Annotated in this window: 61 protein-coding genes and 4 pseudogenes (1 of these 65 only partly in view); 35 read left to right on the top strand and 30 right to left on the bottom strand. The window is 59.1% G+C overall.

The window, feature by feature from the left end; all coding sequences use genetic code 11:
* Together hmpA and ACYJRZ_RS29975 are read right to left on the bottom strand one after the other, a co-directional pair.
* Positions 1-608, bottom strand: the 5' portion of a protein-coding gene (hmpA, locus tag ACYJRZ_RS29980) for an NO-inducible flavohemoprotein (protein WP_459464916.1). Its footprint begins 607 nt before the window's first position; only the first 608 of its 1,215 coding nucleotides appear in the window; its start codon is at positions 606-608; the stop codon falls past the left edge of the window.
* The gene (locus ACYJRZ_RS29975; protein WP_459464914.1) at positions 589-1,278 is read right to left on the bottom strand and encodes a DUF1971 domain-containing protein; all 690 of its coding nucleotides are present in this window, start codon (positions 1,276-1,278) and stop codon (positions 589-591) included. Before ACYJRZ_RS29975 ends, hmpA begins: the two co-directional genes overlap by 20 nt.
* Before the next feature lie 138 nt (positions 1,279-1,416).
* On the opposite strand from ACYJRZ_RS29975, the gene ACYJRZ_RS29970 reads away from it, so the two are divergent.
* On the top strand, positions 1,417-1,875 hold the full coding sequence (locus ACYJRZ_RS29970) for an Rrf2 family transcriptional regulator (RefSeq protein ID WP_459464912.1): 459 nt from the start codon (positions 1,417-1,419) through the stop codon (positions 1,873-1,875).
* On the opposite strand, the gene ada is transcribed toward ACYJRZ_RS29970, so the two are convergent.
* A complete protein-coding gene (gene ada, locus ACYJRZ_RS29965) occupies positions 1,832-2,914 on the bottom strand; it encodes a bifunctional DNA-binding transcriptional regulator/O6-methylguanine-DNA methyltransferase Ada (RefSeq protein ID WP_459464910.1) in 1,083 nt (360 codons plus the stop codon). The genes ACYJRZ_RS29970 and ada overlap by 44 nt on opposite strands.
* A complete protein-coding gene (locus tag ACYJRZ_RS29960) occupies positions 2,914-3,318 on the bottom strand; it encodes a YybH family protein (protein WP_459464908.1) in 405 nt (134 codons plus the stop codon). Before ACYJRZ_RS29960 ends, ada begins: the two co-directional genes overlap by 1 nt.
* A 176-nt stretch (positions 3,319-3,494) precedes the next feature.
* Here ACYJRZ_RS29960 and ACYJRZ_RS29955 point away from each other — a divergent pair, with 176 nt between their 5' ends.
* From ACYJRZ_RS29955 to ACYJRZ_RS29940, 4 genes are all read left to right on the top strand, one after another.
* The gene (locus tag ACYJRZ_RS29955) at positions 3,495-4,007 is read left to right on the top strand and encodes an RrF2 family transcriptional regulator (protein ID WP_459464906.1); all 513 of its coding nucleotides are present in this window, start codon (positions 3,495-3,497) and stop codon (positions 4,005-4,007) included.
* A gap of 11 nt (positions 4,008-4,018) precedes the next feature.
* Positions 4,019-4,771 (top strand): SDR family oxidoreductase, encoded by a 753-nt coding sequence (locus ACYJRZ_RS29950; RefSeq protein ID WP_459464904.1) that lies wholly within the window; start codon positions 4,019-4,021, stop codon positions 4,769-4,771.
* 15 nt (positions 4,772-4,786) lie between these two features.
* Entirely contained in the window at positions 4,787-5,224 is a 438-nt protein-coding gene (locus ACYJRZ_RS29945; RefSeq protein ID WP_165225513.1) for a cupin domain-containing protein, read from the top strand.
* Between the two features lie 94 nt (positions 5,225-5,318).
* Positions 5,319-5,765: a carboxymuconolactone decarboxylase family protein gene (locus ACYJRZ_RS29940; protein WP_182830235.1), complete on the top strand. Its 447-nt coding sequence runs from the start codon at positions 5,319-5,321 to the stop codon at positions 5,763-5,765.
* A 65-nt stretch (positions 5,766-5,830) separates the two neighbouring features.
* On the opposite strand, the gene ACYJRZ_RS29935 is transcribed toward ACYJRZ_RS29940, so the two are convergent.
* A complete protein-coding gene (locus tag ACYJRZ_RS29935; protein WP_182830236.1) occupies positions 5,831-6,754 on the bottom strand; it encodes an SDR family NAD(P)-dependent oxidoreductase in 924 nt (307 codons plus the stop codon).
* 62 nt (positions 6,755-6,816) lie between these two features.
* Between ACYJRZ_RS29935 and ACYJRZ_RS29930 the strand changes: the two genes are divergently transcribed.
* Positions 6,817-7,752, top strand: coding sequence for a LysR family transcriptional regulator (locus ACYJRZ_RS29930; protein ID WP_459464901.1), 936 nt, complete (start codon positions 6,817-6,819; stop codon positions 7,750-7,752).
* Positions 7,753-7,962: 210 nt separating this feature from the next.
* Here the strand turns inward: ACYJRZ_RS29930 and ACYJRZ_RS29925 are convergent, their stop codons facing one another.
* From ACYJRZ_RS29925 to ACYJRZ_RS29890, 8 genes are all read right to left on the bottom strand, one after another.
* Complete coding sequence (locus tag ACYJRZ_RS29925; RefSeq protein ID WP_459464899.1) at positions 7,963-8,934, bottom strand: alpha/beta fold hydrolase; 972 nt, start codon at positions 8,932-8,934, stop codon at positions 7,963-7,965.
* Between the two features lie 335 nt (positions 8,935-9,269).
* Positions 9,270-10,160, bottom strand: a complete 891-nt coding sequence (locus tag ACYJRZ_RS29920) for a LysR family transcriptional regulator (protein ID WP_459464897.1) — start codon at positions 10,158-10,160, stop codon at positions 9,270-9,272.
* 65 nt (positions 10,161-10,225) lie between these two features.
* Positions 10,226-10,540, bottom strand: coding sequence for a hypothetical protein (locus ACYJRZ_RS29915; RefSeq protein WP_459464895.1), 315 nt, complete (start codon positions 10,538-10,540; stop codon positions 10,226-10,228).
* A gap of 24 nt (positions 10,541-10,564) precedes the next feature.
* Positions 10,565-11,029, bottom strand: coding sequence for a nuclear transport factor 2 family protein (locus ACYJRZ_RS29910; protein WP_459464893.1), 465 nt, complete (start codon positions 11,027-11,029; stop codon positions 10,565-10,567).
* 78 nt (positions 11,030-11,107) lie between these two features.
* Positions 11,108-11,656: a carboxymuconolactone decarboxylase family protein gene (locus ACYJRZ_RS29905; protein WP_459464891.1), complete on the bottom strand. Its 549-nt coding sequence runs from the start codon at positions 11,654-11,656 to the stop codon at positions 11,108-11,110.
* A 124-nt stretch (positions 11,657-11,780) separates the two neighbouring features.
* Complete coding sequence (locus tag ACYJRZ_RS29900) at positions 11,781-13,838, bottom strand: 2Fe-2S iron-sulfur cluster-binding protein (protein ID WP_459464889.1); 2,058 nt, start codon at positions 13,836-13,838, stop codon at positions 11,781-11,783.
* 57 nt (positions 13,839-13,895) lie between these two features.
* Positions 13,896-14,507, bottom strand: coding sequence for a glutathione S-transferase family protein (locus ACYJRZ_RS29895; RefSeq protein ID WP_459464887.1), 612 nt, complete (start codon positions 14,505-14,507; stop codon positions 13,896-13,898).
* Between the two features lie 192 nt (positions 14,508-14,699).
* Positions 14,700-15,602 (bottom strand): LysR family transcriptional regulator, encoded by a 903-nt coding sequence (locus ACYJRZ_RS29890; RefSeq protein ID WP_459464926.1) that lies wholly within the window; start codon positions 15,600-15,602, stop codon positions 14,700-14,702.
* A 99-nt stretch (positions 15,603-15,701) separates the two neighbouring features.
* Between ACYJRZ_RS29890 and ACYJRZ_RS29885 the strand changes: the two genes are divergently transcribed.
* The gene (locus tag ACYJRZ_RS29885; protein ID WP_459464885.1) at positions 15,702-17,117 is read left to right on the top strand and encodes an aldehyde dehydrogenase family protein; all 1,416 of its coding nucleotides are present in this window, start codon (positions 15,702-15,704) and stop codon (positions 17,115-17,117) included.
* Between the two features lie 24 nt (positions 17,118-17,141).
* On the opposite strand, the gene ACYJRZ_RS29880 is transcribed toward ACYJRZ_RS29885, so the two are convergent.
* Positions 17,142-18,137 carry an NADPH:quinone reductase gene (locus ACYJRZ_RS29880; RefSeq protein ID WP_459464883.1) on the bottom strand — a complete coding sequence of 332 codons (996 nt, stop codon included), beginning with the start codon at positions 18,135-18,137 and terminating at the stop codon, positions 17,142-17,144.
* Positions 18,138-18,245: 108 nt separating this feature from the next.
* Between ACYJRZ_RS29880 and ACYJRZ_RS29875 the strand changes: the two genes are divergently transcribed.
* Positions 18,246-18,569: a winged helix-turn-helix transcriptional regulator gene (locus ACYJRZ_RS29875; protein WP_459464881.1), complete on the top strand. Its 324-nt coding sequence runs from the start codon at positions 18,246-18,248 to the stop codon at positions 18,567-18,569.
* A 2-nt stretch (positions 18,570-18,571) separates the two neighbouring features.
* On the opposite strand, the gene ACYJRZ_RS29870 is transcribed toward ACYJRZ_RS29875, so the two are convergent.
* Positions 18,572-19,471: a LysR family transcriptional regulator gene (locus ACYJRZ_RS29870; protein ID WP_459464879.1), complete on the bottom strand. Its 900-nt coding sequence runs from the start codon at positions 19,469-19,471 to the stop codon at positions 18,572-18,574.
* 139 nt (positions 19,472-19,610) lie between these two features.
* On the opposite strand from ACYJRZ_RS29870, the gene ACYJRZ_RS29865 reads away from it, so the two are divergent.
* Positions 19,611-20,186, top strand: a complete 576-nt coding sequence (locus ACYJRZ_RS29865) for an isochorismatase family protein (protein ID WP_459464877.1) — start codon at positions 19,611-19,613, stop codon at positions 20,184-20,186.
* 62 nt (positions 20,187-20,248) lie between these two features.
* Complete coding sequence (locus tag ACYJRZ_RS29860; RefSeq protein WP_459464875.1) at positions 20,249-20,995, top strand: pirin family protein; 747 nt, start codon at positions 20,249-20,251, stop codon at positions 20,993-20,995.
* Between the two features lie 248 nt (positions 20,996-21,243).
* On the opposite strand, the gene ACYJRZ_RS29855 is transcribed toward ACYJRZ_RS29860, so the two are convergent.
* The 3 genes from ACYJRZ_RS29855 to ACYJRZ_RS29845 form a co-directional block, all read right to left on the bottom strand.
* The gene (locus ACYJRZ_RS29855; RefSeq protein WP_459464873.1) at positions 21,244-22,065 is read right to left on the bottom strand and encodes an SDR family NAD(P)-dependent oxidoreductase; all 822 of its coding nucleotides are present in this window, start codon (positions 22,063-22,065) and stop codon (positions 21,244-21,246) included.
* Between the two features lie 224 nt (positions 22,066-22,289).
* On the bottom strand, positions 22,290-23,006 hold the full coding sequence (locus tag ACYJRZ_RS29850; protein WP_459464871.1) for an SDR family oxidoreductase: 717 nt from the start codon (positions 23,004-23,006) through the stop codon (positions 22,290-22,292).
* Between the two features lie 14 nt (positions 23,007-23,020).
* A complete protein-coding gene (locus tag ACYJRZ_RS29845) occupies positions 23,021-24,193 on the bottom strand; it encodes an MFS transporter (RefSeq protein WP_459464869.1) in 1,173 nt (390 codons plus the stop codon).
* Positions 24,194-24,276: 83 nt separating this feature from the next.
* Between ACYJRZ_RS29845 and ACYJRZ_RS29840 the strand changes: the two genes are divergently transcribed.
* The gene (locus tag ACYJRZ_RS29840; RefSeq protein WP_459464867.1) at positions 24,277-25,152 is read left to right on the top strand and encodes a LysR family transcriptional regulator; all 876 of its coding nucleotides are present in this window, start codon (positions 24,277-24,279) and stop codon (positions 25,150-25,152) included.
* Here ACYJRZ_RS29840 and ACYJRZ_RS29835 read toward each other — a convergent pair.
* Entirely contained in the window at positions 25,137-25,793 is a 657-nt protein-coding gene (locus ACYJRZ_RS29835; RefSeq protein WP_459464865.1) for a TetR/AcrR family transcriptional regulator, read from the bottom strand. The two genes, ACYJRZ_RS29840 and ACYJRZ_RS29835, sit on opposite strands and share 16 nt — an antisense overlap.
* A 172-nt stretch (positions 25,794-25,965) precedes the next feature.
* Between ACYJRZ_RS29835 and ACYJRZ_RS29830 the strand changes: the two genes are divergently transcribed.
* From ACYJRZ_RS29830 to ACYJRZ_RS29790, 9 genes are all read left to right on the top strand, one after another.
* Positions 25,966-26,700, top strand: a complete 735-nt coding sequence (locus ACYJRZ_RS29830; protein ID WP_459464863.1) for an SDR family NAD(P)-dependent oxidoreductase — start codon at positions 25,966-25,968, stop codon at positions 26,698-26,700.
* 67 nt (positions 26,701-26,767) lie between these two features.
* Complete coding sequence (locus ACYJRZ_RS29825) at positions 26,768-27,169, top strand: GlcG/HbpS family heme-binding protein (protein WP_459464861.1); 402 nt, start codon at positions 26,768-26,770, stop codon at positions 27,167-27,169.
* A gap of 60 nt (positions 27,170-27,229) precedes the next feature.
* The gene (locus ACYJRZ_RS29820) at positions 27,230-28,135 is read left to right on the top strand and encodes an alpha/beta hydrolase (RefSeq protein WP_459464859.1); all 906 of its coding nucleotides are present in this window, start codon (positions 27,230-27,232) and stop codon (positions 28,133-28,135) included.
* 55 nt (positions 28,136-28,190) lie between these two features.
* A complete protein-coding gene (locus ACYJRZ_RS29815) occupies positions 28,191-29,129 on the top strand; it encodes a Kelch repeat-containing protein (protein WP_459464857.1) in 939 nt (312 codons plus the stop codon).
* Between the two features lie 39 nt (positions 29,130-29,168).
* A complete protein-coding gene (locus ACYJRZ_RS29810; RefSeq protein WP_459464855.1) occupies positions 29,169-29,558 on the top strand; it encodes a carboxymuconolactone decarboxylase family protein in 390 nt (129 codons plus the stop codon).
* Between the two features lie 82 nt (positions 29,559-29,640).
* Entirely contained in the window at positions 29,641-30,825 is a 1,185-nt protein-coding gene (locus tag ACYJRZ_RS29805; protein WP_459464853.1) for an MFS transporter, read from the top strand.
* A gap of 107 nt (positions 30,826-30,932) precedes the next feature.
* On the top strand, positions 30,933-32,000 hold the full coding sequence (locus ACYJRZ_RS29800) for an IS110 family RNA-guided transposase (protein WP_459464851.1): 1,068 nt from the start codon (positions 30,933-30,935) through the stop codon (positions 31,998-32,000).
* 77 nt (positions 32,001-32,077) lie between these two features.
* The gene (locus ACYJRZ_RS29795; RefSeq protein ID WP_459464849.1) at positions 32,078-32,278 is read left to right on the top strand and encodes a hypothetical protein; all 201 of its coding nucleotides are present in this window, start codon (positions 32,078-32,080) and stop codon (positions 32,276-32,278) included.
* Positions 32,275-33,120, top strand: coding sequence for an aldo/keto reductase (locus tag ACYJRZ_RS29790; protein ID WP_459464847.1), 846 nt, complete (start codon positions 32,275-32,277; stop codon positions 33,118-33,120). The genes ACYJRZ_RS29795 and ACYJRZ_RS29790 overlap by 4 nt, the downstream gene beginning before the upstream one ends.
* 7 nt (positions 33,121-33,127) lie before the next feature.
* On the opposite strand, the gene ACYJRZ_RS29785 is transcribed toward ACYJRZ_RS29790, so the two are convergent.
* Positions 33,128-33,913 (bottom strand): AraC family transcriptional regulator, encoded by a 786-nt coding sequence (locus tag ACYJRZ_RS29785; RefSeq protein ID WP_459464845.1) that lies wholly within the window; start codon positions 33,911-33,913, stop codon positions 33,128-33,130.
* 144 nt (positions 33,914-34,057) lie between these two features.
* Here ACYJRZ_RS29785 and ACYJRZ_RS29780 point away from each other — a divergent pair, with 144 nt between their 5' ends.
* Positions 34,058-34,615 carry a hypothetical protein gene (locus ACYJRZ_RS29780; protein ID WP_459464843.1) on the top strand — a complete coding sequence of 186 codons (558 nt, stop codon included), beginning with the start codon at positions 34,058-34,060 and terminating at the stop codon, positions 34,613-34,615.
* A 302-nt stretch (positions 34,616-34,917) separates the two neighbouring features.
* On the opposite strand, the gene ACYJRZ_RS29775 is transcribed toward ACYJRZ_RS29780, so the two are convergent.
* Positions 34,918-35,937 carry an aldo/keto reductase gene (locus ACYJRZ_RS29775; RefSeq protein WP_459464841.1) on the bottom strand — a complete coding sequence of 340 codons (1,020 nt, stop codon included), beginning with the start codon at positions 35,935-35,937 and terminating at the stop codon, positions 34,918-34,920.
* A gap of 63 nt (positions 35,938-36,000) precedes the next feature.
* The gene (locus ACYJRZ_RS29770; RefSeq protein WP_459464924.1) at positions 36,001-36,540 is read right to left on the bottom strand and encodes a redoxin family protein; all 540 of its coding nucleotides are present in this window, start codon (positions 36,538-36,540) and stop codon (positions 36,001-36,003) included.
* 266 nt (positions 36,541-36,806) lie between these two features.
* Between ACYJRZ_RS29770 and ACYJRZ_RS29765 the strand changes: the two genes are divergently transcribed.
* From ACYJRZ_RS29765 to ACYJRZ_RS29750, 4 genes and pseudogenes are all read left to right on the top strand, one after another.
* On the top strand, positions 36,807-36,941 hold the full coding sequence (locus ACYJRZ_RS29765) for a hypothetical protein (protein ID WP_459464839.1): 135 nt from the start codon (positions 36,807-36,809) through the stop codon (positions 36,939-36,941).
* Between the two features lie 75 nt (positions 36,942-37,016).
* Positions 37,017-37,103 (top strand): annotated as a pseudogene (locus tag ACYJRZ_RS29760) (hypothetical protein); the annotation flags it as partial.
* 44 nt (positions 37,104-37,147) lie between these two features.
* Positions 37,148-37,300: pseudogene (locus ACYJRZ_RS29755) on the top strand (SIP domain-containing protein); the annotation flags it as partial.
* Between the two features lie 4 nt (positions 37,301-37,304).
* Positions 37,305-37,523 (top strand): SIP domain-containing protein, encoded by a 219-nt coding sequence (locus ACYJRZ_RS29750; protein WP_459464837.1) that lies wholly within the window; start codon positions 37,305-37,307, stop codon positions 37,521-37,523.
* A 177-nt stretch (positions 37,524-37,700) separates the two neighbouring features.
* Here the strand turns inward: ACYJRZ_RS29750 and ACYJRZ_RS29745 are convergent, their stop codons facing one another.
* On the bottom strand, positions 37,701-38,414 hold the full coding sequence (locus ACYJRZ_RS29745) for a FadR/GntR family transcriptional regulator (RefSeq protein WP_459464835.1): 714 nt from the start codon (positions 38,412-38,414) through the stop codon (positions 37,701-37,703).
* 236 nt (positions 38,415-38,650) lie between these two features.
* Between ACYJRZ_RS29745 and ACYJRZ_RS29740 the strand changes: the two genes are divergently transcribed.
* The 4 genes from ACYJRZ_RS29740 (at position 38,651) to ACYJRZ_RS29725 (ending at position 41,979) form a co-directional block, all read left to right on the top strand.
* A complete protein-coding gene (locus ACYJRZ_RS29740; protein ID WP_459464833.1) occupies positions 38,651-39,430 on the top strand; it encodes a fumarylacetoacetate hydrolase family protein in 780 nt (259 codons plus the stop codon).
* Positions 39,431-39,497: 67 nt separating this feature from the next.
* On the top strand, positions 39,498-40,292 hold the full coding sequence (locus ACYJRZ_RS29735) for an alpha/beta fold hydrolase (RefSeq protein WP_459464831.1): 795 nt from the start codon (positions 39,498-39,500) through the stop codon (positions 40,290-40,292).
* Positions 40,199-40,654, top strand: coding sequence for a DUF1636 family protein (locus ACYJRZ_RS29730; RefSeq protein WP_459464829.1), 456 nt, complete (start codon positions 40,199-40,201; stop codon positions 40,652-40,654). Before ACYJRZ_RS29735 ends, ACYJRZ_RS29730 begins: the two co-directional genes overlap by 94 nt.
* Positions 40,655-40,692: 38 nt before the next feature.
* Positions 40,693-41,979: an amidohydrolase family protein gene (locus ACYJRZ_RS29725; protein ID WP_459464827.1), complete on the top strand. Its 1,287-nt coding sequence runs from the start codon at positions 40,693-40,695 to the stop codon at positions 41,977-41,979.
* 478 nt (positions 41,980-42,457) lie between these two features.
* On the opposite strand, the gene ACYJRZ_RS29720 is transcribed toward ACYJRZ_RS29725, so the two are convergent.
* The 5 genes from ACYJRZ_RS29720 to ACYJRZ_RS29700 all read right to left on the bottom strand — a co-directional run bounded on the left by ACYJRZ_RS29720 (position 42,458) and on the right by ACYJRZ_RS29700 (position 47,392).
* Positions 42,458-43,507 carry an IS110 family RNA-guided transposase gene (locus ACYJRZ_RS29720; RefSeq protein WP_459464825.1) on the bottom strand — a complete coding sequence of 350 codons (1,050 nt, stop codon included), beginning with the start codon at positions 43,505-43,507 and terminating at the stop codon, positions 42,458-42,460.
* Between the two features lie 593 nt (positions 43,508-44,100).
* A complete protein-coding gene (locus ACYJRZ_RS29715) occupies positions 44,101-44,994 on the bottom strand; it encodes a LysR family transcriptional regulator (RefSeq protein WP_459464823.1) in 894 nt (297 codons plus the stop codon).
* A 133-nt stretch (positions 44,995-45,127) separates the two neighbouring features.
* Positions 45,128-45,922, bottom strand: coding sequence for a carboxymuconolactone decarboxylase family protein (locus tag ACYJRZ_RS29710; RefSeq protein WP_459464821.1), 795 nt, complete (start codon positions 45,920-45,922; stop codon positions 45,128-45,130).
* A gap of 19 nt (positions 45,923-45,941) precedes the next feature.
* Entirely contained in the window at positions 45,942-46,925 is a 984-nt protein-coding gene (locus ACYJRZ_RS29705) for an aldo/keto reductase (protein ID WP_459464819.1), read from the bottom strand.
* Positions 46,926-47,011: 86 nt separating this feature from the next.
* Positions 47,012-47,392, bottom strand: a complete 381-nt coding sequence (locus ACYJRZ_RS29700) for a DUF2255 family protein (RefSeq protein ID WP_459464922.1) — start codon at positions 47,390-47,392, stop codon at positions 47,012-47,014.
* 464 nt (positions 47,393-47,856) lie between these two features.
* On the opposite strand from ACYJRZ_RS29700, the gene ACYJRZ_RS29695 reads away from it, so the two are divergent.
* From ACYJRZ_RS29695 to ACYJRZ_RS29685, 3 genes and pseudogenes are all read left to right on the top strand, one after another.
* Complete coding sequence (locus ACYJRZ_RS29695; RefSeq protein ID WP_459464817.1) at positions 47,857-48,789, top strand: NAD(P)-dependent alcohol dehydrogenase; 933 nt, start codon at positions 47,857-47,859, stop codon at positions 48,787-48,789.
* A 2-nt stretch (positions 48,790-48,791) separates the two neighbouring features.
* Positions 48,792-49,496, top strand: a complete 705-nt coding sequence (locus ACYJRZ_RS29690; protein WP_459464815.1) for a helix-turn-helix transcriptional regulator — start codon at positions 48,792-48,794, stop codon at positions 49,494-49,496.
* A 140-nt stretch (positions 49,497-49,636) separates the two neighbouring features.
* A pseudogene (locus ACYJRZ_RS29685) lies at positions 49,637-49,789 on the top strand (hypothetical protein); the annotation flags it as partial.
* 321 nt (positions 49,790-50,110) lie between these two features.
* Here ACYJRZ_RS29685 and ACYJRZ_RS29680 read toward each other — a convergent pair.
* Positions 50,111-51,931 carry a chloride channel protein gene (locus ACYJRZ_RS29680; protein ID WP_459464813.1) on the bottom strand — a complete coding sequence of 607 codons (1,821 nt, stop codon included), beginning with the start codon at positions 51,929-51,931 and terminating at the stop codon, positions 50,111-50,113.
* Positions 51,932-52,044: 113 nt separating this feature from the next.
* On the opposite strand from ACYJRZ_RS29680, the gene ACYJRZ_RS29675 reads away from it, so the two are divergent.
* The 3 genes from ACYJRZ_RS29675 (at position 52,045) to ACYJRZ_RS29665 (ending at position 53,254) form a co-directional block, all read left to right on the top strand.
* Positions 52,045-52,449, top strand: coding sequence for a MarR family transcriptional regulator (locus ACYJRZ_RS29675; protein WP_459464811.1), 405 nt, complete (start codon positions 52,045-52,047; stop codon positions 52,447-52,449).
* Positions 52,450-52,490: 41 nt separating this feature from the next.
* Positions 52,491-52,913 (top strand): MarR family winged helix-turn-helix transcriptional regulator, encoded by a 423-nt coding sequence (locus ACYJRZ_RS29670; protein WP_459464809.1) that lies wholly within the window; start codon positions 52,491-52,493, stop codon positions 52,911-52,913.
* A 74-nt stretch (positions 52,914-52,987) separates the two neighbouring features.
* Positions 52,988-53,254: a hypothetical protein gene (locus ACYJRZ_RS29665; protein WP_459464807.1), complete on the top strand. Its 267-nt coding sequence runs from the start codon at positions 52,988-52,990 to the stop codon at positions 53,252-53,254.
* Here the strand turns inward: ACYJRZ_RS29665 and ACYJRZ_RS29660 are convergent.
* Positions 53,193-54,176, bottom strand: a pseudogene (locus ACYJRZ_RS29660) (IS5 family transposase). The gene ACYJRZ_RS29665 and the pseudogene ACYJRZ_RS29660 sit on opposite strands and share 62 nt — an antisense overlap.
* Positions 54,177-54,249: the final 73 nt, after the last annotated feature.

Raw genomic sequence — 54,249 nt, 5'->3', positions numbered from 1 at the left:
CCATCCGGAAGAAATAGACGGATGGTCAGATACTGGCCCGGCTTGTGCCTGACGATGCTCCCGCCATCGGCAGGCTTCAGTATAAACGTCGTGATGACGCTGCTTTCCTCGCGCTTCTCAGCGATCACGAAGGGTCGCCAGCCGTTCCACCCGCCGACCTGTGCTTCCAGACTTTCGCGGATATCAGCTTCGCGCTCCATAAGGAGATTGGCGAGGAACCAATACGCCTCACCCCAAGCCTCGATCAGCTCTGGCGTGGCGGCGTCGCCCAGCACGTCTTTGATCGCGGCCAGGAGCGCGGTGGCGACGTAAGGGTAGTGCTCCGGGAGGATGTGGTAGCCGATGTGCTTGTGAGCGATACGCTCGACCACCGGAACGACCGGGGCGAGATTATCAATGTTCTGGGCATAGGCAATGATCGCCGCCGCCAGTGCGTGAACCTGCGATCCTCCCTCCCCCTGGTTTGAGTGGTTGAACAGCTCTTTGATATGCGCGTCCTGGAAAAGCCGAGCATACATCGCCGTGGTGATAGCAGTTCCGTGGACGGCGAGTGCAGGCGCGCTTTCCTTTACGATCAGGATCGTGTTCTCACTTAGGGGCGTAGGCATGGGAGCCTCCTTGCTGGTTTACGCTGAGGTTTGGTCGGGGATCGCGGTCAAAGAACTCGAGCTGAAACCGTACGGGGCCTTGCAGCTCGAGATGGTGAGGCTGACGCGGTTCGATGAAACCAGGGTTTTGCGGGTCGAGGACAATGGGTTGGATGGCCGCCCCTTCGAAGTGAAGGACGACCTGCCCGTCCATGATCCTCACAACCGCCCATGCGCCGTCCTTTGTCTGGTGCTGGCTCAGCAAAGCCGGCGGCACGGTCACCTGGTCGAAGATCTTTGTTCTGCGATATGGCTCTGTAACCGCTGCATCCGACGGCCAGCGGGCGCCGATAACGGCCTCTGAGCCATACATCGCCCTATGCAGTCGATCCGCTATTCGAGTGGCTTTCGTCTGCATTTCCCGCGCAACGTCGGGCGGTACCATATCGTTGGTGGTTTCCTGCCATAGCTGAAGCCATCGGGAAAACATTTGGGGTTGGATCCGGTGCGCATGGATGACGTGCATCGCAACGGGATTTCCCTTGTAGCGCCCGCTGGTGAGCATCAATGATGACCAGAAGTCCTCGAGCCGCTGCAGGTGTTCCGTCCAGTCCTCGACGACGGAATTGAAGACGGGGCCGAGATCGGGATCGCGCCTGACCAGCGCATAGAATCTCGACAGCACCGGCATGATGTCTTCCTGCTGAATTGTCTGGGTAACCATGGCTCACCTAAATGATGCAAACAAGATGCATCTATTCATGTTTCCAAAAAACATGCTATGTAAATGCATATTTTGTACGGCTGCCATTTTGTCGCAGGGATGCTGATGAAACTCTCGACCTACAGTGACTACGCGATGCGGGTGATGATCCACTTGGCAGCGAAGGACGATGCCCTGACATCCATCCGTCAGGTGGCCACCATCTATGATATTTCCCAGAACCACCTGATGAAGGTCGTTCAGGATCTTGCCGGCGCCGGGTTCATCGAAGCGATGCGTGGTCGTAATGGTGGCATCCGGCTTGCGAGGCCGGCCGATCAGATCAACCTCGGATCGATCCTCCGCCACACGGAAAAGCTTACCGACCTCTTCGTCTGCGATGGATGCATCATCGCCCCAGCATGCGGTCTTCCCGTTGTTCTCCGGGAAGCGACAGCCGCGTTTGTCGCCGTATTCGACCGCTACACCTTAGCCGACGTGGCTCGCAGGAAATCCGATCTTGCCGCGCTACTGTCGATCATCACAGATGCGGACCCAGCTGTCTCTCGCCCAGACATTCATTAGCAGGGCAGCGGTCCGAGGCAAAGCTTGCCTCCCTTCTCAGAAGCTCGCATTTGCGATCGATGCCCCAGGTGTAGCGGAAGGCGGAGCCGTCGCTCTTTGTTACGCGATGGCAGGGAATAGCGACGGCCAGTGGATTACTCGCGCAGGCGCTGGCGACCGCTTTCCCTCCTTTCCTGCTCCCGATCCTGCGAGCAAGCTCCTCGTAGCTCACCGTCTGGCCCGGCGGAACTTCCCGCAGGGCGGTCCATACCCGCCTTTGAAACGCGGTTCCCCGTACGTCGAGAGGAAGGTCCAAACCCAGGCCGGGAGCTTCTACCATTCCGACGACGCAGGCGACGACATGTTCGTAGTCCTGGTCGCCGCCGACGAGATTGGCGCTCGGGAAGCGATCCTGAAGATCTCTGAGGAGCTTACCCGGATCATCCCCTATCAGGATCGCGACGACGCCCTTTTTGCTCGACGCGACAAGGATCGAGCCAAGAGACGCCAGACCGAGGGCGAAGCGGATAGTTTCCGCGCGTCCGCCAGCGCGGTAGTCTGCAGGCGCCATCCCGAGCGCTTTGTTCGAGACCGCGTAGAACCGGCTGCTCGAGCCGTAGCCGGCGTCGTAAAATGTCGACGTCACCGACTTTCCCGGCCGTAGTCCTTCTCGTAGGAGGGCTGCCCGCTTCTCCTGAATGTATGCTCGCGGAGTCACTCCTGTTTGCGCGCGGAACGTCCGGTGGAAGTGCCCTTCGCTGACGCCGAGCGCATGTGCGAGAGCCGCCACAGTCGGCGAGCTGTCGACGGCATCGATCAGCCTGCACGCCTCAGCCACGAGATCGGCATTCCTCCTTGCGAATTTCTCGTCGTCGGGACGGCATCGCAGGCACGGGCGAAAGCCTGCTCTTTGGGCGTCGGAGACGCACCCGAACCAGCGCATGTTCTCCGGGCGGGGCGGACGGGAGATGCATGTCGCCCTGCAGTAGATGCCGGTTGTGAGGACGCCGCGGATTGCGAGCGTTGTCGCTTCGTTCAAAACTTCCGCGGCATCCGTCATCAGCCGGCGCTCCTCTGCATCGAGCCGAACGGGTTGTCGATCAGGTAGCGCCACAGACCGTCCGGCCCCCTGCGCGCGATGTCGGTCGCGGTGGCGACCATGTTGACCTCGGTTCCATCCTTCGCCGTGCCGATATACGACCAGTCGAGGACGAGGGACGCCACGTCGCCAGCCACGAACAGGTGACGCTGGGTGATCGACATCTGAAGGCCGAGGCTGAAGTACTTGGCAAGCTCCTTGCCGATTGCGTCTTTGCCCACGTGAGCGACGCCCGCCGCATCGACGATCAATCCCTCCGGCTCGTAGAAGCCGAGCATGGTCTCGACATCGAGCGAGTTCAGATGCGCGAGAAGCGCCGGGACGATGCCTTCCGGTGTCGAGGAGAGTGCGAGCTTGGTGGTCATTCGATGTCCTTCAATGTTGTTTCCGCTCCTGCGAGCATTTCGACTATGGCGAGACGTCCGACCGTCGAAACTCCGTTTTCTGATCTCATATTCGCAATTTTGAGCAGTCACCGTGATCGGGCATTGACACCGATTTAAATCATAGACATTTTATATCCACGATTAGGAGATGCAACATGAAACTGAGCGAAGGCGTCGAACAGGCCATCCACTGCACGGCATTCCTGGCGGGGCTGTCGGAAGACGGCGTCCTGTCAGCGGCGGCCCTGGCCGAACTCCACGGCGTGTCAACGAGCTATCTGTTGAAGCACCTCCAGGCGCTGTCCGGCGCCGGAATCGCCGCGACGACGCCCGGGCCGAAGGGTGGTTATCGGCTGGCGAAAGCGCCAAAGGACATAAGCCTCCTCGACATCGTCCTCGCGGTCGAAGGGCCGGCGTCCGCTTTCCGGTGCGCCGAGATCCGCCAACGGGGACCGAACCCGCTGCCGCAGCGCTACTTCACCAAGCCCTGCCAGATCAATGCTGCGATGCTGAAGGCCGAAAAGGCCTATCGCGCAGAACTCGCCAAGGTATCCGTTGCGGACCTTCTGGCGGACCTCGGTGCAGACGACGACGGCGGTATCGCCGCCCGCGGATGCGCCTTCCTTGAACTCCATGAACGCAAGACGGGCAATCGCGCCTCGTCATAGGAGAAAGCACCATGACCAAGTTAAAGAAGGTCGTCGTCATCGGCGGTACGGGACTGATCGGCTCGAAGGCAGTGAAACTGTTGCAGGACGCCGGCCACGAGGCCGTCGCCGCAAGCTCGCGTAACGGCATCAACGCCTATACGGGAGAAGGACTTAAGGACGCTCTCGCCGGAGCGGACGCCATCATCGACGTGTCGAACATGATGTCGTTCGACAGACAGGCGCTCGTCGACTTCTTCGGCACGTCGAGCCGCAACCTAACCAGCGCGGAAAAGGCCGCGGGCGTGCGTCATCACGTTGTTTTGTCGATCGTCAACGCCGACCAGCTCGCGGCCAATCCCTATATGGCGGGAAAGCTGGCGCAGGAAGAGGCGGTGGCATCGTCGGGCCAGGCCTACACCATCGTCCGTGCAACGCAGTTCCACGAGTTCCTCGAGACTCTGGCCGGCGCGTACTCGGCCAACGGAGTGGTGAAAGTGCCTGACATTGACTTCCAGCCGATCGCAGCCGACGACGTCGCCGCCGCTCTCGTCGAAGCCGCGCTCGGCGAACCGAGGAACGGGACGGTGGATCTTGCGGGACCGGAGCGGTCATCGTTCGAATCCTTCATCCGGACGTATCTCGATGCGAAGGGCGACGCCCGACCGGTGCACGCCGACGCCTCCGTCGACTACTTTGGCGCGTCCGTTCTCGCAGGCTCTCTTGTTCCCGGCGGAGACTTCATCAAAGGCCGCGTCACGGTCGCCGAATGGCTTAAGGCATAGAAGGAGCGCACGATCATGAAGACAATTGCATATGCGGCTGCGGCACTCGCGGCCACCCTTGCCACCGCGTCCGCTCACGATGTCGCTAAGCCAGGACTAGCCTACGATACGAAGGACGCCAAGGTGACGCTCGTCTACGAGCACCCCCTGCCCGACGTCCCTGGCAAGAGCGTCAAGGGCGTGCTCGTCGAATACGGGCCGGGCGGGTACAGCTCCGCTCACACACATGCGAAGTCCGCACTCATCTACGCCACGGTTCTCGAGGGAGCGATCCAGAGTGCCGTCAACGGCGGCGAGACGAAGACCTTTACCGCCGGTCAGAACTTCACCGAGCTGCCAGGCGACCGCCATGACGTCAGCGCCAATGCCAGCAGGAGTGAGCCGGCGAAGCTGCTCGCCGTCTTCGTCGTCGATACCGACGACACCGTCTTGACGACGCCGCGCAAGCCATAGCGCTACCTACCAGATCCACCCCCTCACCTACCGCACAAGCAACGACGGTTTCACCGGCGAACGGAGAACCGCGTCCACAAGAAAGGAAAACAATATGTCCCGCATGAACTGGTCCGAAGTCGCCCCCGACGGCGCAAAGGCGCTGTTTGGTGTCCACCACTACGTCACAGCTAAGACGAACCTGCCGGCCGAGCTGATCCACCTCGTCTTTCTGCGCGTGTCGCAGATCAACGGCTGCGCCCACTGCATCGACATGCATAGCCGTGATCTGCGCAAGACGATTTCCGTCGACAAGATCGCACTGGTGCCGGTGTGGGACGAGGTGCCTCATCTGTTCAATGATCAGGAGCGCGCCGCTCTCGCCTGGGCTGAGGAGGTGACGAATGTCAGCCAGACTCACGCGTCGGACGAAGCTTATGCCGCTGCCGCGGCCGCTTTCGAACCCAAGGACCTCGTCGATCTGACGATCACGATCGCCGCGATGAACGCCTTCAACCGACTTGGTGCGCCGTTCCGTCTTCCGGTGGCGGCAAAGGCCTGATCGCGTCGCAACGCTCCGAAAGAGCCGACCTGCCGGTCCGTTCGCGGTCCGGCAGGTTGCTCCAACTACAGCGGTGACAATACCATTCTCGTCGCCATCTCCCAAAGACGGAACGCGTTTTCGGGATCGACCGCGTATCTTGCTACCCCCTTGAACGGCCCAGGTCCGCGCTCGTCGACGACTGGGGCTTCCTGACAGTCGTCGAAATATCTTCCGGAAATGCCTTCCACCAGAGGCGAACCCGCCAGTAGCACCGACGTGGCGGCCCCCTGCTCTATCGTCTTGCGCAGATGCTCAGGCGTTCGGAGACCGCCGGTGTGTTTCTGAAGACCCGTTGCAATTGCTCCGGGATTGAGCGCATTGGACGTGATGCCGTCGCTGGCCCAGTTCTTGGTGATTCCGACGGACATCAGGATGCAGGCTGTCTTTGACTGCCCATAGGCAAGCAGCGGATCGTACGGAATGAAGCGGAAGTCCGGATCATCCCAGAATACCGGCGCAAAGAGGTTGCCGGTCGAGGCGACCGAAACGACACGGGCACCATTTGCCTTGGCCAGATGCGGACGCAGGCCGAGTGCGAGCGCGAAATGCCCCAGGTAGTTCGTGGCGAACTGCATCTCCCGTCCTTGCGCATTCCGCTGCAATTCCGGAATGGCCATGACACCCGCGTTGTTGACGAGGACGTGCAGAGGCTCGTTCCAGCTCTCTGCGAATTCCTTCACGGACGTCAGGTCGGCGAGGTCGAGGCGACGAACGCGAAGGCGGGATTTAGGCATTGCGCGCTTCAGCTCCGCAACAGCCCTTTCGGCTTCATCCGATCGGCGGGCCGCAATCGTCACAGCCGCGCCTGTTGCGGCGAGAGCGCGGCTCGTCTCCAACCCGATGCCTGCGGCGCCACCGGTCACAATGACATTCCGGCCGGCAAGGTCGATACCCTCCAATACATCGGCGGCGGTCGACGAGAACCCAAACGGGATGGGTGATGTCATGGTCATTCTCCTTCAGACATTCGGCTTGCCCAAAAGATAAGCACGTGGCATTCGTGAACTAGATGATCACCGTTACCCGCAATGATGAGATAATTCGAACAGTCAGCACGCTCCCACCCGGCGAGCTAGCAGCCTTCCTCGCCGTCGCGGAGCACGGAGGGTTTCGCGCTGCATCACGAACACTCGGCCAGACGCCGTCGGCTCTGAGCCACGCGGTCGCTGGACTGGAGAGACGTCTCAAAGTGAAGCTCTTCCACCGTTCGACGAGGAACGTCTCGCTGACAGAGCCTGGGCGGAGACTTGCGGAGCGGCTCATGCCGGCGCTCAGCGAAATCGGATTGGCGGTCGAGGAACTGCACGAACAGGCCGCTACTCCCTCCGAGCTCGTGCGGATCAACTGCGACACAAATGCCGCCGAGCAAGTGCTGATGCCGCTGCTGACCCGCTTCATGAAGCTGCAGCCCGCGATGCGGTTTGAGATCCAGTCCGAGGGAAAACTGGTCGACATCGCCGAAGGAGGTTTCGACTGTGGCGTCCGGGCTGCCGAACTGGTTCCCGGAGAGATGGTTGCGATCCCGATCGGTCCGGATCAGCAGCACATCATCGTGGCGTCGCCCATCTATCTCGATAATGCGCCTCCCCTCGCAAGCCCCTCGGATCTCTCGCTTCACCAGTGCATCCAGCTCCGGATGGCAGGCGGGTTGATCTATCGTTGGGAGTTTCAGCGTCGCGGCGAGGAGGTCGTAGTAGCAACGACAGGCAACCTCGTCGTCGACCAGTCCCGACTTCTCCTAGCGGCGGCTTTGGACGGTTGCGGGCTTGCCTATGTGACGCGGTGGATGGCGGCTGACGCACTCGCGGACGGAAGACTCCGGCAGGTGCTTGCCGAATGGACCCCGCCCTATCCTGGCCTGTGCCTGTACTACCCGAAACACCGCCATATTGGAGCGGGAATGCGGGCCTTTCTGGACTCTCTGAAGGCCAATCGATCGATCTAAGCTCTTGATGGGTTTTGAACCGACGACCTGTACCTGCGATTGCCAAACGAGAGCCGACGATAATGATGACCAACATTTCCATCTAAAAGTGCCTGCCGCGGGAGGCGAGATGCGGCAGGCGATCAGAGCAAATGGCTGCCCCATGAAGAGAGGCTTGTGGAGGAGGCTTCGTAAATCGTTTTCAGCCGATGCGGGAGCCTCACTCCGCTTTCATTTTGCAATCTTGCGATCGAGGAAACTCCTGATCAGCGGAGCCATCTCGTCCAGCTTGTCTTCAAGCGCAAAGTGGCCTGTATCAAGGAGATGGAACTCTGCATCGGGAAGATCGCGAAGATAGGGATGCGCGCCCTCCTCCGGGAAGATCTTGTCGTTCTTGCCCCAGACGATCAGCGTCGGCGGCTTACGGTCGCGGAAGAATGCCTGGAACTGCGGATAGAGCGGCAGGTTGGTGCGGTAATCGTAGAACAGGTCGAGCTGGATATCCTTATTGCCTGGCCGGTCGAGCAGCGCCTGGTCGTGGACCCAGTTGTCGGGGCTGATCCGCGTCAGGTCCTCGACGCCATCGGTATATTGAAACTTGGTCGTCTCCGGCGCGACGAGCACAGAGAGCGCTTCCCGATCCTTCTTCGCCCCCGACTTCCAGTAGGCGCGGATCGGGTTCCAGAAATCCCGGATGCCTTCGTTATAGGCATTGCCGTTCTGAACGATCATTCCGGTGACGCGATCCGGGTGCTTGAGCGCTAGCCGGTAGCCAACGGGTGCGCCATAATCCATGAGATACACCGAATATTTGGTAGCGCTGAGCTTGGTCAGCAGCGTGTCGACGATATCGGCATAGTGGCCGAAGGAATACTCGAACTTGGTGTGATCGGGCGCATCGCTCTGACCGAAGCCCGGATAGTCAGGGGCGATGACGCGGTAACGGTCAGCGAGCAGCGGGATCAGGTTGCGGAACATGTGCGACGATGTGGGGAAACCGTGAAGCAGGACGACGACCGGGCCGTCGGCCGGTCCGGCTTCGCGATAGAAGACGTTGACACCGTCTATTTTCGCGGAGCGATAGTGAATCGTCGCAGATGCCTGCTGGGCGATCGCCGGCGTTTCGGCGAAGACTACGTTTGCGGGCGCGGTCATAAAGATGCTGGCGGATGCGAAAAGCAGGGCGGCAAGAGTACGAGACATTGTGGTTCTCCTGAGGAACGGTGGTGGGCGGCTTGTTGCCTGCAGCCAACATCGCTCTTTCAGCCTGCAAGGAGAATGTTCGTATTCAGCAAGGGATTATTGCGTCTGGTGATGTGAATGCGGTAAACAGGCGACCATTGGATGGACCGCTACGGTGGCGTCGGCGCGGTTAACGCCCTCCGGCAGATCAAAGCTCAGGGGATCGACTTGCGGTGTGACCATCGCGTTCAGAAACAGGGATGATTGTCTACCCGAGCGGCGGTCCCGCGCAACGAGATCGGGAGCGAACGCAGTTCGCTCCAAGAGCCTAAGCCTAGCTCGGTGATATCGAGGGGTTAATTGAGAAGGCGGTTCTCGCGCAGCCTCGCTGCAGCCATATCGACGAACGCTCGCACCTTTGCTGGAGCGTGCCGACCCTCCGGATGAAGGATATGGATGGGTAAAGGCGGTTCTTCGAATTCACTGAGGATGATCTGGAGCTCTCCAGCAACGAGAGCTGGGCCGATCTGGTAATTGAGCACCCTTGTCAGGCCCCACCCCTCGCGTGCCGACTGGATCGCCGCTTCGTTGGTGTTGCATTGTAAAGCCGCATCCACGGATACTCGCAGATCGTCGCCAAACTTCCACTCTGGTGAAGCCCAGGCCGCCGTGGACGCCGCGATACGGTGGTCTTTGAGGTCCGCTGGCGATTTGGGAACACCAAAGCGCTCAAAATACTTCGGAGAACCGCACATGACGCGACGGACCGTACCAACTTTCACGGCAGAAAGATTAGAGTCGGGGAGATGGCCGATGCGCACAGCGACGTCGATGCCTTCCTCGACAATGTTGACCGGTCGGTCGACGAAAAGTGTCTTTGCCTTCATCGTCGGATACGTATCGAGGTAATCCGTCACGACCGGGAGAACATACATCTGCCCGAACAGCGCGGACGCGGTTATCGAGAGAGTCCCCGTCGGCGTCGCGTAGGAACCGCCGGCAGCCGCCTCTGCTTCAGCAATATCGGCAAGGATCCGGCGACAATCTTCAAAATAGCGAACACCCGCTTCGGTCATCTTAACCGAGCGGGTGGTCCGCACCAGGAGGCGCGCTCCAATCAGGTCTTCGAGTGACGAAACCGCACGCGTGACAGCCGGTGCGCTCATGAACATCTGGCGTGCAGTATCCGCAAAACTTTCAGTTTCGGCGACCTTCACAAAGATCCTCATTGCCTGCCAGCGATCCATCTATTCCCCCAAAGTACTTGCGTTTCCAGGAACCTAAGGGCTTGGAACCAAAGCCTCAAGAGCCTCTAACAGAGGATCATGATTGGCGAACGGCAACCCTGCGAGATGCGTTCTATCTCCGCACAGGCTTCCTCGGAAAGACCGGCGCGCAGTGCGCACTGGTGCGTTTCCTGACAAGCATTCAATGCAAGGGATATTGCGATCGACGTCTCGAAGTCGAAACTTGAGCCCCGACGCGCCATGTCCATTTCGGCGCCGGTCATACCAAGTGCACGACCGGCTTCTTCTTGTTTCGCAAACAGTGGCTTGCTCGCATTGGTTCCGGTGAGAGCCAGTTCTACTGAAAGCCTTATGCGAGCATCGATTGACGAGCCGGCCATTTTTCAATCTCCTGGCTCACCCGTCTAAAAGCCGAAATCGCTCAGGCCAGGGTGGTCGTCCGGCCGGCGGCCCAGCGGCCAACGAAACTTGCGATCGGCTTCGGCGATCGGGTGCTCGTTAATGCTGGCATGCCGTTCCCGCATCAGGCCGTCTTCGGCAAATTCCCAATTCTCGTTGCCATAGGCGCGGAGCCACTGGCCACTATCATCGCGATATTCGTAAGCGTACCGGACGGCAATGCGATTGCCAGTGAACGCCCAGAGTTCCTTGATCAGGCGATAATCGAGCTCCTTGTTCCACTTGCGGGTCAGGAAGGCCTCGGCCTCGGCGCGGTTCTTCGCGAACTCGGCACGATTGCGCCAACGGGTATCGAGCGTATAGGCGAGCGCCACTTTGGCGGGATCGCGGCTGTTCCAGCCATCTTCTGCAAGACGGACCTTTTCGATGGCGCTCTCTCTGGTGAATGGGGGAAGCGGGGGACGGGACATGTTCAAGTTCCTCTGAAGATGGCGTTTGTCTTTATTGGCAAGAGACGGCACATCCTGCACCGCCTCTTGAGGGTTTGGTCACGCAGCAGCGCGATCGATGCGCGGGAAGTCGATCTCGGTGTCGAGGGCCTCGTTCACATAGTTCGTGAAGGTGTTGAGGGCCACGTGGGCGATGATCTCGACGATCTCAGCATCGCTGTAGCCGGCATCACGGACCTTGACGATCTCGGCCGGGGCAACGGAACCGCGCGCCGCCGTCAGCGCCCGGGCGAATTCGACTGCGGCAGCTGCCTTGGGATCGTTCGACGTGCCGCTGCGGTTGGCAGCGATTTCACTTTCGTCGAGCTTGGCGAACTTCGTGCCGGTGAAGGTGTGGGCCGACAAGCAATAGTCACAGCCGTTTGCTTCAGCCATGGCGAGTGCGATGCGCTCACGGGTGGCCGGCGGCAGCTTGCCCTTGCCGAGCGCGCCCTGGAGCGACGTCAAGCCCGTCAATGCGGCGGGGCTGTTGGAGACCAGGCGAAAGATGTTCGGGACGGAGCCGATCTGCTTCTGGATAGTTTCGAGGATCGGACGAGAGGCTTCCGGCGCGTCGTTGATCGTGGCGGGGGTAGGAATGCGTGACATTGTAGTCTCCTTTTTCGGTTGAGAGAGACGTTCCTCTCTTGAGATTGAATATGATCCGGTCGGAACGATTGCTGAACATCGAAAGGAAACAAGGGACCGTTACGCTGGACGCAGCAATCGGCCCTTAGACAGCGAGCTGCAGGCCGCCTTCCTGGTCGGCAGGAACAGCGCAGCACAGAAGGACTTCGTCGGCGTCGATCTTCGCCGTGGGCTGTTTGACGTAAGCGACGGCGCCGTTGACGAGCTTGGTCCGGCACGTCCCGCAATTGCCTTCGCGACAACTGAATTCGGGGGCGAGGCCACGCGCTTCGGCAAGTTCCAGGAGAGTGCCGGAACCAGGCGTCCACCGCGCCTCTTTCAGGGAATTCGTGAACACGACGGGCACAGGTTTTTCGGACGGCTGTGCGGCGGAAGACAACGCGGCTGGTGCGGGTTGCCCTGTGCGGACCAGCGACGACGGGCCGAAGGCTTCAGCCTGAATGCGGTCGTCAGCAATGTTAAGAGCCCGCAGTCCGTCATAGAGCCCTTGGGTGAACTGGGCAGGTCCGCAGAGATAGAAATCATAATCGTTGAAGGGCAGGAACCGAGTCAGCATCGTCATATCGATCCGCCCTGTCGCGTCGAAGTCCCTTCCCTCTTCAGCATCTGTGGTGTCGCTGAGGACTCTGACCAAACGCACATTGCCCTTGGCCGCACCGATAAGATCGGTCATCTCCTTGTCGAACGGCCGGTCTGCCTTGGAGCGAGCCGCGTAGAACAACGTGACCGGACGGACACGCTGCTTGCGCAGCCCTTCGTAGACGATATGACGAAGCATCGCGAGCATCGGCGTGATGCCGACGCCGCCTGCAAGAAGCACCGCCGGGCGTGTCGAGCGGGCGTCGATGCTGAATTCGCCGGCCGGCGCGCGCGCCTCGATGACATCGCCAACGGCGATGCGATCATGGAGGAACTGAGATACCTGACCATCGCGCTTGACGCTGATGCGGTAGATCCCGTCGGACGGCGCGACCGAGAGCGTGTAGGTGCGAATGACCGCCTTATCTTCGCCGGGCAGCTTGATGCGGATGGGCAGATGCTGGCCGGCCGCGTGCGGAAGGAGCCCTGCGCCATCGGCTGGCTGCAGATGGAAGGACTTGATCGTCGCGCTTTCATCGACGATCGCGGTGACGGTCATTGGCCGCCAGCTTTTAGCAAACTCTGCGGCGCGGAGACGGTCGGCGGCTTGGCTCCAGCTGCCTGTCATCAAGGAACTCGGCGACCAGCCGTCCTTTTGAAAAGCCCATCTCAACGCCAGTGCATTACGCCGCCGAACAATGCGCGTCGGCTTGAACGTCCAGAACCGCTCTGCCCCCTGGAAAGCGGCGATTTCGGGCGAGTCGAAAATGACTTCGGCCGTTCCCGTCATCTGCAGCATGTCGCCCGTGTTGAAATCCACGAAAAGCAGCCCAGCCTTTCCGTTCAGCAGGATATTGCCCAACGTCGCGAAGAAGAGATTGCCATCGAAATCGGGGATCGTCAGGACGCCATCGTCACCGATACGGACAAACCCGGCGTTCCCGCCGCGATGTGAGACGTCCACCTGGCGCCGATCTTCGCGATCGACGTAGGACGCCACGAAAAACGCGTCAGCCTCCTGAATGATCGCGCGTGCCTGGTCGTCGAGTGCAGGCAGTTCCTCGATTGCACCTTGAAACAAGGTCCCCGGCTGGCGTTCGAACGCGAAGTCGCGCAGCTGGATATAGCGCGGGCAATTTCCGAAGCTCTGGTCAACATCGACTCGGAAGCCGCCGTCGATCGTCGAGACAAAACCGTTCATGCGGTTGCGGCGACGCGTGTGCATCTCGATGCCAAGGAGACCAATCGGCAGGCCATCGGCCAATCCTTCACTAGCCGGGTCGCTCGGATCGCGGTGCGCGGCAATGTCCAGCACGACGGGCGAAGGTGACGACATGAACCCCGGCTTGCCTTCCACAAAAGTTGCCCAGGCGTCACCAGCCTGATCGACGCTCCCGAGAACGATGAAAGGCAGTTGGGCGTAGAAGTCCCGGTGCTGGTCCGGCATGAAGTCACGAACGACACGCTGACCGACGGAGGCCATGCGTTCCTTTACGCCGAGCTTCTCCTGAATAAAGGTCTCGCCTTCATGCCACGTCGGCAGTTTTGTAAGCTTCATGGACATCTGCGTTCTCCGGGAAAGGGCAAAGAGCGCGCGAGATCCCGCACGCCCTATTGAAGCTCAGGCGGCAAGACCGACCGGCGTTTTGACAAAGTCTACGAAGCCCGGGAGTTGCTCGACGCGGCGCAGCAGGACATTCACAAACGGATAGGCGCTCAGGTCGACGTTGCCCTCTGGGGCGCGTGCGACATAGCTGTAGACTGCGACGTCCGCGATCGTCGGGCGATTGCCCACCAGCCATTCGCGCCCTTGCAGATGGCTCTCGATCCGGCCAAGGATGGTGTGTGCACGGCCAATGACTTCTTCCGGGTTGAATTTGGCGCCGAACACTGTCACCAGGCGCGCAGCTGCCGGTCCGTAGGCAATCTCACCGGCAGCAACCGAAAGCCAGCGCTGAACATCCGCCGCTCCTTTAGCGTCCTCCGGAAGCCATTCCGTCTGACCCGACTTCTTGGCGAGGTAGACCAGGATCGCGTTAGAGTCGGAGATAAAGATATCGCCGTCCGCCAGAACCGGGACCTGCCCGAACGGGTTCATCTTGAGGAAGTCGGGCTGCTTGTGGGCCCCAGATTTTAGATCCACCTCGACCAGCTCGTGGGGGAGCCCGACCAGAGAAAGGAAGAGCCGGGCGCGGTGTGCGTGACCTGACAGCGGATGGTGATAGAGTTTCATGTGATCGCTCCTGATTGAAGGCCGGGTTCGTTCCCGATCCGTGAACACAGGATGCAATGCGCAGCCGCGCGGCTGAATACGCATGTTTGACATTGGACTGTTACGCGGAGCGGAATAGTCCGGTAGCACCAGGATGAAAGGGGAAACTTCGCCTCCACCCCGGCGGGCGATCCTCCAAGCTGAAGAGTACGGTCACATCGTTAAGGTTGTCCGCAGCTCCTTGATCAAGTCGACGAACCGGCGCAGCTTCGCCGGTAAATTGCGCCTTCCGGGATAGTAGAGACATAAGCCGGGATACGGCGGGGTCCACTCGGCAAGAACCTGTTCCAACCTACCCTCGGCGACATCGTCGGCGACCTGCCACTCACTCAGGTAGGCTAGCCCAGCCCCCTCACGCGCGGCCCGGAGCATAAGGTCGCTATCGTCGAGCACGAGCTTCCCAGGAACGTCGAGCGCGAAGCTCTCGCCTCGCCGCTCGAACTCCCAGCGATAGATAGTTCCGCTCGCCATTCGAGCGCGAATGCATAAGTGGTTTTGGAGCTCTGCCGGATCCCGCGGCTTTCCATGATGGCGGAAGTAATCGGACGACGCGACGATGGCCGGCCGGATACTATCGCCGATCGGCACGACCACCATGTCGGGAGGAACGGCCTCCCGGATCCTGATCCCGGCGTCGAAGCCTTTGGCATTGACGTCGACCAGCGCGCCCTCCGTCACGATCTCCACCGCCATCTGCGTGTTCCGGCGCATGTACTCCAGGATCAGCGGCGTAAGGATCATCCGCGTTGCGCCCACCGACGTGTTGATCCTCAGAGTGCCCGTTGCTTCCGCCCGATGTTCATCGACATGCTCGACAGCGCTCCGGATCGCCTCCAGCGCCGGCCCCACGCTCGCCACGAACTGCTCTCCCGCAGCTGAAAGGACGACGCTACGGGTCGAGCGGTTGAACAGTCTGACGCCCATGCGCGTCTCCAGCGTAGCGATCTGCTGACTGAGCGATGACGACGAGATGCCGAGCTCGCGAGCCGCCGCACGGAACCCGCCTTGTGAGGCGACGGCGAGAACAGCCTCCAGTTCAGCAAGTGAGCCGCGCATCATTGTCCGTAATCTCCTATCAGGCTGAGCATGTTTGACCAGCTTATCAGGACAGCGCCGAAGTGCCAGATGTGACGGAACAGCCAAAAGGAGTTTGAGATGCGCAACATCGACAAGATTTACATCGACGGAGGCTTCGTCACACCGAGGGGATTTGAGACCGCCAATCTCTACAATCCGTCGACAGAGGAGAAGATCGGCACAGTCAGGCTTGGCGCCATCGAAGATGCCCGTGAGGCTATCGCCGCCGCGACACGCGCCTTCCCGGCGTTCTCACGGACGACGAAGGCCGAGCGTGTCGAGATGCTTAAGCGTTTGAACGCAGCCGTCGCCGCGCGCGTCGCCGATCTGACGGAAGCCATGGCGCTCGAATATGGCGCTCCGCAGACTTTCACCCGGTTCGCTATTCCCCATGCTGCTTCAAGCTTTCTGACCATGGCGAAGGTTCTGCAGGATTATGAATTCGAGCGCCAGATGGGCCGGGCCCGCGTCGTCATGCAGCCCTCCGGCGTTGCCGCCGCCATCACGCCGTGGAACAGCAATATCGGTTTCATCACCTCGAAGCTTGCGATCGCCATCGCCGCCGGCACGACCATAGTCATCAAGCCCAGCGAGATGAGCGCGATACAGACGCAGATCCTCACCGAGTGCCTTCATGAAGCGGGTTTACCGAAGGGTGTATTCAACATCGTCAATGGGCTCGGCAATGTCGTCGGTGCGGAACTCAGCCGGCATCCGGACATCGCGAAGGTGACCTTCACAGGCTCCACCGCGGTTGGCAGGGAAATCCTGCGCAACGCCGCCGACACCTTCAAGCGCGTCACGCTGGAACTCGGTGGCAAGGGTCCGAACATCATTCTCAACGACGCAGATCTGGATGTGGCTATCCCCGCCGTCCTGCGGATGGGCTTCATCAACAGCGGCCAGGCCTGCATCGCCGGCACCCGGATCCTGGTTCCCAGCCGTCGGCTCGACGACGTTCTGGCCAGGCTGAAACAGGAGGTCGAGACATTCAAGGTCGGCGTGCCAGACGACCCGGACGCGATGATCGGACCAATGGTTAGTCAGAAGCAGTATGATCGCGTCCAATCCTACATCAAACTTGGAGCCCACGAGGGAGCGAAGCTTCTGACAGGTGGCTCGGGACGGCCCGCCGGACTGGAGCGCGGCTGGTTCACGAAGCCGACCATATTCACTGATGTCAACAACCAGATGCGCATCGCGCGCGAAGAGATTTTCGGGCCGGTCCTGTCGGTCATCTCCTATCAAGACGAGGACGAAGCCGTGTCGATCGCCAACGACACGCCATATGGGCTTCAGGCCTATCTGCATGGCACGAATGTCGCACGCATGCAGGCGATTGCGGATCGCCTCGAGTGCGGCCGCGTGGTCATCAATGGCGCCCCGCACGAGCCGCTCGCTCCTTTCGGCGGCTTCAAGCAGTCGGGTATCGGTCGCGAGTATGGCGTGTTCGGCCTTGAGGCTTTCCTGGAGCCGAGGGCAGTCATCGCCTGATGAGGTGAGATTGAGCAGGCCGCGTCACGGGTTCTGAATTCGGACGATGATCTTTCCAATGGCCGTGCCGCTCTCCTGCAACTCGTGTGCCTCGGCCACCTCGTCAAGCGCATATGTCTTCGCGATTGGCGGAGCATATGCCCCCGATGCGGCGCAGGCCGAAACCTCATCGGCTGCCTGCCTCATCGCGGTTTCCGGCATGGTATAGACGTAGACGAAACGGAACGAGAAGCCGCCCATTAGCGCCGGGAAGAACGGGATCGTCAGCTTCGCATCTGGCGATTCCGTCGAATAGGCCGACACGACACCGTCGCCGGCGAGACAGGCGATTGCTACGTCGATGTTGGCGGAGATATCGACGTCGACGATGCGATCGACGCCATTGCCGCCGGTGGCTGATCGGACGGCCGCAGCGACATTTTCCTTGCGCCTGTTGACGACAAGATCGGCGCCCGCCGCACGCGCGACCTGCGCTTGCAGCTCACGGCTCACCGTCGCCGCCACCCATGCCCCCGCCCACTTCGCAAGAAGGATCGCTGCATTGCCGACGGCGCCTGCTCCTCCTTGGACGAGGACTCGCTTGCCGCGCAGGTCTCCGTCGGCGAAGAGGCAGCGATGCGCTGTCATCGCAGGAACGCCGAGCGCCGCTCCGATCTCAAACGGCACGTGGTTGGAAAGCTCTACGGCTTGAACGGACGGCACGACGACAAATTCCGCCGCAGTACCGAACGCACGACCCCATTGGCCCATGTAGATCCAGACGCGCTCGCCGACGCGCGACGGAGGCACGCTGGGACCGACGGCGTCGATGACGCCCGCGCCGTCCTGATGCGGCACGATCCGTGGGAACGGCATTGCCTTTCCACCGAATCCAGTCCTTGTCTTGATGTCGGAGGGATTGATGCCTGACGCGACCACCCTCACCCGAACCTCTCCGGCTCCCGGCTGCGGATCGGGTAGCTCGCCGACGAACAGCACCTCCTTTGCAGATCCTTGTCGGTCGTAGAAAGCAGCTCGCATGACGCACCTCTGAATATAACTGCTTTCAACTAGGAGCGATACAGGCAAACTTGCAAGTAGGCAACAGATCTGCCTATAGGGATAGAAAGTACACTATTGGAGCACGCAATGACTGCTGGCCAGAAGTGCCCCGTCGAAACAACCGTCGACGTTACGGGTGGAAAATGGAAGCCGATGATCATTTATCGGCTGCTGGACGGGCCGCGACGGTTTGGCGAGTTGCGCCGCCTTGTCGGCGACCCGAGCCAGCGTTCGCTGACGATGCAGCTCCGCGAACTCGAAGCCGACGGGATCGTCGCCCGCGAAGTCTTCGCGGAGGTTCCGCCGCGCGTTGAATACTCTCTCACGCCATTCGGGCTGACGCTCGCGCCCGTGCTGATGGCTATGCGCGACTGGGGCGTCGCGTTCCGGGAGCGGCGCTCGGCCACGTAATACTAGCCTTCGTTGCTCTGGCCAGCGCCTCCGATTGCGGAAAACCGCTCGACGAAGAAGTCGATCAGAACCCGGACCTTCCGCGACACGTGCGATCCCGGCGGCCGCACGATGTAAACGCCGATCTCCGGCAGGCTGTAATCCGACATGATCGGCACGAGGGTTCCGGATTCCAAGTAATTCTGAGCGATCACCACCGGCAGAGCGGCAACGCCAAGTCCGGCCGCCGTCCCTTCGGCGATGCCCACAGCGCTGTCGGCCTTGAACCGTCCCTGACCGTTGACGACCACGGTCCGGGTGCCGTCGGAAACCCTCCAGCTTTCGGTCCCCTGCAGGATGGCCTGATGTTCGAGAAGATCAGACGGCTTCTGTGGAACGCCGTGGACACGCAGATACTCCGGGTTCGCGAACAGGCCGGCCGCAAAGGCGCCGATCTTGCGCGCGGTCAGGTTCGAATCCTGCAGGTAGCCAACGCGGATGCCGCAGTCGAAGCCCTCCGCCACCAGATCGATGTAGCGATCGCTGTAATGCGCGTGGAGCTGGAGGAGCGGATGCGGGCGGGCGAGCTCGGCCAGTGCCGGGGCGAAGTGTCCGGGACCGAAGGACGACGGAACCGCCACGCGAAGGCGTCCGCGCAGCTCTCCGGTCGGCAGCATCTCTTCGCGGGCGACGTCCATCTCCAGGCACATGCGGGCGGCGTGTTCGCGGAAGGAGGCGCCAGCCTCGGTGAGGGATGCGCCTCTGGTCGTGCGCGCCAAAAGCTGGACGCCGAGCTCGCTTTCAAGCCGAACAAGCCGCCGGCTGACGATCGACTTCGGCAGGCCGAGACGCCGCGCGGCCACCGAGATGCCACCGCCATCCGCGACCTCAACGAACGTCTGCATGTCCTCGAAGCTGATCATTCCCGCGTTCCATTTTTCGTTCTACAGAGTGGCCTATCGTACAGCTACCGTGCCGCTGATCGCAACGCTAAATTCCAATCATCGAGCGGATCAAAGCGAACTTCACCAACCCCGCCGAGCAAGGAAAAGGAACAGGACAATGCATAAGGACGTATTTAACCCCGAGAATTCCGCAATGCTTCTGATCGATCACCAGATCGGTACCATGGCCTGGACGCACTCGCACGACATCAACCTCGTCAAGCAGAATGCGCTGAAGCTTGCCCGCATCGCCAAGGCTGCCAACATCCCCACAATTCTGACCTCCAGTATGGAAGACCAGATCCAAGGCCCGCTGCTGCCGGAACTCGAAGCCATTCTGCCGGAAGCATTCGCAGCCCGCATCAAGCGTCCCGGTATCGTCAACGCCATGCACCACGACGGCTTCAATCAGGCGGTCAAGGCGACCGGTCGCAAGAAGCTGTTCGTCGCTGGCGTAACGACTGAGATCTGCGTCACCTTCCCTGTCCTGCAGATGCTCGACGAAGGCTACCAAGTCCAGGTATCGGCCGACGCCTCCGCCTCCTACACCAAGTACGGCGACGATATCGCCCTGCGCCGCATGGAAAAAGCGGGCGCAATCATCACCACCGTCGACCAGATCATCTCCGAGCTTGCCGTCGACTGGACGAGCCCGCTCGGTCAGCAGCTGGTCGGCATCCTGAACTACCATTGAACGTACACAGCCGTCTTCGGCGCGGGCAGGAGAGCCCGCGCCCGGATGAAAGGAATACTTCCATGACCATTACCAAGGTTCCTGCAGGCCGCATGCGCGGCGATTTCGCCCAAGGCTTCGGCGTCGAAATCCTCTATCCCGGCCTGACGCTGACGTCGGACGACAGCGGTATCGGCCCGATCGGCAGGATCGACCGGGCACAGGTCCAATCGGGTCATCTCATCGCCATGCACCCGCACAAGGACGACGAAATCCTGACCTATATTCGCGGCGGTGAGATGCTCCATCGCGACACGGTCGGAAACGAAAAGACGCTCGACAAGACCCACTTTATGATGATGAACGCCGGTCATACGTTTCAGCATGAAGAGCTGATGCTCGGCGACGGCCCTGTGAAGGCACTGCAGATATTCCTGCGGCCAAACGCTGCCGATCTGGAGCCAATGGTACAATTTCATGAGTTCCCCGAGGAATACAGCGTTAATAGCTGGCGGCTTGTCGCCGGACCGAGCGCTGCACCGTTGAAGGTCAGATCCGACGTCCGCGTCTTTGACGCGCACATCGGCGAAGGGGTCCACATGCGGCTGCCCGCCGAGGAAACTGGAAGAAACACCTTGCTCTACGTCTACAGCGGAAAGGTCTACATCGCGGGCGAGGTCATATCGGAAGGGGAAAGCGCATTTTCGACAGCTGCCTATGACAATCTCACCGCATGGGCTGAATCAGAAGTCTTGCTGTTCTCGATGGATCCTGCAGCGGAGGTTTACCGAGGCGGCATGTTCAGTGGGAACCAGCGGCGCCGCGTCTAGAGATGCAGGCGTCGATCACCCCTCGCTTGCCGGCCTCAGCGTGATCTCGTTCACCACCTCAAGGTCACACGCACGGCGTCATCTTTCTGATCAATATTCACATTGAGCTCTGGGCTTAGGCTCTTGATCCGATTTGAACCAGCGACCCTTAACAAACAAGTCACTGCTTCAAGGAAATCAACGAGTTGAGGCATAAAGCCTATTTATGGAACCGTTTTACCCTATTGATGAAAGCTGACGATCCCCTACTATACATAGTCAGTCTTGATGCTCACCGCTTCCCAAGCCTCAAGTTCACCAAGCGTCTCTTTGATCCTTCCGCGAATCCGGCGCAACGCATCCGAACCGAGCACAAGCTGAAGCGGGGGATTGTCCGACTTTAGAGCGTCGATGATGACCCGGGCAGCCGCTTTCGGGTCCCCTAGTTGTTGATGGTTGGCTTTTCCGAGGGTGTCGAGTGCAGCTCCCACTGTTACCCGATATGCATCGTCGGCTGTCGCGCTGAAACGAGCAGAACCGGCGGACAGGAAATCAGTCCGAAACTGACCCGGTGCTATCGCCGTAACGCCGATGCCAAGATGCTTGACTTCAGCGGCGAGTGCCACAGAGAAACCTTCAAGCGCATGCTTCGCTGACGCATAAAGTGCGGTGCCCACACCCGGCGCCCTACCCGCCACAGACGTGATGTTCACTATGTGGCCCGCACCCTGAGCTCGCAGGTAAGGAAGTGCGGTTCGCACAATGCGGATTGGCGCAAACACATCAACGTCAAACAGATGTTTCAACTCAGCATCTGTTGAAGATTCAACCGATCCCAGGAGCCCGTAACCGGCGTTGTTGACAAGGAAATCAACACGCCTTCCTTCCGAAAAGATTGTCTCGACAACTTCTTTCGTACGATCGAAATCAATCATGTCTAATGCATGAATGTCGATTGCTCTGCCCCGTAAAGTTTCGGGTGTGCCGCCGCTGCGCGTGGTGCCGATAACGCTATCGCCTGCATCGAGAACAGCCTCAGCGAGTGCGAGGCCCAATCCTCTCGATACGCCAGTAATAAACCAATTCGCCATTTTGCAGTCCCTACCTTCACCGACGCCGCTTCTCGGACCATTCGAGCAAACTAACTCAAAGGCCGGATTTGCCATGCACTGTGCAGTGCAGTCAAGAATGATTGAAATCTGGAATATCGATCGTTCTGGCAGTGAGTCTGAACCCGCGCACGCCTTGATGCGTCATAGAGATCGTATGCTCAATCACTATGGGGCGGCGAAAAATGGCCGCCCCACACGTCCCGTTACGCCAGACGCCCGCCGCCATCCACATGAAGGACAGTACCCGTCACGTACCGGTTCGTCATAAGGCAAAACGCGGCTTCGGCAACGTCGACAGGAGTACCCACGTAGCGCGCGGGAAGCGACTTGGCTTGCCCCTCGAAGAATGCCCTGCGGTCGGCCTCCGGCATGAAGTCCCAACCAGGTGTTTCCACGACACCTGGCGAAAGCACATTCACGCGCAGGGGTGCCAGCTCAACGGCAAGCGCCTTAGCCAGACCTTCGAGGCCTGCGTTCATGGCCGCGACAACCGCGGTGCCGGGACCCGGACGATAGGCCGCAAGACCGGAAAAGAATGTGATCGATCCCCCTTCCCTAATCGTGGGAGCAGCAAACCGAGCGGCGAAGAACGGACCCCAGAACTTACCAGCGAGCATCTGTTCGACGGCTTCCAGGGGAATTTCGCCGAGCGGCGCATATGTCAGGGCAGCCGCTGTGGTGACGAGATGGTCGATCGGTCCCATTGAGGCGTAGCCGCTTTGTGCAGCATCGGCATTCCCGGCATCGAAAGACGCGGTCCGAGCACGATTGCCCAAGGTCTCGTTTGCCTTGTTGAGCCGCTCCTGCGATCGCCCGGCGATGGTGACGTTGGCACCCCGGTCAAGAGCTGCCTTGGCAAGACCGAGACCCATACCGGAACCACCCCCCACAACAACGACGTGTTTGTTTTCGAGATCCATTTAATTTCTCCTTTTCAAGAATGGAATTGACTGGCTGCTGCCCGTTTGAGAGGTGCAACGATGGCAATGAAACCGGCGACACAGACGAAAGCGCCGACGAGAGGGGTTGCGGCCACGCCGGCGACAGTGATGGTGGCGTGACCGGCAAGTGAACCGAAGGTGATACCGAGATTGAACCCGGCGATGTTCATGCCGGAGGCGGCCGCCCGGATGCTGATTGGTCGATCTGCCGCCACCTGCAGGATCTTTGCCTGGAGGATCGGAACTGCCGCGAACATCGCAAAACCGAGTAGAACGACAAAGACAGCGGTAGGCAGCGCGTTCGATGACCAAGCGGCAATGCCGAGCAGCAGAACAGCAAGTCCCGCCACTACCCATGCGGATGCCTTGGCAGGACCGACCTTGTCGGCGAACTTGCCACCGATGATGTTTCCGACGGCAGCCGCAAGGCCATAGAGAAGGAACACTGTGCTGATCGAGGCGACATCGAGCCCCGAAACTTCTTCGAGCAATGTTGCGACGTAGGTATAGAAGGTAAATGCTCCGCCATAGGCGAGAACCGTTATGCCCGCGGCACCCAACAGAGATGGATCAAAAAGGCCCTTCAGACCATTCGTGGCTTCCGGCGAAGAACTGTCTCCCGTGCCACGAGGCACGAGCACCCACATCGCGACCGCGGCCACGAAGGCACATGCGGCAACGCAGGCAAAGACAGCTCGCCAGCTCCAGACCGAACCGAGATAGGTTCCTGCTGGCACACCCGTCACAAGAGCAATTGTCAACCCCATGAAGACGAATGCGATTGCACTGCCGCTGCGATCCTTGGCGACGAGGGCAGCCGCGACCGATGATGCAACGGCCAGGAACGTGCCATGCGAGAGACCACTGATGAAGCGGGCCGCGATGATTGTCACGAAGCTCGATGACACAGCGATCAAGAGGTTTCCGGCAACAAAGAGTAGCATCGACGCCATGAGCAGTGGCTTTCGGCTCCATGAACTTGCAAGTGACGTGACGAGGGGAGCGCCGACGGCGACACCAAGGGCATAGGCAGTGACGACCTGCCCCAGATCGGCCACCGGATATCCCAGGCCTGCCGCCATCGGAGGCGACAACCCGATTGCGACGAATTCGACGAAGCCCAATGCGAAGGCGCATAGGCTAAATGCATAGATGGCGGCTGGCATTGGCTACTCCATTGAACAGGAGCAAAATCTATGCTTTCCCTCAATGTTAGAGTAGATTGCCTTTTGTGAAGGACCTTTACCATATGGAAAAGATAGCCTACCTCCCGGGCATCTCAGAATTCGTTGCTTCCGCGAAGACTGGATCCTTTTCCGGCGCTGCGCGTGCCCTCGGCGTCTCGGTTGCGCATATCAGCAGGACAGTTGCGAAGCTTGAAGCCGATCTCGGCGTGCAGCTCATCACGCGAAGCACACGGTCGAGCATTTTGACCGATCAGGGGCAGCAGTTCTTCTTGCGATGCTCGAGCATTCTTGAAGCCTATGACGAAGCCCGTGACATCGCGCGCGCGGCGACGGCTATCTCGGGCCGCATTCGTATTTCGATGGGCGGCCATTACGCCGAGACCGTGCTGACACCGCAACTTGCGCGCTTCTGTACTGACCACCCGGGGGTTTCGATAGATCTCGAGATGACGAGCAGAAACGTCGCGATGATCGAGGAAAACTTCGATCTCGCCGTGCGAGCCGGGCCACTGGCGCAATCCACTCTTATCGCTCGCAAGCTTGCTGGCTTCAGGCTGCGTACGCTCGCGGCGCCTGGCCACGTTCCCGACGCGATAGAGGATCCAGGCGACCTTCATCCGTCATCTTGCATGTCCTTGGGTGGTCGCGACTGGGTCTTTTCCCGCAAAGGCGAGACAAGGGTCTTAAAGCCAGAGGGGCGAGTCAACACAAACAGCGGAACCCTTCTTGTGTCCAGCGCCGTAGAGCGATGCGGGATCGCCCAGGTTCCCTCTTACTATGGTCAGGCAGAACTGGAGTCAGGACGGCTTGTGGAACTCTTTCCGGAGTGGACAGCCTCCGAGGAATTCGAGTTCTTCCTAGTCTATCCCGAACAGAGACATCTCCCGGCGCGCGTTCGGGCGCTTATCGATCATCTGGTCGCTCAAGCAGGGCGATAGAACCTGAGGAACATGGCGACGCCGCTCTCGATGATCTCTTCGATCTCGTCGGCCGTGAGTGCCCGGTCGTCGCCCATGAGGCGAACCCAAAGAACTGCTTCGTCGATCAGGCCAAGAAATTGCTTCGAGGCGAGGTCAACATTGTCGATCCGTAACAAGCCAAGGCGAGCCATTTCGCCGATATAGTTCCGCACGGAAGTCACCGCGGGCGTCTTTCCCATTTCGAAAAAGCTTTTGATGAGATCCGGGAAACGGCGGCCGTCGGCGATGACCATGCGAAGGAAAGCGACAGCCAGCGGCGGCCCCCAAAACGACGACACGGCTTGTCCAATGCGGCGCAGGCCAACCTCTGGGTCCGCAAGAGCTTCAGCATCGTCACCGATATCCATTGCAGGAAATGCGCGCCACATGCGCTCAACGACAGCGCGGAAAAGTGCTTCCTTGCCGTCAGGAAACTGATTGTACAGCGTCCGCCTTGCCGTCCCCGCCTCCTTCGCGACCAAATCCATGCTCGCGTTCTCGTATCCATGCTCGATGAAGACGCGGCTCGCAGTCATGAGGATGACGTCGCGCGTACTCTGAACCGGCCGGGCATTGGCGATCTCCTCGAAGATAGAATCTTTCTTTTCGGCGGCGGACATTGGCGAAATCAAACCTCTCAGAATTTCAGGTGCGCCTTCGATATCCCAACTCGCCCGATTTGACAAAATCGAGGTGCCCCCTTGCCTGCACTAATGAGTGCAGTATATGTCTGCACTAATGAGTGCATTGATGCTCATTAACATACAATTCCCTTCAAGTCAGGAGCCCTCCATGGATTCGTTGTCCTCGAAAGTCGCGTTGATTACTGGAGGATCACGCGGAATTGGTCGCGAGATTGCGCTCGGTCTTGCCGACGCAGGTTGCGATATCGCTGTGCACTTCAACTCAGATTCTGCATCGGCTGACGAACTCGTTAGAGAGATAACTAATAGGGGCCGTCGCGCGGTTGCTCTGGGCGCGGATCTCGACGATCAAAATCAGGCAGCCGCGCTTAGCGGTGCGGCAGCTTCACAGCTCGGTCCAGTTGACGTGTTCGTTAGCAATGCGGGAATCAATCCTGCGAAGCCGATCGATACCATCACGGCTGACGATTGGGAGAGGTCGCTGCGCATCAACCTCTCCGCGGCTTTTCACATCAGCCAGTCGATCCTTCCCGGCATGCGCGAACGCAAATGGGGCCGACTGATCTACGTCTCGTCGGTTGCAGCCCAGATCGGCGGAGTAATCGGTCCGCACTACGCAGCGAGCAAGGCGGGCCTGATCGGCCTCGCACACTATTATGCCAGCGCGCTCGCCAAGGAAGGCGTGACCGCAAACGTTCTTGCACCTGCATTGATCGAGACGGATATGATCAAGAACAACGCCGCAATCAAGCCAACCCTTATCCCGATCGGCCGCTTCGGTCGGACCGACGAGGTGGCGTCGCTTGCCGTCAACCTTGCCCAAAATGGCTACATGACGGGACAAACGATTAACGTCAACGGTGGCTGGTACATGAGCTCCTGACACCGGCATGCCAGCCTTCGGCTGACCAGACAAAAATCTCATCGAGGAACCGAGAAGGAGAACCGTCATGAAGACGAAGACCGTGCTGACCGCACAGGACGCCGCGAAAATCACCGAGGCCTGCAAGTCTGAAGCCGAGCAGAACGGCTGGAAGATGAGCGTCGCAGTTGTCGATGATGGCGGCCGGCTGTTGAGCGTCGTCCGCTTCGACGACGCCACCTATGACACGGCCGGAGTTGCGCTGCGAAAGGCGGAAACGGCGGCAATGAACCGCAGCCCGTCGGCCGAGGTCGAGGAGATGGAGCGAGATCGTCTGACGATGCTCGCACTCGGTGACCGCCTTCCCCTGCAGGGCGGCATTCCGGCCCTGAGAAACGGTGAATGCCTCGGTGGCATCGGCGTTTCCGGTGGTCTGTCGACGCAGGACGAACAGGTGGCACGCGCCGGGCTGGCCGCGCTGGGCATCTAATTTCTATGGGGGGGCGATAACAGCAGCAGGCGGGCTGCGCGAAACACAAAGGATACCAACATGCATACAGAAGAAATCAAATTCCCCAGCGAAGGTTTGAATTGTGCCGGCACCGTCTACCGCCCGGATAGAGAGGGTCCGTTTCCGGCCGTGCTCCTCTCCCACGGCTTTGGCGCTATACGCGGCATGCGCAACATCCCAGAAGTGGCGACGGCTTTGGCAAGCTCTGGAATCCTGGCACTTGCTATCGACTTCCGCTTTCTCGGCGACAGCGAAGGCGAGCCAAGACAGCAGGTGCTTCCCGACGCGCAACGGCAGGATCTCCGGAATGCGCTCACTTACCTCGAGAGCCGGGACGACGTCGACGCCGCGCGCATTGGTTTGTGGGGCACCTCCTTCAGCGGCGGACAGTCGATCCAGGTCGCAGCCTTTGATCGCCGGGTGAAGGTTCTCGTGGCCCAGGTTCCGGCGACGGACCTCTACCGCCAGATCCGTTTCTCCGCTCCGCCCGAGCAGCGCAAGATCATCGATGATGCCATTGCATCGGAATATGGCCGTCGTTTCCGTGGCGAGCCGCCTGCAACCATGAAACTTGCCGATACTGCCGAAGCGCCGTCGGTCTTCGGGCCGGAGTCGTACGAGTGGGCCAGTCACAATGAAGCGGAGCACTCACAATTTCACAACGCGGTGACCATCAGTTCGTTGCAGGAGGCGGTGCAGACTGCTCCGGGCGACTACATAGAGGCCGTGGCGCCCACCCCGCTTCTCATCATCATGGCCGACCCCGACAAGACGGTGGTGATCGACTACACAAAAGACGCGTTTGAACGTGCAGGCGAGCCGAAAAAGCTGATTACGATCAAGGGGCTTCATTACGACGCCTACGACAAGCCGGAGACCCTTCGGGAAGCAACCGAAGCCGCTCGGACATGGTTCGTCGAGCATTTAGCGCCATCGCAGCTCTGATGACCAGGTGCGCAGGCGTGCCTGCGCGTTCGGTCAGCCTCAAAGGAGACGATTCATGCACAATCTGACGAAAGCCTTCGGAACCGCAGCGTTAGCGACTCTCATTGCATCCCAATCGCTCGCACACGAAGTCGGCACGTGGGCTGGAGCCAGCAGCGCACCCTCGGAACGGTCTGAGGTCAGCGTCGCGCAGGTAGACGGAAAAGCCTACGTTGTCGGCGACTACAACGGCGCGACCGATCTGCTGATCTATGATCTTGCAAAGGATATATGGAGCAAGGGCGCGCCCTTCCCGTATGCAGTCCATCACACGGCGGCCGTTTCAATCGGCAGGACGATCTACGTTATCGGTGGCTATGTCGACGGATGGAAGGCCACGAACAATGTGTGGGCCTACGACACAGCGTCCGACACGTGGAGCGAACTCGGCAAGATGCCGACAGCGGTTGCCGCCGCAGGCGCCGCAGTCCTCGACGGAAAGATCCATGTCGTGGGCGGCAGCAAGTCCGGTCGCTGCAACATTTCCTTCCACCTTGTCTATGATCCCGAGGCAAAGTCGTGGACTGAGGCCGCCCCGCCGCCGACCAAGCGGGATCATCTTTCGGTCGTCGCGCTCGATGGCAAGCTCGTGGCCGTCGGCGGCAGGATCGACGGCAGCCCCGGAAGAAATCTGGATGTGAACCAGATCTACGACCCGAAGAGCAATTCCTGGACGTCCGGCAAGCCCCTGCCGACCGCCCGTAGTGGGAGCGCGTCCGCAGTCCTCGATCACGAGGCGTTTATCATGGGTGGGGAAGGCTCCGGCAAGGTCTTCAACGAGGTCGAGGCCTATGACCTCCCCGGAAATTCGTGGCGTACCATTTCCCCCCTCCCCACAGGTCGTCATGGCTTTGGCGCGGTCGCCCATGACGGAAAAATCTTCACGATCGTCGGAAGCCCGGCTCCCGGTGGAAACCGATCGAGCGTCGTCGAAGTGCTGACACCCGAAAAGTAACTTACCTCCCGAGCACTTCAAATCACATAAGGATTGAACATGTCTGACACTACGCTTGAACTTGGCAAGAAGACCTTTGCGAAAACCTTCGGCTCCGAAGCGGACGGCTTCATCCAGACCGTCAACGGCATGGCGCCCGGCCTCGGTGACTTCATCGTCGAAGCGGAATTCGGCAATGCCTACAATCGTCTGGGTCTAGATCTGAAAACACGCGAGCTCGTGATCCTCGCATCTTGCGCGACGCTCGGCTCGACCGGTCTTGGCGCTGTTGGAATGCACATCCCTGCGGCCCTTGCTGCGGGCGCCACGCGCGAAGAAATCGTCGAGGTCTTTGTCCAGCTTTCGTTCGCAGCCGGGATGCCGACCGCGCTTGCAGCACTCGAAGCAGCAAAGACCGCCTTCGATAAGCTTGACGGCAAGGCCGCCTGAACCGACACCTGAATTGGACGAGCAGAACATGGAAAAGCAGTCGGCAGACCAAACTCAAATTCGTCGCGGGACAATCCCCGTTATGGCCGTTGCCTGCGGCGTTATGGTGGGAAACATCTATCTGTGCCAGCCGCTGCTGGGAGCAATCGCCAAAGACTTCGGTGTTCCTGAAAGTATAGCATCTCTCGTCGCCGTGATGACGCAGGTCGGCTATGCTCTCGGCATTCTTCTGCTCGTCCCTCTCTCGGACATGGCCGAGCCCCGCAGCCTGGTCAGATGGATGTCCGCGCTCGCCGCTGTCGGCCTGCTCATGGCCTGTCTCGCCCCGGCAATCCCTGTCCTTCTTGCCGCGAGCATATTCCTGGCATTCGTGACCGTCGTTCCGCAGGTGCTCATTCCACTTGCCACCTCGCTTGTCGCTCCAGAGCATCGGGGGCGCGCGGTCGGCTCGCTTGCGACAGGTCTCATCATGGGAATTCTGCTGTCCAGAACGATTTCGGGGCTGGTGGCCGGCTATGGTGGCTCCTGGCGCGCCTCATACGGGCTAGCGTCCGTCCTCTCCGTCGTCGTCTTCTTTCTTGTCCCGGCCTTTATGCCGAAAAAGTCCGAGCACGCGACCTCGATCGGCTACTTCAAGCTGCTCGCTTCCCTTCCGCCGCTTCTCAAGCATCGAGATCTCATCCTCTCGATGGCCATGAACTTCCTTGTGTTTGGCGCATTTTCCGCCTTCTGGGCAACCATGGCGTTCCATCTGGCTACTCCGGAATTTGGCCTCGGCCCTGCGGCGGCCGGCCTGTTCGGTCTATGGGGAGCGCCCGGAGCACTTCTGGCACCGATCGCCGGACGGCTTTCCGACAGATGGGGTCCGGCGCGCGTCAATGTTCTCGGCTTCGCATCCGTGCTCATCTGTTTCGCCATCGCGATCACGATCGGAGCCCATTCGTTGATCGCACTCGTCGTCGTGGTAAACCTTCTCGACTTCGGCCTTCAGAGCGGACAGGTCGCCAACCAGACGCGCATCTTCGCCATCGCGCCAGAGATCCGAGGACGGCTGAACACCCTCTACATGGTCTCTACCTTCGGCGGCGGTGCAATCGGTGCGCTTGCAGGCGGCTATGCATGGTCGGCTGCGGGATGGACAGGCGTCTGCTTGCTCGGCTTCGTCGCGACCTGCCTTGCCGCAATCATCCTTGCAACCGGCGTCGCGACCGCCACATCTTCAAAACAGGGACACAGGAGGTGGCATGAAAGAGGCCGCGCCCGCTGAGAGAATGGATCACTGAGATGCCGGTGATGATCGAGGGACAGTCACACTTCCAGCCTTTCGGCTTATCCTGTTGGGGTTTTGCAGATCTCAACACGGGAGTTGGAAGCATGACTGCCTCTTATGAATACCATATCGGAGTGGATTATCATCAGTCTTATAGCCACCTGGTGGTGCAGGACTCAGCCGGGAAGACATTACGATCCGGCCGGGTGAAGAACGACCGCCAGTCGCTTTGCGGGTTTCTCGAACGCTACCGGGAAAACAGCCATGCGGTTGTCGAAGCGACGCGCAACTGGATGGTGATGTACGACTGGCTCGACGACATTTGTGACGATGTCGTTCTCGCCCATCCTTTGAAGGTGAAGGCGATCGCCGACGCCAAGATCAAGACCGACAAGATCGACGCGACGGTGCTGGCGCATCTGCTGCGGGCCGACCTGGTGCCGGAGGCCTGGGCGCCAACCGACAAGGCCCGAGAGCTGCGCGTCGCCCTGCGCGAGCGGATGTTTTACGTGCGGCTGCGCACGATGACGAAGAACCGCATCGTCACGGTGTTCGATCGCTATCCGGAGCAGACGGCACAGTTGAAGAAGCTCGGCGATCTGTTCGGTAGGGCCGGCCGCATCCAGTTGGCTCAGGTGAACGTCTCAGAGATCGACCGCGTACAGATCGACCGTGGCCTCGCCTTCATCGGCGACATCGACGTGCGCATCAAGCAGTCGGAATCAACGATCCGGGCGATGACCAAGGCCAATGCCAATGTGAAGCTATTGAAGACGATCCCCGGCATCGGCGAGTTCTTCGCCCGGCTGATCGACGCGGAGATCGACGACATATCGCGGTTCCGTAACCCGAAGAAGCTTGCTGCCTATGCCGGCCTTGTGCCCTCGACCTATTCGAGCGGCGGCAAGACCTATCACGGCAAGATCATCAAGCAGGGCAACAAGTGGCTGCGCTGGGCTTTCGTGGAAGCTGTCGCGCCGGCCATCGCTACCGATCCGCAGCTTCGAGTTCAATACGACCACCTGAAGATCAGAGGAACCAACAAGGCGCGCGTGGCGATCGCGCGCAAGCTTTTGACGATCGCCTTCCAGATCCTGCGTGACCAGCGCGCTTATGAGCCGCGCGACACCAGCACCACGGAAGGCGCGTCGACGATATCCCGGTTGTCCTGATGGTTGTCTAGCGAGCCCGGCAAGACTGGGCTGCGCTCTTACAGGAGAATGGGAAGCCGGGAGCCGAACGCCACTCTATGACCGAAGCCAAGAAGGCATCAGGGTCACGCATTGGAGAATGGTTCAAGAACCGAAGGACAGCAAAAGCAATCTGTCCGGCGGAAAGAAGAACTTTGCCGATCGGCGCGATTGCCGGTCAAAACATAACCGAACCCAAGGAAAAGCCGCCAAATGGTGGTGTTCTGCCCCTTGAGTTCTTTCATCGGAGTGAACCATGACCGGAAGCGCATCCGTTAACCCACTGATCGAGCGCATTATCCCGTCATCAGGGGAGAGCATTCCCCTGGTCGGCTGCGGAACCTGGCAGACCTTCGACGTTGGTTCGTCCCCGAACGAGCTTGAAGGCCCCTCCTCCGTCATCGGCGCCCTGGTGGAAGGAGGCGGAAAGCTGATCGACAGCTCACCCATGTACGGCCAAGCCGAGCGGGTCACCGGCGAAATCCTGTCCCGAAGCGGGCTGCGCGGTCAGACCTTCCTGGCGACCAAGGTATGGACGCGCGGAAAGGAGTCTGGGATCGACCAGATGAGCCGCTCCTTTGAACTTCTCAAGACCGATGTCATCGACCTGATGCAGGTGCACAACCTCCTCGACTGGAAGGTTCATCTACCGACACTGAAGGAATGGAAGGCGCAAGGCCGGATCAGGTATCTTGGCGTGACGCACTACATCGACAGCGCACATTCGGATCTCGAAGCGGCCATCCGGACAGGCGAATTCGATTTCGTCCAGCTCAACTACTCAGTGGCCGACCGCGCTGCCGAAAAGCGGCTGCTACCCGCCGCGAAGGATCTGGGGGTCGCAGTGCTGGTCAACCGCCCATTCGGCGAAGGTTCGCTGATCCGCCGCCTCGCCCGAATGCCGCTTCCCAATTTTGCCCGACAACTCGGGGCACAGACTTGGGCTCAGCTTGCACTTCGGTACGTCATATCGCATCCGGCTGTAACCTGCGCCATTCCGGCTACGTCAAGTTCAGAGCATATGAGAGACAACATGCGCGCGGCCTCTTTGCCAGAGCTTCCATCAGCGCAGAAGTCAGAACTGCTTGCAGCTATCGGCTGAGACCTGCTTAGTCCGCAAAGTAGCGCGCTGGTGTCTGTCCGAGCGCTTGCTTGAACATCGTAATGAACGCGCTTGTGTTCTCGTAGCCAAGATCAATCGCGATGTTGGTGACTGATTGACCCTCTGCAAGCCACTGGAGTGCGAGTGACAGCTGGAGCTGTCGACGCCATTTGCCAAACGAGAGGCCTGTCTCTTCTTTGAAGCGCCTCGTGAGGGTCCTGGGGCTTGCTCCGATGCGCTCACTCCAATCTTCGATTGTGGATCGCAGAGACGGGTCAAGCGTGATCAGGTCCGCGAGTTTCCTCAGACGCAGATCCTTCGGCATCGGCAGGTAGAGTGGTTCGCGTCGAGCATGGATCAGCTCGTCAAGCATGACCTGAATAAAGCGATTTTCGCGGCTTGCACCGAGCGGATAGAGCGGCGGCATTTTCTCGAAGCGAGCAAACATCTCCCGCAGCAGCGGTGGCACCGAGATGATGCAGCAATCCGCCGGCATGTCCGGCGCGCTGGTCGGTTCGACGAAGAGGCACCGGATCTCCAGCTTGCCGACACCACTCGAGGAATGCGTCACGCCCCCCGGCACCCAGACAGCGCAGTTCGGAGGCGCGACCCACAAACCATGTGCGGCGTGCACAGTGACGAGGCCTTTGGTGGTATAGAGAAGCTGCGCCTTTCGATGGGAATGCGGAGCCTGTTCGAGCACGTCCGTATCGAGGTCAAAGGCGACCGCCGAGATGTCCCTTGCGAGGGAATCCGCGCCTTCAAAATCCTCAATCCGGTTGAACAGAAGCATTCTAGACCCCGCGACCTCGCCGAGAGCGAGTTGGCCGTTAATCGTGATTGTGTGGCCGTATCACGAAATCCGAACACCCGCAAATCTGGTAGTCGTCGTTGCTGAGAGCCCGTGGAAGAGGGCTGTGAGACGCGAATGTATTGAATGAGCGCCGACGGCAGCTGTTGGATCGAATGGATCATGATCGAGGATGTAACGCAAATGACGCGCAAGATGGTACCGACTCTCATAGAAGGTATCGATGGGGAGAAAGTCATCAAAGACCCGTTTATCCTTCATCGCGTTTCCACATTCCCAATAGTGGTATTCGCGACAGAGCTGGCGCAGGGAGGGTATGCGGAGCGCTGGATGGTCGAAATGGAAAGCCTCCTGGCGAAGAGAACACCGTTCGTCATCCTGATTCCCAGTTGTGAACGCCCGGAGAGTAGAGCGGATTGGGCTCGGCGCGTCGTCTGGATGAAGGAAAACAAAGCCACCCTCTCCCTCTACTGCAAGGGTGTCATCAGCATTGAACCCGATCGGAAGCTGAGAGGCGACCTTGAGCGGCGGGTGAGCGGATCGAAGCGAATGTTCGGCGTCTCACAGCATGTTGTCGAGAGCGACGAAAACGCCGTTGACCTCGCTCGTCGTATGCTTACCAAGCGGAGCTTTTCGGCGGAAGCTTTGCGCATCCTCGCGCTTAGGCAGATCTACGAGTACTGAAGTGTTCGGCTGTTGCCGACGCAGCCGGTCGCACGTCATTGCGAGGCAGATGACGAGTGGAACCGCCGGATATCGGTTACCAACTAAGCCGTGCATTCGAATAGTCTGAAGTCGGTCAGCCCGCGACAAGATATGCAGTTGTTAGTTATGGCAGCCTGCAGGCTGCCACCGTTCGACGGCATTCCGTCCCTTCTCTCGTGTATCTTCCGAAGAGGCTTATCGGAAATCCTCGTCGAGACCCTTGTTCTCACCGTAGGAACCACGCAGCCCGGATCGAATGCGACAAAACGGCACCGAGAGTTCTAAAATTCCTTGAGTTCGGGGAAGTTTCGCTGATGCCAGACGGGATAGGCCGGAGGCAGATCGCTGGCTGTGTCGAGTTTGGCGACCTGATCTGCCGTGAGGCTCCAGTCAACGGCGCCGATATTATCGATCAGCTGCTCTTCCGAGCGGGCTCCAATGATCACATTTGCGACGGTAGGTTTTTGCAGGAGCCAGTTTAGAGCGACCTGTGGGATCGTCTTTCCGGTTTCTTCAGCAATCTCATCGAGGGCGTCGATGACGCAGAAAAGATGCGCGTCTTCGTATTTCGGGCCGGCCCCGGCAATCTCGAATGCTCTGGTTCCAGGCTGCGCCGGGCGATCGCGCCGGATTTTGCCTGTCAGCTTGCCCCATCCGAGCGGCGACCAAATCATTGACCCAACACCTTCAACTTGCCCCAACGGCATAAGATCCCACTCGTAGTCGCGATTGAGGAGCGAATAGTAGACCTGATGCGAGACATGACGCGGGTAACCGTATCGGTCAGAGACGGAAAGCGATCTCATCAGGTGCCAGCCGGAGAAGTTCGAACAGCCTGTGTATCGGATCTTTCCGGACCTCACGAGTTGGTCGAGGGTCGAGAGAGTTTCTTCCAACGGCGTATTATAGTCCTGGCCGTGAAGTTGGAACAGGTCGATGTAGTCCGTACCGAGCCTTTTCAGAGCGCCATCGACGGCATCCAGCAGATGCTGCCTCGAGGATCCGTAATCGTTCGGCCCTTCACCTACCCGGAAAGTCGCCTTGGTCGAGATGAGTACGCGGTCGCGCTTTCCCTTGATGGCCTCGCCAAGGATGGTTTCTGCCAATCCGCTGGAATAGGCATCGGCGCTGTCGAACAAGGAGACGCCATGATCGAGGCAAACGTCGATAAGGCGCGCCGCACCGTTGCTGTCTGTAGATCCCCACGCCTTGAAAAAATCGTTCCCCCCTCCGAACGTTGCTGTTCCGAAACTGAGGGCGGGTACTCGAAGGCCAGAGCGGCCGAAGCGTCTGTATTCCATGGCAAGCCTTTTTCGATAAATGGTCAGGATGCAAGCGGATGCTCAACCCGCGACAGGGTCTGATTAGGCGGCGGCTTTCATCTTCAAGTTCGAAAGAATATTGTTTGGATCGGATACATCGTACGGATCCTCTGCACAGTTGTCGCAAAATCCGTCTTCTTCGAACCATTCCTCGATGATACTGTCATTGACAATCGCCACATAGCGCCACGACCGCATCCCAAAGCCCAGATTGTCCTTGGCGACGAGCATGCCCATCTTGCGGGTAAATTCCCCCGAGCCATCCGGGATGAGCTTTACGTTGGAGAGGTTCTGAGACTTGCCCCAGGCGTTCATCACGAAGGCGTCGTTCACCGACACGCAGTAGATCTGCTCGATACCCAGAAGTTTGAACTGGGGAGCGAGTTTTTCGAAATCGGGAAGCTGATAGGTTGAGCACGTCGGCGTGAACGCGCCCGGCAAAGAAAAGATGATCACGCGTTTTCCGGCGAAATAGTCGGCTGTCGTCATATCTTGCCAGCGAAAGGGATTACGACCTTCAATCTTATCGTGGCGGACCCGCGTCTTGAAGATGAACTGGGGAATTTGTCTTCCTGCGTGCATTGCTAAAACTCCTGCTGTCGGATCAATCTCGGTTCCGCTTGGTGTCCCATCGGCCGTCGGCATGTGACCTTGGAAATAGCAGGTTGCTCGTGTGTCAAATCCCAGGATTAGGCCAGGTTATCAGGAAATTCGGCCAAAAGAGCAGGAAGCGTAGAAGGTCTTGGTTCGATCTAAATGTTAACCGTATACGCTACTTTTTGTCCTGAAATCAGCGACGATCTGTGGTTCATGCGCGTATCCAAGGAGGGATTATACGGGAGTAAATCATGACCAAAATCCTGCCTTATCGCCTTCTGCAGACTGCGGTCGTGGCCGTCGCGGACATCAACGTCAACATGCGACGTGTCACTCTCGCCAGCCAAGAGTTCGCCGATTTCAAGTGCGATCGTCCCGGCCAGTGAGTGAAACTCTTCTTTATCGAAGACGGTCCTGGGCGGGCTTATACGATCAGGCGCTGGTGACCGGACGCGCAAGAAATGGATATCGACTTCTTTCGTCACGGACATGGCGTAGCCGGCACTTGGGTCGAACGGGCAATGCAGGGCACTCCCGTCTGGCTCGCAGGCCCCCCAGCGAGTTTTCAACGACGAAGGATCGAAGCCAAATCTTGGTCGGCGATGAAACAGCCCTTCCCGCGATTTGCGCGATCGTTGAATCACTACCTGATCCTTCTCTGGCCACGGTTGTCGCGAAGGTCACTGATCAGCGCTCAATTGACGGTATGCCTGAACTCGATGGAGCGACCGTCCAACTGGTCCTAGAAAATGCTGACGGCGAATGCCGATCGGCCCGTATTGTCATGCGCGGAATCCCTATGCAGGACGCAGGAAAGAGCCCACCTCTGGGCCGGCTGCGAGAGCAGTTTGGCACGGTCGTTACGCCTGCTGTGCCGAGAACACGACCTCGATAGAAGCCGTCTTCACGTCTCCGGTTACTGGAAGCGCGGGATTGTGGAATACACCGATCCGACGAGTGACTACTGATCAGGTTCCTCCGACCGTGGCGAAGGATGAGTGTCGAGCGCGTAGCGACGCACGCGATAACCGTAGGCCTATCCTATCGCCAATGCCGACAGCAAATGCTGAATCCCGAACCAAGTTCTAGAGTGGAGTGACACTTTGGGTGACAGAACCAGGGACCGGCGGTTGCAAACCGCCCTCCTATTCGAATAAGTAACCCTGAATATGCAGGATATGATCCCGCAAGGCATCCCTGGCTCGATCTTTGTCCCTGGCCCTCAACGCCTCATAGATCTCATCATGCTCGCGACGCAGTCGTACGATCCGCGCTGGCGTCATCTTCTGTGCTTTGAGCTGCCCCCACTCCGATTGCCGCCTCACACGAGAAAGCGCTCGTGCAACCGAGATCAGGGCATCATTGCGGGAGGCCCTCGCGATAGCATCGTGGAACTCCCCATCCCACAGCTCGAATTCCGGTACAGAGGTTGTAGCGCTCATTTTGCGGATACACTCCTCCATCCGGTCAAAGTCGGCTTGACTGGCGCGGGCGACGACCAAAGCTGCCAGTCCCGGTTCGAGGAGCAATCGGCATTCGATCACGTCTGCAGGACTTAGGGCATCGGTTTCCAGCCCGAGCCCCACTGTGACGGGTGCGGTGTTTTCCGACGCTTGAGCCTTGAAGGTTCCGCGGCCTACGTGCCTTACAACAAGCTGGGCCATTTCGAGAGCGTCGAGCGCCCGTCGCACGGTGTTACGGGCAACCCCGTATTGCTCGCCGAGCTCACGCTCGGTCGGTAGTTGATCTCCAACCTTCCAACGATCGGACCGCAGCTCGGTCTCAAGAACAAGGCGCAATCGGTCAGCATCTCCCCGGTCTTTTGAGGTCTTCAAGTTGAAATCTTCAACGACATCCATCGGTGGCATCCGTATTGGTTCATTTATTGGTATTGACATGTGAGCCAATTTAAAGATGATTGGATCACACTAACTGCTAAATGTCAACTAAAGGTTCAGATTGGTTCACAACAATGAAGCTGGCAACGATATCGATTGAGGGACGGCCCAACGTGGTCGTCGTGGACGCGCAGAACCACAAATATTGGCCGATCACTGATGCTTTCCCCGGAATCCCCGAAGGAAAGACAGGCGATATGGCAGCAGTCATCGCGGCGGTCGCCGAGATGAAGCCAGCCAAGTTGAACGGCGGGAGCAAATCGTTCTCTCATGGCGACCTTCTCGCACCCATCAACAACCCGCCGCACAATGTGCTGTGCGTTGGCAAGAATTATCATGCGCACGCCCACGAATTTACGAAGAGCGGCTTCGATGCGGGCGCGACAATTGCGGAGGCGATCCCGGAATTCCCGATCATCTTCACCAAGCCTTCTAGTTCGCTTTCGCGTCCCTATGCTGACATTCCGCTCTGGCCAGGCCTGGATGAGGCCGTCGACTACGAGGCCGAGCTTGCTGTCGTAATCGGCAAGGAGGGGCGCTTCATCAAAGCAAACCGCGCCTTCGACCACGTGTTTGGCTATACGGTGTTCAACGATGTTACTGCCCGCGACCTTCAGAAGAAGCACAAGCAGTGGTTCCTCGGCAAGGGGATCGATGGCTTCGGTCCGATCGGTCCATGGATCGTGACAAAGGACGAGCTCGATATCACTGACGTCGAAATCACCTGCTCCGTCAATGGTGAGGAGCGTCAGAAGACATCCACGAAGGATCTTATCTTTGACATCCCGACCCTCATCGAAACCATATCGAGGAGCGTCACTCTGTCACCCGGCGACATCATCGCCACCGGAACACCGGCCGGCGTCGGAATCGGTTTTGATCCTCCGCGCTTTCTCGGAGATGGCGACAAGGTGGTTGTTGCAATCCGCGGCATAGGCGAGATCGCCAACACGGTCAGGAGGCAGCACGCCGTCTGAAGAGCCGACGAACTTCCGCCGCGGTAGGAGGCCGTGCCGGTCAAACTTTCCTAAGGGAGGAGAAATCATGGATTCCAATGGATCCCGTAATTTCGTCGAAGACTTCGGTGGACAGGGAGATCTTCTGATCTTCGTTCATGGTCTCGGCGGAACAACCAACACCTGGTATCCACAAGCGCAGATCCTCAAGCGCGATCTGCGCGTGATCGGATACGATCTGGCGGGTGCCGGGCGCAGCGAGCTATACGACGAAATCACCATCGAGACCCATGTCGCCGATCTGCTGGCCATCGCCGGCAATATAGGCGGGCGAGCGAAGATCCATCTTGCCGGCCATTCGATGGGCACGATCATCTGCCAGCACTTTGCCGCATCCTACCCAGATAAGGTCGCCAGCCTGGCACTGGCTGGAGGCTTTTCCGCCCCAAGCGACGCCATGCGCGACGGGCTTAGCAAGCGTGCCGCGAAAGTTCGGTCGAACGGGATGGCCGCCATTGCCGACGACATAGTGGCCGGTGGCACCTCCTCCGATACCAAGCAGAACCAGCCTGCGGCTGCCGCTTTCGTCAGGGAGAGCATCCTGTCACAGAACCCCGAAGGCTACGCAAGAAATTGCGAAGCTTTGGCGAAGGCTCAGTCAGCGGACCTCTCGCAGATCGTCTGCCCTGTTCTCCTGCTGAACGGCGACGAAGACAAGACCGCACCTTTCGATGGCGCGCAGGCGATCGCGAGTCAGTTGAAGTCCGCGGAAGCGCAAAAGCTTACCGGATGCGGTCATTGGGCCACCATCGAGAGGGCGAAGCAGGTCAGCTATGCCCTGACCGTCTTCTACGCCCGCCAGAGCAGGATGGCGGCCGAATGATGAACGCCCGTATCTTCGTATGCATGACATGCAGCCGATACTCGCCGCCGAAAGCGGGAGAGGAAACGAAAGGTGAAGCAATGTGCAAGGCAGTAAGGGAGGCGATCGCCTCGAATGGTGTCGACGCTACACTGAGAACAGTTGAATGCCTGAACGGGTGCCCGAAGCCGTGCACGGCAGCGTTAAGGACGCCAGGAAAATCAGTATTGCGGTTCTCCGGCTTGGAGCCTGAAGACGCCGAGGCACTCGTCGAGGCCGCGGAGACTCATGCCAAGAGCGTGTCCGGCCTGTTGGCTGACGAGGATATTCCGGAACGTCTTCGCAGCAAGGTGTCCCTAAGGGTCGAGCCGGTCGCCCGATAGACCGCAAAATGCACGCCGAGATAAGGAGGAGACGTCTCATGGCACGCACACTATTCACAAACGTATCGATCTTTGAGGGCACGGAGCCCGACTTAAGACCCGGCGAGGTGCTCATCCAGGGTAATCGCATACATGCTGTCGCGGGTCCCGGGGAAACCCTTCCGCGCGAGGGCTGTATCGTTATCGACGCCGGCGGCGCGACCCTCATGCCAGGGATGGTCAACACACACTGTCATCTCACATATAACAATGGAACGACTGTTGCCGAGCTGACCTCCCTGCCTGTCGAGGAACATGTGCTGCTGACGATGCAGAACGCCAAGCTGGCCTTGGACATGGGGTTCACCTCGGCGATCGGAGCCGCTTCGGCCAAGCCGCGCCTCGACATCGTGATACGCAACGCGATCAACAAGGGCACCATTCCAGGGCCGCGGCTGCTGGCGGGTTCACCAGAATTGACTGTTACGGGTGGCCTGGCCGACGATAATCAGATCGACCAGAAACACCCCTCTATTTCGATCATCTGCGACGGCGCGGAGGAGTTTCGCAAGACCGTTCGCATGCTCATCCGCGAAGGCTGCGACCTCATCAAGTTCAATAATTCCGGTGACAGCTTCTGCTTTCCCCGGATGGCTGCCTATGACAACCCCATGACGGACGCCGAGGCTGCCGCGATCGCAGATACCGCAAACAATCTGGGCAAGCGGATCGCCGCCCATGCCCATGCGGATAGCTCGGTGCGCCAGTGTATGAAGTACAATGTTGAATTCATCTTCCATGCGACATTCGCTACCGACGAGACGATCGACATGCTCGAAAAGGTCAAGCACAAGCATTACGTGTCGCCTGCGATCGCCGCCCGGTACAACACGACCTATGAGGCCGGAGACTGGGGCATCACCACCGACGTCGCGGAGATGATCGGCAACAAGCGCGAGCTCGACGAGGGCATCAAAGTGATGCAGAAGATGCGCAAGGCCGGCATCAAGGTTATGCCGTTTGGCGACTACGGATTTGCCTGGCTGCCGCATGGAACGGAGGCGAGAGATCTTGAGCACTTCGTCAACATGTTCGGCTACACGCCGTGGGAGACGCTCAGAGCCGCGACCGCTTGGGGTGGCGAGGCCTGGGCGGGACAGTCGGGGGAGAAGATCGGGCGCATCGCGCCAGGCTACTACGCCGACATCCTGTTGATAGACGGCAATCCTCTGCTCGACCTTAGCCTTCTGCAGGATCGCAACTCGATTTTGGCGATCATGAAGGACGGAACGTTTCACAAACACTTCGAAGGGCGCTCCGCGATCCCAATATCTTCTGCGGCCTGACGTAGTCGCACAGACTAACGACGGGCGGTCAAATATTTGATTTGGCCGCCCATCGTCGCCTGATGGCACTTGGCACTCCGACGAACGACAATGCGTATGGGAGCTCAAAGACGGACAGCCTTAGGGCATGGATCGTGCGCTGAAACCGCCTGGCTAGATGGGGTCAGAACAAGAGCAGTCCGAAATCGATGGGATGGAAGGCTCCCGCTCCGCCGGTGCTAGGATAGCATCGTGTGTGGAAGGCTCCCGCGTTGAGGGAAATTGGCTTCGCCATGCAGCGCATCTCGAGTGCAGTCGTGTGTCCGGCCTTTGATGCAGCCATCTACCGACTGCTGGCCTTGAAGGGTTCCGCCAGGATCGTGCCCCCCAATCGATTAGACGGACTTTTGACGTCCGCTACGCTAAACGGGTTCGGCTGATCCATCGGGATCGAGTTGCTGCCTTCACTTACCTTTTTCGCCTCAAACTTCGAACGGCCTCAGCAATTTACGGGCTGAACCGCTCTCAGATCGTTGATTTCCTCGTATTCGCCGCCTCGCTTCATGATCGACCATGCAATGCGTGCCATCTTGTTGGCAAGAGCAACGGCTGCGACCTTTGGCGGCCGGCGGCGCAGCAAGCCGCCAATCCACCCAGTACCGCTGCCTCCATCCCGGCGAATGTAACGCAAGACCGAGGTGGCGCCGAGTATCAATAATTGCCGGATATATCGATTTCCTTGTTTGCTGATGCGGCCGAGACGGGTCTTGCCGCCGGATGAGTTCTGTCGCGGCACCAAGCCGAGCCAGGCGGCAAAATGCCTCCCCGACTTAAAAACCTGCGGATCGGGGACGATCGAAGAAAGTGCCGACGCCGTGACAAAGCCCACCCCTGGGATGGTTTCCAGCCGATTCGACAGATCGTTTCGGTAATGCCAGGAGATCAGTTTCTTTTCGATCGCTTGAAGTCGCTGCGCCAGATCGCAAACCAAATTGGCTAGCGCTTCCAGCACGAACCGAGCAAGCTCCGGCAGATCCGAGCGCTCACCTTGCGCAAGTTCCCGCACGACACGCGCCATCTGGCTGATGCCCACACCGATCGAAATGCCAAGTTCGGCAAGCTGGGCTCGGATCGAGTGCAGGAGCATCGTGCGCTGCTTAATGAGCAGGGCCCTTGAACGGTGCAGCATCGCTGCGGACTGTTGCTCAACGGATTTGACTGGCACAAATCGCATCGTCGGCCGCATCACGGCTTCGCAGATCGCTTCGGCGTCCGCGGCGTCATTCTTCTGCCTTTTCACATAGGGCTTCACATAGGCCGGCGGCATCAGCCGCACGTCATGCCCCAGGGCCGAAAGTTGTCGCGCCCAGTAATGGGCGGTCCCACAAGCCTCGATACCGATGAGGCAAGGCGGAACCTGCGCGAAGAATTTCAGCATCTGTTGGCGACGTAACTGTCGCCGCACAACTACATTGCCATCGACATCAATCGCATGAACCTGGAACACCGATTTCGCTATATCGATGCCTACCGTAGAAATCTCTTCCATTCGAACGCTCCCGGTTTGTCCATCCTAAACGATGCTATCCTAGCACCGGCGGAGCGGGAGCCTTCCATCCCATCGATTTCGGACTGCTCTTGTTCTGACCCCCTATCGCATGGTTTCTGCCAATGAACATTTCGTCTCCGGATGATGGTGCGTCGCTTGCACCAGACGCATGATGGCTCTTCCACGACGCATAATACGCCAACGCCTCCGCTGTAATTAGACGGTGCCAAGCGCATGACCTCATGAGGCGGACTCATGAAAAGATGGCCATTGCCGAGAAAGCTCTGGGCAGAGCATGTCGCCCTTTTTGTGATGTCATCACTCATTCCTGACGACTCGCCGTCGTGTCGTTGATGAAGCGGCAGCGAACGTCGTTACCGACGACACGAGCATAGGCCTGAGCGATCTGATCAGCTCAGATGATACCAACATCGGCCTGCGTGCCGGAAATGGGGATCGTACGGGGAAGAACCTGGAGTTCGGCTCGCGAATAGTCCTACGCGATGCGGTGTAGAACCCTTTCTCCCACTGGCGCGGCAACGTGAGGGCTCTTAGCCGGCATCTATCACACCCGCCACCTCACGTTTCGACAATCAGCCGGAGTATCGCATCGCATTGACGAGAAGTGAGAATGCCGGGGAGGATTGACGCCGGCTCGGGTAATAAAGGTGGAATCCCTCCCAGGGCGGGGAAAATTCCTCAAGAAAACGGTGTAGTCGTCCGCTCTCAAGGTATGGCTTCGCGATATCTTCGGGAACGTAGGCGAAGCCAAATCCATCCGCGGCCGCCTCTACGACGTTATAGATGGTGTTGAACACAACTTGTCCGTCGACACGAACCTTGATCTCGCGACCATTTTCCTCGAATTCCCACGCGTAAAGGCCGCCTAAGGTTGGGAACCGGAGATTAATGCACTTGTACTGGGTCAAATCCTTGGGATGCTTCGGAAGCTCGAGTGAGGAGAAGTAGCTTTCCGCTGCGACAACGGCGAAGCGTATGTCCGGACCGATCCTGACTGAGATCATGTCCTTGGCGATCTGCTCGCCGAAACGAACACCTGCATCGTAGCCATCGCTGACGATGTCCTGCAGGCCATAATTTACATCCAGCTCGACCTTGATATCTGGATATTGATGCAGGAAGGTTTTGAGCTTCGGCCAGACGTAGCATTGGATTTGATAATCGCCAGCAGTAAGCCGGATGGTTCCTGCCGGCTTTTCTCGAACCCTATTAAGCTCGTCGATAGCCGATCCGATCTCATCGAACAATGGCGCTATGCTTTGCAGCATCCGCTCGCCAGCTTCCGTCGGCGATACGCTGCGCGTTGTACGCGTCAGGAGTCGTACGCCCAGCCGCGTCTCAAGCTGACGGATCGTATGGCTCAGCGCCGATTGGGAAACTCCGAACTTGGCCGCAGCCCTCGTAAAGCTCCGCTCCCTGGCGACCGCCAGAAACACCATAAGATCATTGATGTTCTGACGCTCCAATCGTGAGTCCCTCTCATGGTTGAGCATCAATTATAAACTATTCCGCATGAAAGGGTAGGCTTCACGGGGCACGGGACGCTCACGCGAAGTTATCTTCGCGTTGAACCCTTGACGCCCACCAGGAGGAAGATCGTCACCTGGAGCGGTTGCGCAAGACCTCGCCTACGACCGCGGATGCCGAAAACGCGTTTGGCCACCCTGCATAGAAGGCTGTATGCGCAACAATCTCTCCAGCCTCTTCCGCGGTCAGGCCATTGTCCATTGCGCGATTGAGATGGTAAGTGACTTGCGCACTTTGACCCGAAGCAATCAACGAGCTGACCGTCACCAGGCTACGGTCGCGCGGGGCAAGTCCAGGTCGTTGCCAGAGATCGAGGAACAGCGGGTCGGTTGTGAACTTCACCAGACCTGGCGAGATCGGGCCGACGTTCTTTTCGACGCCCGTGGCACGCTGCCGTTCAGCCTCCTCATTGAGCGGTAGCAACTGTGGCGAGGCTGGAGGGAGTTGGGCGGTCACAATGCCGCGTTCGGCAAACACTTCCTTCGTTACTGCGATGGCAGACATCGCGTTCGACCAGCCAGCATAAAAAGCGAGATGAGTAATGATCTCTGAGACCTCCGACGGTGTGACGCCATTGTCTAGCGCGACGTTCACGTAGTGCCTAAGGTCGAAACCCTGGTTGCGAGCAATCAGCACCGCAACAGTGACGATGCTGCGATCCCGCGGCGAAAGTTGTGGCCGCCGCCAGAGGTCACCAAGAACGTCTTCCTGGGCGAAGCGCCCAAGCGCGGGTGAGACGGCCTGGATGTCATTGATCGAGAGAGATGACGCACTTTTCGGCAAGTTTTCTGTTCCTTTGTCTGTTTCGGCCGATGCAGGTGCACCGAGGGCGAGAGAGATGGCGGTCAATGCGAAAATTGGTTTCATACAACGCCCTTTGACACGTTCAGCCTCCTGAAAGCCGCAGCATGGCCTCTGGATATCGGCCCCCCTGAATGACAATGTTCGCTCGCTCGATTTCGTCGAGATCGGCTTGGTCGAGCACCACGTCGAGCGCGCCGATGTTCTCGTCAAACCGTTCCAGCTTTCGCGTACCGAACAACGGAACGATCCACGGCTTCTGAGCCAGCAGCCATGCAAGCGCCACCTGTGCCGGCGACGCACCATGCTTTTCGCCAATGCGGCGGATAAGGTCGACCAACTTCTGGTTAGCGGCACGCGCCTCTTCCGCGAAACGCGGGGTGTGGGCGCGGATGTCGGAACTGTCGAACGCCGTGTTGACGTCGATCTTGCCGGTCAGGAAGCCCTTGCCAAGCGGGCTGTAGGGGACCAGCCCGATGCCAAGCTCTTCGAGCGTTGGGATGACTTCGGCTTCCGGTTCGCGCGTCCAAAGAGAATATTCGCTCTGCAGGGCTGCGAGCGGCTGTACCGCATGGGCTCGACGGATCGACTGAGGGCCGGCCTCGGACATGCCGAACCAGCGGACCTTGCCCTCGCCAATCAGATCCTTGACCGTGCCGGCGACATCCTCCATCGGCACGTCTGGATCAACCCTGTGCTGATAATAGAGATCGATGCGATCTGTCCGAAGCCGCTTCAGGCTGCCTTCGATAGATCGGCGGATTTGCGCAGGCTTGCTGTTGACGCCGCCACGATGCTCGCCAGTTTCCTGGTCGATATCCCAGCCGAACTTCGTGGCTATCTTCACTTTGTCGCGAACTGGGGCCAGCGCTTCGCCGACCATCTCCTCGTTGGTCCACGGACCATAGACTTCGGCGGTATCGAAGAAATCCATCCCGCGATCGACGGCGGCGCGGATCAGGGAGATCATCTCGGCCCGGTCGGGAAGCTCCCGCGCCTTGCCATAGCCCATAGCGCCAAGGGATAGTGCGGAGACCTCCAGGCCTTGGCCCAATTCGCGCTTCATCATGTTGCTATCTCCTTTTTTCTTCTTCCTGTTGTCGTCCATTGAGTGGTCAAACCGCCAGAGCCGGCTGATCCATCCGAGAATTGCCGTCAGAGCTTTCCCTCGCGCAGGGCGATCCGCACAGTGGCTGCACGCGCTCGGGCGCTGACCATCGACGCCAGATACCGGCTGCTGCCATACTTCGCGCGGTAGGCATCATCGATGCGATCGTTGATCGGTCCATCGACGGCATTGAAGGCGACTTCCCGTGTCATGCCCGCCGCGATGATCCGGCCGGCTTTCTGCCGAACTGCGGCCTGATACCAACGGGACTTCTGGCCGTTGTAGCCGCGGACATAGAGCTCGCCGTCGACGACGACCTCCCAGATCCACGTCGGCGTGCCATAGGTGGCGCCATCCTCGCGATAAGGCGCGATCTTGAGATCGTCCGCCTGATCGATCTTTGTCAGTTCCTCCGGTGACCAGCCCATCATCTTTTCTCCGCCCATCGTCCGCTAGTTCAATTATGCCCGGCATCCCGGAACGTTCAGCCGCCGCCACGGCCTGTGCGCGCGTCCGCCTGCATGCTGCTTGCGACCCGTCGCGACAGCCGCGAACCCAAACCTCTGCGATAAATGGCATTCAGGTTTGCCATCCCTCCAATCAGCTTGTCTTGTTTCGTCTTGGCCTTGCGAGCGAATGTAGGGCGCAGGGTGAGCTGTGATTAGACGGAGCAATTTGCATGGACTTATGAGTCTCACTAATCAATAAGGACCCTCCGCAATAGCATGTTCTTTCCTATGACCGTTGCACGGACAGCGCTGGCGGTCGGTTCTGTTTCAACTCCGCAGCGCGAATGTCGAGAAAGGATGGTGCCAGAAACTGTCACCACGAAGCTGTAGGTTGGCTTCCGAAACAGAAAGAATTCGAACCTTCAGTTTAGGTGATCACAGTTATGAAACGCATTCAGTACAGCAGCTATGGTGGTCCGGAGTTGATGCGGGTCGCAGATTTTGAACTTCCCGCACCCGCCAAGGGTGAGGTCGCCGTTCAGGTGAAGTTCGCCGCCGTCGATCCGATCGACTGGAAACTGCGTGGTGGGGCCATGAAGATCGTCACCGGCAAGGTCTTTCCCCGCGCAATGGGGATGGACTTTTCGGGCATCGTCATGGCGGTTGGCCCGGACGTTACTCGCCTAAAGGTTGGCGACCCCGTATTCGGACTGGCGCGCTTCAAGGAATGCGGCGCCCTTGGAGAGGCCGTGGTGACGAAGGAGAGTTTCCTGGTCATAAAACCTGAAGGCATCACGTTTGAGGATGCGGCCTGCCTCGGAACGCCGGGCGTCACGGCTTGGAACGGCTTGGTCGACAAGGCCAAGCTGAAGCCTGGTCAGCATGTATTCATCAACGGATGCGCCGGCGCGGTGGGCGAAGCGGCCGTGCAGATCGCTCGCCTTTTCGGCGCTACCGTCTCAGGCAGTTGCAGCGCCCGCGACATTGAGCGAGCCATGTCGCTGGGCGTGCAGATGGTCTACGATTATCGCACGACGGACCTGTCGACGATTGCCGCGCGCTTCGACATCGTCTATGACACCGCAGCGACGATGAGCGTGTCGACCGGACTGTCCATGCTGCGCGAGAACGGCGTATTCGAGGATCTCAACCCCGGCCCGGCAAAGTTCATCCGCGCGATGTTCAACCGTCGCCTCAAGGTCGTCGTCTGCTCGGCGCGCCCCGAAATCCTCGAAAAGGTTGCCGATGCCGCAGGCGGTGGCAAGTTCGGCATTCCGATCGGAGAGATCGTTCCGTTGAGGGGCGCGATCAAGCTCATCGCCGATCTTGAAAGGGGCCGCAAGCTCGGTGGCAAGGACGTCGTTGCGATGGAGTGAAAATGGCAAGAAGTCACCGGCTATTCGATCTCATGCAAGTGCTTCGACGACACCGCAGGACGGTGTCGGGCGAGACGCTTGCGCATGAGCTGGGTGTTTCCTTGCGCACGATCCGCCGCGATGTCGCCACATTGCAGAGCATGGGCGCGGACATCGACGGCGAGGCCGGCGTGGGCTACATCCTGAAGCCCGGCTCCCTGTTGCCGCCTCTCTCCTTCACCGAGGAGGAAATCCAAGCGCTTGTCATTGGCGCGCAGTGGGTCAGTCGGCAATCGGACGTTTCCCTGAGCTTTGCCATCAAGAATGCGCTCGCCAAGATCAATGCCGTCCTGCCGCCCGACATGCGCTTGGTTCTCGACGACGACACGGTCTATGTCGGCCATCCGTTGAAGGGGTCGACACCAATCGATCTGAGCGAAATACGGCGGGCGCTGCGTGAGCAGCGCAAGCTGCGGATCACGCTGTCTGGAGAACATGCGGCATTGGGCGCGCAGACGGTGTGGCCCATCATACTAGGCTTCTTCGACAATAACCGCTTCGTCGCTGCATGGTGCGAGTTCGACAGCCAATTCCGCATCATCAGCGTAGACGATATCGCAGATGCCGAAGTGCTTGCCGAACGATACACGCGCAACCGCCGTCAACTCGTCAAGGAGTGGCACGCCATGGATTTGCGGCCGTGCAATAGCCGGACCGAAATGTGCTGATCCCTACCTTTCGGCTGGAAAGTCCGGCCTCATACCCCCAGTCTGCGGTCAGACTTGCACGGTCCTTGAAATCGCCCACTGAGGCCCTGAGCAGCTTTGGGCTTGCGTGCGGCGATGGTGACAAAAACTGACCTTATAAGATGATAGGTCTGCTGCCAGACAGCACCGGACCTAAGGTTTGCGGTGACTATACTTGGAGGCACATCGTGAAACTTACGGGAAGAACAATCCTGATCACAGGAGGAAGCAGCGGGATCGGGCTTGAACTCGCCCGAGGGATGTTCGCGCTTGGCAATGTGGTGATCGTTACCGGCCGCGACGAAGCGAAACTGCGAGCTGCCGAGAAGGAAATCTGCGGCACCGACAGTCCTCTTCGTGGATCAGGCGCAGTATCGTCAGGATATCCTTCACTGTCGTTCGTCTTGCTTGCTTCCGTCTCGGCATCGGTTCCTCTCAACGTTGTCATGAGAGGCCTCACGACCAGAACGTGTAGCCAATCAACCGTCAATCCACCGTTGGAAACCGTCCGGGAATTACTGAAAACTTTGTCCGGAGATTGCCGAAAATCCTGTCCGGACTTTGCCGAAACCGATAGGCTTTCAGCTACTCAGTGATCATTGGTCGATGACCTTCTTCGATTGAATTCCGAGATATGGGCGCCGTTCGATCTCCGAAGACTTGAGGGAACTCCTTAGCCGCAACAAATCTTTGCGGGCGACCAGGCCGACAAGTTTGCCCGTCGGTCGATCCACGATCGGGATCCGGCCGGAATCTGCCGCGAGCATAAGATCGGCAATGAACCCCACCGTGTCGTCAGGATGGCCGACCGGAAGCGAGCTGTCGGAGATGCTTTCCCTGAGACTTTGGCCTGCAAGACTTTCGTCCCCTTGCCAACGTAACACATCCGCGCGGGAGACTACGCCTGCAAGCAATCCATCATCTTCGATAACCGGATAGACCCTATGGTTCTTCTGTTGAGATGAGAAGAAGCTGCAGGCGTCTCTTACGCTCATGTTAGCAGACAGGGTATCCACCTGCCGGATCATAATCTCGGATGCGCGCGTCAGTTCGAAGGGATCGATGCCGTATTCGCGTGTGATATGCTGGCCGCGACGCGCGATCTTTTCAGTCAGGATGGAACGGCGCAACAGCAGGACGGTAACTGCATATGCGGTGACCGTCGCAACAAGCAACGGCACCAGCGTGCTGACGTCACCAGTGATCTCTATGGCGAAGAAGGTGCCGGTCAGTGGCGCTCGCATTGTGCCACCCATCATGGCGGCCATGCCGAGAAGAGCCCAAAAGCCTGGATCTCCAGGAAAGATCAATCCAGCGAGCCAGCCAAGAGCGCCACCGAGAATAAGGAGTGGAGCGAGTACACCGCCCGAAGTGCCGGACGATAGTGCGACCAACCAGATTCCCGCCTTGACCACGAGGATGGCAAAAACCGCTTTGGCAACGATGTGGCTGCCCAACAGGTCCGAAATAATATCGTAGCCGACACCGAGAGCACGCGGCTCGATCAACCCACCGACCCCAACCACCAGACCACCAAGCGCGGGCCACCACATCCAATGAATCGGCAGCCCCTCGAAGGCATCCTCAATCTTATAGAGCAAAGTCGTAAGCAGTCCCGACTGCAAGCCGGAAACAACACCCATCGCGACACAGAGAAATATACTCCACCATGGAAGATGGTTCTGGAAACTGGTTGGAAAGAGTGACCCTGTTCCGAACAAAAGCGGTCGCCAGTAGATCGAGACGCAGGCTGCAACAGCCACCGGAATGAAGCTCCGAGGCTTCCATTCAAACAACAACAATTCGACGGCCAACATCACCGCAGCAATCGGCGATCCGAAAATAGCGGTCATGCCGGCCGCCGCGCCGGCAACGAGCAGCGTCTTGCGCTCCGCGGCGCTCATGTGAAAACATTGCGCGAACAGCGAGCCGATGGCGCCACCGGTCATGATGATCGGGCCTTCCGCGCCGAAGGGGCCACCCGTTCCGATGGAGATTGCCGATGAAAGCGGCTTCAGCAGCGCAACCTTGGGCGACATCCGACTGCCGCCAATCAGGATGGCTTCGATGGCCTCTGGAATACCGTGTCCTCGAATCTTATCGGAGCCGAATCGGGCCATCAGGCCGATCACGAGCCCACCGATCACCGGAGCAGCCACCATCCACGCCGATCGCGGCGCATTCGCAAGCGACGCTGCCCGAGTACTGATCTGTCCGAACCACACGACGTTCGTCACCAGTGAGATCAGATTGACCAACAGCCAGGCTGCCAGCGCGCCGCCCGTACCGACGACGATCGCCATGCCGATCAATAGAAGCACTCGCTTGTCCGTGGTGAAGTCGCCAGCCTCCCGTCGCGCGAGCCCGCCGGTGAAGTCATGCTGGCGGTATTGTGGTCTGATGTCTCGATTTTTCAATGCGTTGTCTCCAGATCGCGCTGCTATTCAGCGGAGGCACATTTTCTCATGGCGCTCCAATTATATCGTGATACGATATAAATCAATGTCTTTGTGACTGATGGAGTTGCGACATGACCATAAAAGAGCATGAGGACGCCCTTTCGCCGGGAGATTATGAGGGTATTGCAAACTTGCGCTACGCGCTGCGGAAATTTACGGAGTTCAGCAATGTGGAGGTATCAAAGCTTGGGCTGACGCCTCAGCAACACCAAGCGTTGCTCGCCATCAAAGGGCTGCCACCTGAAAAGGAGATGACCATCGGGATGCTCGCGGAGGCGGGCTACATTGAGCGTGTATCAAGCAAGACAGACGGCCGGCGTCAGATTGTAAGATTGACGAACAAAGCCGAGCTCAACCTGGCAAGACTGAGCGGTGCGCATCTGCACGAGATCAGGGAAATGGCTCCGGAACTTATGCATGCATTGCGTATCTTGCAGGATCGACGCAAGTTGGAGAAGATCGCGTGGATGGCATAAATCCGACTGGCTAAGGTCGACACAAAATCGAGATCGAGGAAATGACGAAAGAGGCTTTGAGTGGCAGCGATTATGAAGCGCTTGCCAATTTGCGCTACACGCTGCGCCGATTTATGGATTTCAGCACATCGGCTGCCCTGGAAGAAGGACTTCCAAGCCAACAGCACCAAGCCTTGCTCGCGATCAAGGGACATTCGGGCGACGACCCCATGACGATCGGATTGCTGGCCAGCCGCCTCTTGATTGCACCACACACGGCAACCGAACTCGTTGGACGATTGAGCGCGGCAGATCTGGTGACCCGGCAATTAGATCCGCAGGACAAACGGCGCCAGACATTGACGTTGACGGCGAAGGCCGACGCTGTCCTGCTCCGGCTCAGCGCCGTCCACTTGAAGGAAATACGCGAGCTGGCGCCAGAACTGATCCGGATCCTGCAGCACCTTCAGCTGAAAATCGGGTGAAGACGACCAAGCTGCCATCGCAACGTTGATATATATCGTAATACGATATATGTTTAGATGGAAAGGATAGCTTGATGGCAAAGACGATCGTTGAAACCAAAACGGATTTGGAACTGTTTGCCGAGCGCTTGTCGCGTGGCGGCAAATTGAAACCTCGCTCCCAGCATTCGCCAACCGCCGATGAACTCGCGGCACTCAAAAGATCGCTCGATAAACGACTGCGATCAGCGTTGGTGCATCGGTCGCTGAAAGAACGGATTTCTGTCTTTGATGCTCTGGCTACGCGGTGGCGGTTTTGCAGCGGACGGATTTCGGGCGGGCGCATGCCAGCATTCGATTGAGGACGGCACAGCCGATGGCGACTTCCGTCTGCTGCTGTCCGAATGAGCGCGCCCGCAACCTATCTCCGATGAACGATTTGTACCGACCGATTGCGGTCTCGACCAGTGATCGTCTCCCGTAACCGGTCGCGACCTGCCAGCCCATCCGGCCATCGGTGTTGATCGCCGCGATGTGGCGGTCTCGTTGGCTCGAGGGATCGGCGTCTGGCCGTTTCACCGCGTTCGCGCGTGGCGGAATGACCACCGTAGCACCGGCACTATGCCTGGTGACGGCGTCATAAGTTGAACCGCCGTCATAGGCGCCGTCGGCCGTGAACTATCCGATCGGCATGTCGATCTGGTCAAGTAGCGGCTCCACCTGCGAGGCGTCGCCGGCATCTTGGTCGGTCATGACGTGGGCGATGATGTCGCCGCTGTCGGCATCGAGCGCCAGGCGCAATTTTCGCCAGTTCCGACGTGATTTGGCACCGTGCTTCTCCTCCAGCCACTGGCCCGCGCCGTAGATTTCCAACCCTGTGCTGTCGATGAGGACGTGTCCCTTTCCCGGAGCTTGGTGCTTTCGCCGCCTGTCCGGCAATCGCCGTTTGCTTGCCCGACGGCTCAGGGTCGTATGATCGGGGACGGCGAGATCCAGTCCCATCAGGGTCAACACTGAAGTCAAAAAGCCCTCCGTCTGGCGCAGCCGCAGGCCGAACACCAGTCCCAGCGTCAGCGCAGTTTCAATCGCCAGATCGGAATAACGCGGCTGTCCACCGCGCGTTGTCCGCTTCGGCGCCTGCCAGGACGACAGCGCCTCCGGCGTCATCCAAAGCATCAGGCTGCCACGTCGGCGAAGACCAGCCTCGTACTCTGCCCAGTTCGTGACCTTGAACTTCATCTTGCCAATACGATGGCGACGGGAGGCATTGGGCTTGAAAGGCATAGTGGCTGAGACCGGTTATTAAGCTGGCCACCGCACCTAACTCACCGCGATTAACGATCCGCGCACCAACGCC

This window comes from Rhizobium sp. No.120 (genome assembly GCF_054558365.1).
Note: the sequence above shows the minus strand (reverse complement) of the source record. Positions and strands in the feature narration are given on the sequence as shown.

Coding starts and splice junctions, on each gene's coding strand:
- ACYJRZ_RS29975 (WP_459464914.1), bottom strand. CDS start 1,278: ATGCCGGTGCTGTCGAGATTCTATGCGCTGGTCAGGCGCGATCCCGAT.
- ACYJRZ_RS29970 (WP_459464912.1), top strand. CDS start 1,417: ATGAAACTCTCGACCTACAGTGACTACGCGATGCGGGTGATGATCCAC.
- ada (WP_459464910.1), bottom strand. CDS start 2,914: ATGACGGATGCCGCGGAAGTTTTGAACGAAGCGACAACGCTCGCAATC.
- ACYJRZ_RS29960 (WP_459464908.1), bottom strand. CDS start 3,318: ATGACCACCAAGCTCGCACTCTCCTCGACACCGGAAGGCATCGTCCCG.
- ACYJRZ_RS29955 (WP_459464906.1), top strand. CDS start 3,495: ATGAAACTGAGCGAAGGCGTCGAACAGGCCATCCACTGCACGGCATTC.
- ACYJRZ_RS29950 (WP_459464904.1), top strand. CDS start 4,019: ATGACCAAGTTAAAGAAGGTCGTCGTCATCGGCGGTACGGGACTGATC.
- ACYJRZ_RS29945 (WP_165225513.1), top strand. CDS start 4,787: ATGAAGACAATTGCATATGCGGCTGCGGCACTCGCGGCCACCCTTGCC.
- ACYJRZ_RS29940 (WP_182830235.1), top strand. CDS start 5,319: ATGTCCCGCATGAACTGGTCCGAAGTCGCCCCCGACGGCGCAAAGGCG.
- ACYJRZ_RS29935 (WP_182830236.1), bottom strand. CDS start 6,754: ATGACATCACCCATCCCGTTTGGGTTCTCGTCGACCGCCGCCGATGTA.
- ACYJRZ_RS29930 (WP_459464901.1), top strand. CDS start 6,817: ATGATCACCGTTACCCGCAATGATGAGATAATTCGAACAGTCAGCACG.
- ACYJRZ_RS29925 (WP_459464899.1), bottom strand. CDS start 8,934: ATGTCTCGTACTCTTGCCGCCCTGCTTTTCGCATCCGCCAGCATCTTT.
- ACYJRZ_RS29920 (WP_459464897.1), bottom strand. CDS start 10,160: ATGGATCGCTGGCAGGCAATGAGGATCTTTGTGAAGGTCGCCGAAACT.
- ACYJRZ_RS29915 (WP_459464895.1), bottom strand. CDS start 10,540: ATGGCCGGCTCGTCAATCGATGCTCGCATAAGGCTTTCAGTAGAACTG.
- ACYJRZ_RS29910 (WP_459464893.1), bottom strand. CDS start 11,029: ATGTCCCGTCCCCCGCTTCCCCCATTCACCAGAGAGAGCGCCATCGAA.
- ACYJRZ_RS29905 (WP_459464891.1), bottom strand. CDS start 11,656: ATGTCACGCATTCCTACCCCCGCCACGATCAACGACGCGCCGGAAGCC.
- ACYJRZ_RS29900 (WP_459464889.1), bottom strand. CDS start 13,838: ATGTCCATGAAGCTTACAAAACTGCCGACGTGGCATGAAGGCGAGACC.
- ACYJRZ_RS29895 (WP_459464887.1), bottom strand. CDS start 14,507: ATGAAACTCTATCACCATCCGCTGTCAGGTCACGCACACCGCGCCCGG.
- ACYJRZ_RS29890 (WP_459464926.1), bottom strand. CDS start 15,602: ATGCGCGGCTCACTTGCTGAACTGGAGGCTGTTCTCGCCGTCGCCTCA.
- ACYJRZ_RS29885 (WP_459464885.1), top strand. CDS start 15,702: ATGCGCAACATCGACAAGATTTACATCGACGGAGGCTTCGTCACACCG.
- ACYJRZ_RS29880 (WP_459464883.1), bottom strand. CDS start 18,137: ATGCGAGCTGCTTTCTACGACCGACAAGGATCTGCAAAGGAGGTGCTG.
- ACYJRZ_RS29875 (WP_459464881.1), top strand. CDS start 18,246: ATGACTGCTGGCCAGAAGTGCCCCGTCGAAACAACCGTCGACGTTACG.
- ACYJRZ_RS29870 (WP_459464879.1), bottom strand. CDS start 19,471: ATGATCAGCTTCGAGGACATGCAGACGTTCGTTGAGGTCGCGGATGGC.
- ACYJRZ_RS29865 (WP_459464877.1), top strand. CDS start 19,611: ATGCATAAGGACGTATTTAACCCCGAGAATTCCGCAATGCTTCTGATC.
- ACYJRZ_RS29860 (WP_459464875.1), top strand. CDS start 20,249: ATGACCATTACCAAGGTTCCTGCAGGCCGCATGCGCGGCGATTTCGCC.
- ACYJRZ_RS29855 (WP_459464873.1), bottom strand. CDS start 22,065: ATGGCGAATTGGTTTATTACTGGCGTATCGAGAGGATTGGGCCTCGCA.
- ACYJRZ_RS29850 (WP_459464871.1), bottom strand. CDS start 23,006: ATGGATCTCGAAAACAAACACGTCGTTGTTGTGGGGGGTGGTTCCGGT.
- ACYJRZ_RS29845 (WP_459464869.1), bottom strand. CDS start 24,193: ATGCCAGCCGCCATCTATGCATTTAGCCTATGCGCCTTCGCATTGGGC.
- ACYJRZ_RS29840 (WP_459464867.1), top strand. CDS start 24,277: ATGGAAAAGATAGCCTACCTCCCGGGCATCTCAGAATTCGTTGCTTCC.
- ACYJRZ_RS29835 (WP_459464865.1), bottom strand. CDS start 25,793: ATGTCCGCCGCCGAAAAGAAAGATTCTATCTTCGAGGAGATCGCCAAT.
- ACYJRZ_RS29830 (WP_459464863.1), top strand. CDS start 25,966: ATGGATTCGTTGTCCTCGAAAGTCGCGTTGATTACTGGAGGATCACGC.
- ACYJRZ_RS29825 (WP_459464861.1), top strand. CDS start 26,768: ATGAAGACGAAGACCGTGCTGACCGCACAGGACGCCGCGAAAATCACC.
- ACYJRZ_RS29820 (WP_459464859.1), top strand. CDS start 27,230: ATGCATACAGAAGAAATCAAATTCCCCAGCGAAGGTTTGAATTGTGCC.
- ACYJRZ_RS29815 (WP_459464857.1), top strand. CDS start 28,191: ATGCACAATCTGACGAAAGCCTTCGGAACCGCAGCGTTAGCGACTCTC.
- ACYJRZ_RS29810 (WP_459464855.1), top strand. CDS start 29,169: ATGTCTGACACTACGCTTGAACTTGGCAAGAAGACCTTTGCGAAAACC.
- ACYJRZ_RS29805 (WP_459464853.1), top strand. CDS start 29,641: ATGGCCGTTGCCTGCGGCGTTATGGTGGGAAACATCTATCTGTGCCAG.
- ACYJRZ_RS29800 (WP_459464851.1), top strand. CDS start 30,933: ATGACTGCCTCTTATGAATACCATATCGGAGTGGATTATCATCAGTCT.
- ACYJRZ_RS29795 (WP_459464849.1), top strand. CDS start 32,078: ATGACCGAAGCCAAGAAGGCATCAGGGTCACGCATTGGAGAATGGTTC.
- ACYJRZ_RS29790 (WP_459464847.1), top strand. CDS start 32,275: ATGACCGGAAGCGCATCCGTTAACCCACTGATCGAGCGCATTATCCCG.
- ACYJRZ_RS29785 (WP_459464845.1), bottom strand. CDS start 33,913: ATGCTTCTGTTCAACCGGATTGAGGATTTTGAAGGCGCGGATTCCCTC.
- ACYJRZ_RS29780 (WP_459464843.1), top strand. CDS start 34,058: ATGAGCGCCGACGGCAGCTGTTGGATCGAATGGATCATGATCGAGGAT.
- ACYJRZ_RS29775 (WP_459464841.1), bottom strand. CDS start 35,937: ATGGAATACAGACGCTTCGGCCGCTCTGGCCTTCGAGTACCCGCCCTC.
- ACYJRZ_RS29770 (WP_459464924.1), bottom strand. CDS start 36,540: ATGCACGCAGGAAGACAAATTCCCCAGTTCATCTTCAAGACGCGGGTC.
- ACYJRZ_RS29765 (WP_459464839.1), top strand. CDS start 36,807: ATGACCAAAATCCTGCCTTATCGCCTTCTGCAGACTGCGGTCGTGGCC.
- ACYJRZ_RS29750 (WP_459464837.1), top strand. CDS start 37,305: ATGCTGACGGCGAATGCCGATCGGCCCGTATTGTCATGCGCGGAATCC.
- ACYJRZ_RS29745 (WP_459464835.1), bottom strand. CDS start 38,414: ATGGATGTCGTTGAAGATTTCAACTTGAAGACCTCAAAAGACCGGGGA.
- ACYJRZ_RS29740 (WP_459464833.1), top strand. CDS start 38,651: ATGGCAGCAGTCATCGCGGCGGTCGCCGAGATGAAGCCAGCCAAGTTG.
- ACYJRZ_RS29735 (WP_459464831.1), top strand. CDS start 39,498: ATGGATTCCAATGGATCCCGTAATTTCGTCGAAGACTTCGGTGGACAG.
- ACYJRZ_RS29730 (WP_459464829.1), top strand. CDS start 40,199: ATGCGGTCATTGGGCCACCATCGAGAGGGCGAAGCAGGTCAGCTATGC.
- ACYJRZ_RS29725 (WP_459464827.1), top strand. CDS start 40,693: ATGGCACGCACACTATTCACAAACGTATCGATCTTTGAGGGCACGGAG.
- ACYJRZ_RS29720 (WP_459464825.1), bottom strand. CDS start 43,507: ATGGAAGAGATTTCTACGGTAGGCATCGATATAGCGAAATCGGTGTTC.
- ACYJRZ_RS29710 (WP_459464821.1), bottom strand. CDS start 45,922: ATGAAACCAATTTTCGCATTGACCGCCATCTCTCTCGCCCTCGGTGCA.
- ACYJRZ_RS29705 (WP_459464819.1), bottom strand. CDS start 46,925: ATGATGAAGCGCGAATTGGGCCAAGGCCTGGAGGTCTCCGCACTATCC.
- ACYJRZ_RS29700 (WP_459464922.1), bottom strand. CDS start 47,392: ATGGGCTGGTCACCGGAGGAACTGACAAAGATCGATCAGGCGGACGAT.
- ACYJRZ_RS29695 (WP_459464817.1), top strand. CDS start 47,857: ATGAAACGCATTCAGTACAGCAGCTATGGTGGTCCGGAGTTGATGCGG.
- ACYJRZ_RS29690 (WP_459464815.1), top strand. CDS start 48,792: ATGGCAAGAAGTCACCGGCTATTCGATCTCATGCAAGTGCTTCGACGA.
- ACYJRZ_RS29675 (WP_459464811.1), top strand. CDS start 52,045: ATGACCATAAAAGAGCATGAGGACGCCCTTTCGCCGGGAGATTATGAG.
- ACYJRZ_RS29670 (WP_459464809.1), top strand. CDS start 52,491: ATGACGAAAGAGGCTTTGAGTGGCAGCGATTATGAAGCGCTTGCCAAT.
- ACYJRZ_RS29665 (WP_459464807.1), top strand. CDS start 52,988: ATGGCAAAGACGATCGTTGAAACCAAAACGGATTTGGAACTGTTTGCC.